At 44.9% G+C, this 55730-nt stretch carries 39 protein-coding genes; 13 read left to right on the forward strand and 26 right to left on the reverse strand.

Going from position 1 to position 55730, the window contains the following annotated elements; translation table 11 throughout:
- Window positions 1-116: 116 nt before the first annotated feature.
- The 6 genes from K4039_RS16760 to K4039_RS16785 all read right to left on the reverse strand — a co-directional run bounded on the left by K4039_RS16760 (window position 117) and on the right by K4039_RS16785 (window position 8201).
- Entirely contained in the window at window positions 117-350 is a 234-nt protein-coding gene (locus K4039_RS16760; protein WP_321161621.1) for a hypothetical protein, read from the reverse strand.
- Between the two features lie 165 nt (window positions 351-515).
- A complete protein-coding gene (gene cas6 / locus K4039_RS16765; protein ID WP_265236690.1) occupies window positions 516-1349 on the reverse strand; it encodes a CRISPR-associated endoribonuclease Cas6 in 834 nt (277 codons plus the stop codon).
- Window positions 1350-1379: 30 nt separating this feature from the next.
- Window positions 1380-3665: a type I-D CRISPR-associated helicase Cas3' gene (gene cas3, locus K4039_RS16770; RefSeq protein WP_265236691.1), complete on the reverse strand. Its 2286-nt coding sequence runs from the start codon at window positions 3663-3665 to the stop codon at window positions 1380-1382.
- On the reverse strand, window positions 3658-4422 hold the full coding sequence (gene cas5d, locus K4039_RS16775) for a type I-D CRISPR-associated protein Cas5/Csc1 (protein WP_265236692.1): 765 nt from the start codon (window positions 4420-4422) through the stop codon (window positions 3658-3660). The genes cas3 and cas5d overlap by 8 nt, the downstream gene beginning before the upstream one ends.
- Before the next feature lie 3 nt (window positions 4423-4425).
- On the reverse strand, window positions 4426-5454 hold the full coding sequence (cas7d, locus tag K4039_RS16780; protein WP_265236694.1) for a type I-D CRISPR-associated protein Cas7/Csc2: 1029 nt from the start codon (window positions 5452-5454) through the stop codon (window positions 4426-4428).
- Between the two features lie 17 nt (window positions 5455-5471).
- The gene (locus K4039_RS16785; protein ID WP_265236696.1) at window positions 5472-8201 is read right to left on the reverse strand and encodes a CRISPR-associated protein Csc3; all 2730 of its coding nucleotides are present in this window, start codon (window positions 8199-8201) and stop codon (window positions 5472-5474) included.
- A 161-nt stretch (window positions 8202-8362) separates the two neighbouring features.
- Between K4039_RS16785 and K4039_RS16790 the strand changes: the two genes are divergently transcribed.
- A complete protein-coding gene (locus tag K4039_RS16790; RefSeq protein ID WP_265236697.1) occupies window positions 8363-9223 on the forward strand; it encodes a YafY family protein in 861 nt (286 codons plus the stop codon).
- A gap of 280 nt (window positions 9224-9503) precedes the next feature.
- On the opposite strand, the gene K4039_RS16795 is transcribed toward K4039_RS16790, so the two are convergent.
- Window positions 9504-9719, reverse strand: coding sequence for a hypothetical protein (locus K4039_RS16795; protein WP_265236698.1), 216 nt, complete (start codon window positions 9717-9719; stop codon window positions 9504-9506).
- 260 nt (window positions 9720-9979) lie between these two features.
- Between K4039_RS16795 and grxC the strand changes: the two genes are divergently transcribed.
- The gene (gene grxC / locus K4039_RS16800) at window positions 9980-10294 is read left to right on the forward strand and encodes a glutaredoxin 3 (protein WP_265236699.1); all 315 of its coding nucleotides are present in this window, start codon (window positions 9980-9982) and stop codon (window positions 10292-10294) included.
- Between the two features lie 89 nt (window positions 10295-10383).
- Here the strand turns inward: grxC and menD are convergent, their stop codons facing one another.
- Together menD and K4039_RS16810 are read right to left on the reverse strand one after the other, a co-directional pair.
- Entirely contained in the window at window positions 10384-12225 is a 1842-nt protein-coding gene (menD, locus tag K4039_RS16805; protein WP_265236700.1) for a 2-succinyl-5-enolpyruvyl-6-hydroxy-3-cyclohexene-1-carboxylic-acid synthase, read from the reverse strand.
- 162 nt (window positions 12226-12387) lie between these two features.
- On the reverse strand, window positions 12388-13821 hold the full coding sequence (locus K4039_RS16810; RefSeq protein ID WP_265236701.1) for an isochorismate synthase MenF: 1434 nt from the start codon (window positions 13819-13821) through the stop codon (window positions 12388-12390).
- 382 nt (window positions 13822-14203) lie between these two features.
- On the opposite strand from K4039_RS16810, the gene menA reads away from it, so the two are divergent.
- The 6 genes from menA (at window position 14204) to K4039_RS16840 (ending at window position 19347) form a co-directional block, all read left to right on the forward strand.
- The gene (menA, locus tag K4039_RS16815) at window positions 14204-15100 is read left to right on the forward strand and encodes a 2-carboxy-1,4-naphthoquinone phytyltransferase (protein WP_265236702.1); all 897 of its coding nucleotides are present in this window, start codon (window positions 14204-14206) and stop codon (window positions 15098-15100) included.
- Window positions 15101-15247: 147 nt separating this feature from the next.
- Window positions 15248-15493, forward strand: a complete 246-nt coding sequence (locus K4039_RS16820; protein ID WP_106151164.1) for a hypothetical protein — start codon at window positions 15248-15250, stop codon at window positions 15491-15493.
- Window positions 15490-15906, forward strand: a complete 417-nt coding sequence (locus K4039_RS16825; RefSeq protein ID WP_265236704.1) for a TIGR02281 family clan AA aspartic protease — start codon at window positions 15490-15492, stop codon at window positions 15904-15906. Before K4039_RS16820 ends, K4039_RS16825 begins: the two co-directional genes overlap by 4 nt.
- 2 nt (window positions 15907-15908) lie before the next feature.
- Window positions 15909-16709 (forward strand): 2-succinyl-6-hydroxy-2,4-cyclohexadiene-1-carboxylate synthase, encoded by an 801-nt coding sequence (menH, locus tag K4039_RS16830; RefSeq protein ID WP_265236705.1) that lies wholly within the window; start codon window positions 15909-15911, stop codon window positions 16707-16709.
- 197 nt (window positions 16710-16906) lie between these two features.
- Window positions 16907-17929 (forward strand): o-succinylbenzoate synthase, encoded by a 1023-nt coding sequence (locus K4039_RS16835; RefSeq protein WP_265236706.1) that lies wholly within the window; start codon window positions 16907-16909, stop codon window positions 17927-17929.
- The gene (locus K4039_RS16840) at window positions 17908-19347 is read left to right on the forward strand and encodes a 2-succinylbenzoate--CoA ligase (protein ID WP_265236707.1); all 1440 of its coding nucleotides are present in this window, start codon (window positions 17908-17910) and stop codon (window positions 19345-19347) included. The genes K4039_RS16835 and K4039_RS16840 overlap by 22 nt, the downstream gene beginning before the upstream one ends.
- A 25-nt stretch (window positions 19348-19372) precedes the next feature.
- Here the strand turns inward: K4039_RS16840 and K4039_RS16845 are convergent, their stop codons facing one another.
- The 4 genes from K4039_RS16845 to K4039_RS16860 form a co-directional block, all read right to left on the reverse strand.
- Window positions 19373-20344: a putative 2-dehydropantoate 2-reductase gene (locus tag K4039_RS16845; protein WP_265236708.1), complete on the reverse strand. Its 972-nt coding sequence runs from the start codon at window positions 20342-20344 to the stop codon at window positions 19373-19375.
- A gap of 355 nt (window positions 20345-20699) precedes the next feature.
- Entirely contained in the window at window positions 20700-21113 is a 414-nt protein-coding gene (locus K4039_RS16850; RefSeq protein WP_265236709.1) for a thioesterase family protein, read from the reverse strand.
- Window positions 21114-21272: 159 nt separating this feature from the next.
- Entirely contained in the window at window positions 21273-21719 is a 447-nt protein-coding gene (locus K4039_RS16855) for a tellurite resistance TerB family protein (protein ID WP_265236748.1), read from the reverse strand.
- 398 nt (window positions 21720-22117) lie between these two features.
- Window positions 22118-23422 carry an ATP-binding protein gene (locus K4039_RS16860; RefSeq protein ID WP_265236710.1) on the reverse strand — a complete coding sequence of 435 codons (1305 nt, stop codon included), beginning with the start codon at window positions 23420-23422 and terminating at the stop codon, window positions 22118-22120.
- Between the two features lie 129 nt (window positions 23423-23551).
- Between K4039_RS16860 and K4039_RS16865 the strand changes: the two genes are divergently transcribed.
- A complete protein-coding gene (locus K4039_RS16865) occupies window positions 23552-23884 on the forward strand; it encodes a TMEM14 family protein (RefSeq protein ID WP_265236712.1) in 333 nt (110 codons plus the stop codon).
- Window positions 23885-24496: 612 nt separating this feature from the next.
- Here K4039_RS16865 and K4039_RS16870 read toward each other — a convergent pair.
- Together K4039_RS16870 and K4039_RS16875 are read right to left on the reverse strand one after the other, a co-directional pair.
- A complete protein-coding gene (locus K4039_RS16870) occupies window positions 24497-27052 on the reverse strand; it encodes a protein kinase (protein ID WP_265236714.1) in 2556 nt (851 codons plus the stop codon).
- Window positions 27053-27061: 9 nt separating this feature from the next.
- Window positions 27062-27220: a hypothetical protein gene (locus K4039_RS16875; protein ID WP_265236716.1), complete on the reverse strand. Its 159-nt coding sequence runs from the start codon at window positions 27218-27220 to the stop codon at window positions 27062-27064.
- A gap of 331 nt (window positions 27221-27551) precedes the next feature.
- On the opposite strand from K4039_RS16875, the gene K4039_RS16880 reads away from it, so the two are divergent.
- The gene (locus K4039_RS16880) at window positions 27552-28790 is read left to right on the forward strand and encodes a glycosyltransferase family 2 protein (protein WP_265236718.1); all 1239 of its coding nucleotides are present in this window, start codon (window positions 27552-27554) and stop codon (window positions 28788-28790) included.
- Between the two features lie 113 nt (window positions 28791-28903).
- On the opposite strand, the gene K4039_RS16885 is transcribed toward K4039_RS16880, so the two are convergent.
- The 11 genes from K4039_RS16885 to K4039_RS16935 all read right to left on the reverse strand — a co-directional run bounded on the left by K4039_RS16885 (window position 28904) and on the right by K4039_RS16935 (window position 52569).
- Window positions 28904-31177, reverse strand: a complete 2274-nt coding sequence (locus K4039_RS16885; protein WP_265236721.1) for an FdhF/YdeP family oxidoreductase — start codon at window positions 31175-31177, stop codon at window positions 28904-28906.
- A 135-nt stretch (window positions 31178-31312) separates the two neighbouring features.
- Complete coding sequence (locus K4039_RS16890; RefSeq protein WP_265236723.1) at window positions 31313-31459, reverse strand: hypothetical protein; 147 nt, start codon at window positions 31457-31459, stop codon at window positions 31313-31315.
- Between the two features lie 40 nt (window positions 31460-31499).
- Window positions 31500-36701, reverse strand: a complete 5202-nt coding sequence (locus tag K4039_RS16895; protein ID WP_265236725.1) for a hypothetical protein — start codon at window positions 36699-36701, stop codon at window positions 31500-31502.
- Window positions 36702-37315: 614 nt separating this feature from the next.
- The gene (locus K4039_RS16900) at window positions 37316-37681 is read right to left on the reverse strand and encodes a hypothetical protein (RefSeq protein WP_265236727.1); all 366 of its coding nucleotides are present in this window, start codon (window positions 37679-37681) and stop codon (window positions 37316-37318) included.
- A gap of 604 nt (window positions 37682-38285) precedes the next feature.
- Window positions 38286-38978, reverse strand: a complete 693-nt coding sequence (locus tag K4039_RS16905; RefSeq protein ID WP_265236729.1) for a response regulator transcription factor — start codon at window positions 38976-38978, stop codon at window positions 38286-38288.
- Window positions 38979-39351: 373 nt separating this feature from the next.
- Window positions 39352-40179 (reverse strand): type I methionyl aminopeptidase, encoded by an 828-nt coding sequence (gene map / locus K4039_RS16910; RefSeq protein ID WP_265236731.1) that lies wholly within the window; start codon window positions 40177-40179, stop codon window positions 39352-39354.
- 351 nt (window positions 40180-40530) lie between these two features.
- On the reverse strand, window positions 40531-42621 hold the full coding sequence (locus K4039_RS16915; RefSeq protein ID WP_265236732.1) for a response regulator: 2091 nt from the start codon (window positions 42619-42621) through the stop codon (window positions 40531-40533).
- A 7-nt stretch (window positions 42622-42628) separates the two neighbouring features.
- On the reverse strand, window positions 42629-43336 hold the full coding sequence (locus K4039_RS16920) for a chemotaxis protein CheB (protein ID WP_265236734.1): 708 nt from the start codon (window positions 43334-43336) through the stop codon (window positions 42629-42631).
- The gene (locus K4039_RS16925; protein WP_265236736.1) at window positions 43308-44135 is read right to left on the reverse strand and encodes a protein-glutamate O-methyltransferase CheR; all 828 of its coding nucleotides are present in this window, start codon (window positions 44133-44135) and stop codon (window positions 43308-43310) included. Before K4039_RS16925 ends, K4039_RS16920 begins: the two co-directional genes overlap by 29 nt.
- Before the next feature lie 255 nt (window positions 44136-44390).
- Window positions 44391-50204, reverse strand: a complete 5814-nt coding sequence (locus K4039_RS16930) for a HAMP domain-containing protein (protein WP_265236738.1) — start codon at window positions 50202-50204, stop codon at window positions 44391-44393.
- A gap of 292 nt (window positions 50205-50496) precedes the next feature.
- Entirely contained in the window at window positions 50497-52569 is a 2073-nt protein-coding gene (locus tag K4039_RS16935; protein WP_321161622.1) for an FAD-dependent oxidoreductase, read from the reverse strand.
- Window positions 52570-52729: 160 nt separating this feature from the next.
- Here K4039_RS16935 and K4039_RS16940 point away from each other — a divergent pair, with 160 nt between their 5' ends.
- The 3 genes from K4039_RS16940 (at window position 52730) to K4039_RS16950 (ending at window position 55257) form a co-directional block, all read left to right on the forward strand.
- Window positions 52730-53242 (forward strand): hypothetical protein, encoded by a 513-nt coding sequence (locus K4039_RS16940; RefSeq protein WP_265236741.1) that lies wholly within the window; start codon window positions 52730-52732, stop codon window positions 53240-53242.
- A gap of 331 nt (window positions 53243-53573) precedes the next feature.
- Window positions 53574-54335, forward strand: coding sequence for an HpcH/HpaI aldolase/citrate lyase family protein (locus tag K4039_RS16945; RefSeq protein WP_265236744.1), 762 nt, complete (start codon window positions 53574-53576; stop codon window positions 54333-54335).
- 253 nt (window positions 54336-54588) lie between these two features.
- Window positions 54589-55257: a 2OG-Fe dioxygenase family protein gene (locus tag K4039_RS16950; protein ID WP_265236746.1), complete on the forward strand. Its 669-nt coding sequence runs from the start codon at window positions 54589-54591 to the stop codon at window positions 55255-55257.
- Window positions 55258-55730: the final 473 nt, after the last annotated feature.

Genomic DNA, 55730 nt, shown 5'->3' on the forward strand with positions numbered 1-55730 from the left:
CGAAAAGTAGCTAATGGATTTAAAGAAACAATGAAAATTATTTTTGATGAATATCTACCAAAATGGAATTATCGTGCAGTGCCGACTATTTAACCAACGCTAAAGTTATTAAATTTTCATTCCTTACCAATCAGTTTGTAGCGCTCCGACTTCAGCCAAATCGCGCGAACCTGCCAAGTTTCATCGCGGTTGATCTCGCCCATAGTGTGAACGCGATCGTGCAAAGTCGTCCCTTCTATGGTATACTGGTTGTCCGCAAATTCTCCCGCGCAAGACATTCGCCAGCAGCGGTGGGGACAGTAGGAGTATTGGTTCAGAAGTGCGATCGAAATGTAATCAAAATCGTTCATAATTTTGATGGTTTGTAGGAGATTAGTAATTGGAATTAGCAACAGGCAAGATGCCTGTGCCACAAGAGTTTAGTGTTATTGTGGGGTGGGCATCTTGCCCGCCCTGGAATTCTGGCATCTTGCCCGCCCTGGAATTCTGGCATCTTGCCCGCCCTCAAAATCCGTTTAACTCTTATTAACAACTATTCGTCGAGTCATTCCCATCCCCATCGGAGTTTTCCTCCCCACCCCGCAGTAAACAGCAAAATCAGCCAAAGCGTTAATTTGCTTAATCACTAAAGGCTCCACATCTCCCAAAATCCGATAACTAACCTCCCCAACCATGCCGACAAAATCGCTTTGATAGTTAGTCAATTTTTCACTTCGGATATTGACAAATGTCGAATAAAGTGCATCGAATGACAGGTCGGGAATTGCGATCGGGCTGTACTTGTTCCACCGACTGAGGAGACTGTTAAAAACGCAGTCTCTAGTAGGAATCACTGAATCAAATTTTCCCTGTCGAAAGGTAGTAGGAGTCGCAAAACTGAAGGCAATTAAGCGATTAGTTTCAGAAGCGCGATCGTACAATTGAGAGTAATCGCAAGCATTAGCCCAAGGCTGATCTACTTGGGGCGTTCCCAAAATCTTAGTAATCATCAAATCCGCCGGGCCCAAATGCCACGGCTTCGAGGGATTGAGATTCAGCCAAAGATTAGTTAATTTGCCGAATAGAGTGTCATCCAGCAGACTAATTCGCCACCAACACAGCGTGTGTTCTGGAATCGGTTCTGTGTGTTCCCATTGCAGGAAGTGGTGTTTTTTGAAAGGGCATTTTTTAGTTTGCAAAGGGCTGAGGGTGAAGGATTTTTGGGCTGTGGCATCGTGGAGGCGATCGCCGAGTTCTTTGTCAACGGAGCTCGCGAGGGTGAGAAAGAGGGCGTGGAGGTGTCTTCCCGTTAGGTATCCGGGGGATATTGGGGAGAGTGGGAGAAGGTTGAGGATGAGGCTGTGCGGCATATTTAGTTAATAGTTGGTTGTGTTGATTGCTTAGATGATAAAAGGCTCATCATCGGGGAGACGTAGCTGCTTGCTTTTCATTGCCATAGTTAAAATTCCTGATAATCCGGGTAAAAATCTGTAATTCTGTTTTTCAACATCGTCACAAGCAATCACGATCGGATATGAGACAATTCCTTGCTTTCGGAGTTGGAAAATAGCAGCAGCATTTTTGACTCCGCAAACTATTACCCCCGGTAGCAAATGTTTTTCCAGCACTTTCAGTAAAGGAGTTGGTGCGATCGCACTTCCCAGCCGCCGTTCTATTCTACAATTTGGAAAAGCCGTTAACTTGTTGAGTTCTTTGTTAACAAAGTCTTGGTAATTGTCGCGATACCGCATCCGAAAATTTAATTCATAAGTAACTTCAGCGCGTGCCGTCACCACCACAAATTCGCCATCTTCAGCAAATTCGTAATAACGTAAGAGATGGAGAGGGTCTAAAATTGTTTCTTCCGAATCATCCAGCAATAAGCCTTGAGGGTCGCGAATGGGGAGACTTTCAAACAAGCTGGAACGAAATTGAAACAGCGGTGCATAACTAGCACTCCAAATCTCAGCAAAGTCTTTTAATTCTTTCCCAGCATCAGCATCTTCTTGAAACAACTTTTCAAATTGTTCTATGCTAGCCCTTTTTGCTTTTAGTTCCTCAACTTCAAACGGATAGTGAACGTCTAAAAACTTTTTGACAAAAGCTTGACCGCCTTTGATGTATTTCCACTGGCTTTTGAGAGTGAGTTTTTTCGCAGAGACTTTGACAATATCTTCGGCCCCGCGCAGAGTTCGCATTCGGCGGCGGTAATAGTCCCAGTCGCGATTTCCTCCGAGTGTTTCTTTCAGAGTATTGAAAAGTTGCGGTATTAACTCGCTACCGGGTAAATTCTCAAATTTTTCTTCAAGTTCTAACAGAGGACGGGCAATTTCTAGAAAGGCTTCTGAACGCCAATAAACATCTAAAAAAGGTTTGTCTAGGCAGGGAATACTGTCAAGCATTTGTTTGAGTGCGGCGCGTCCTCCCGAACAGTCTAGGGTGGATAAACCTTGTTCCCAAGCCGTTTCTGGTAAATATGCGATCGCCTCTGAATCAATATTGGTTTCAGACTTACCTAATACCCGTCCAACTCGTCCCAATCGCTGCCAAAACGAGAACCGATCGCGACTGGAAAAAATCAACCAATCCAAGTTTTGCCGCGTCGGTGCAGGATTTCTTTCAAAGTTAAATCCGACATCTACAGTGCTTGTTGCTAAGATAATCGGGCACTGCATTGCTCGTTTCCTATCTGCAATGGGTGCAGGGCCAGTAATTCGACCGATGACATTACCAAGTCCTCTTTGTTTCAGCAAGTGGTATAGATCGTTGATGTTAACAAGAGCATCCAAAATTACAGCACCATTTTGATCGGGATTTTCTCGAAAACGGTTGACCACTTCCTCTGCTAATTCTAGTAAAAACTGGTCTCTTTCAGGTGGCGATCGCAATTCAAGATTAACTGCTGTTTGTGATGGTAAAAGATGAGAATTGTCTGTTTCTCCATTAATCCAGGCTATTTTGACACCCTTGAATTCTAAATTTTTCAGTGCTAACTCACAAGCTGGTTCTGGTGTTGCTGTCAACAAAACTACTCGCCGCCCGTATTCAAAAAACCCGAAAACGTAAGAATAAGCTAGATAAAACAGTAAACTAACCAACTGTTTAGCGTCATATAGATGAAATTCATCAAAAATGACCGTACCAAACTTTTGGTAAAAAGCACTGGCGATGTTAGTGCGATCGTTCTTGTTGTAGGCAAAGAAAGTCGCGTAGTAAAAAATATCAGGATTTGTCACCAAAATAATTGGTCGATTAGCCCCGACATCTGAAAAGATTGTAGCCGGATTCCGCAGCACATTGTACAGCTTCTCGCCCGGACGATTACCAACTTTATCATTAGGCCATTCCCTAACTTCTCTAGCAGAAGCAGATTTCACAACGTGACGCAAACCTGCTGCCCGGACAAACTTTTCTAAAGCTTCCCGCTGTTGTTCGACTAAGGCATTAGTCGGCGCGACATAAACAGCACTTTGAGTGGGATTGTGCAGTAATACTGTACAACTAGCTTCTGTTTTTCCTGTGCCAGTTGGCGACCAATTGAGAGTAATATCGGCATTCCGAGACTGTTCAAATACATCAACTTGATGCTGAAGTGCATTTTTTATAAAAGCTAACTCAGGCGGCAGCGATGCACAAGCTGAAATACTTCGAGGTTCTAGCTTAATAAGTAATCTTTCATTAGCCATTTTGTCTACCTCCGCAACAGAAATATAAATTGGCTGGAACAATCATTTCACCAATCTGCCAAGCTGCACCTCGAAAGGAAAGGTTTTTCAGCAAAGGTGCTGGTGGCATCGAAATTAAATCGAATGACAAGAGTTCTAGATTAGGCGGCAAATCAGCTACACTTAAATAAGCTTGACTTTGATAATCGCCGCTCGGCAAAAGAGTTATTTCAAGTTCAGAGAAAACATTCACTTTGACTTTACTCATGAATTTACCCACACGAATATAATCGGGTAATTCGCAATTTCCAAACACCACTGTTTGAAACTTATTGCCCCGTTCAATCATCCGCAACCGTCCGGTTTGAGGAAAATTACTTGCTTTAAATGAACTTGGTTTTTTACCTTCTCGTCGCTGAATTGGTAAATCTTCACGGGCTGTAGCGACGCGGTTATGAGTCATCACGTACCAATAAGCATCAGAAAGTGCGTTGAACCGCTCAAATCTGAATGTTACTCTGCCGTTGATTGGGGAAGCTGGCAATACATAACAAGCTTGTGCGATCGGTTCTAAATCTTCTTTGTAGGTTGGTCGTCCGGTTGCCTCACCTTGAAGGCGATAGGGGGAACGTACCCAGCCAAAAGCATAGGCAAGAGCATAGTTCCCGATCGCACCTTCAGTGTAATAGGTATCAGACAACTCCCTAGAGGCAAAAAAGACTGGTTCTGCACACCACAGTTCGACTATTCTTGCCTTTTGAAAAGGAAGTGTTGACATAGATTAACTCTCTGTTTCTACAGGTGTTTTTTTGCTTTTGGCTTTGCTTTTTTTCTCAGCAGGAGGCAGACGGAAAGGCTGGTAGGATTTATCCAATCGCTTCAGAAATTCATCGCGTTCTGTTTCAGACCAGTGACGGTCTACGTCGGCAATTAAACTATCTAATTCATCCTGAGAAAGCTGCATCGAAACTCCACGCTTGTTAGTCCAAGTTGCAATGACTTGCTTGATTGCTGCACTCAAAACATCAATATCGAAGGGATGTTCTAAAGGCTTTGGCAAAGCATCATAAGTGGCTTGTACTAATTCTAGAGAACTCGGAAGTTCTGCTATGCTGCCAAAGACTCCTAATATCTGGTTTTCCATCCGTCCAACTCGGCTGGAAACTGCACCGTAGCGGCTTGTTAACAGAATGTTGCCGATCGCATAACGCAACTCGTCAGCCGTAATATCTTTGAGGGTGACGACATCAATAAAATGCACTCCAGGTTTGATATATTCGCTCGTATTTAAAGCTGTTGATGCTTTGGTATCTTCCTCTCGTTTCAGACGCATTGTCCCATTTTCATAGATAGCATTGATTGTGCGATCGCCTACAGCCTGACCAGCAGTCAAAATACTAAAAGCATCTTCAGTCCAAACCCGGCTTTTTTGAGCGCCGCGGCCTCCAGCAGCAAAACCGTAAAGAAAACAATCCACGCACATTTCGCAAGGTGCATTTGTGTTTAGCGAACAAAGAGTGCCTTCTTTTGGACTTGTATAAAGAAGTTCGTGAGCTCTTAAAAACTCGCGCCCCCTGCGCCGTTCCGGTGCTACCTGTTTACGCTTAGTCATCACCAAGCGTTGAACGATAGTTTTTTTGTCTTCTAAACCAGCCGGAACAAATTCGCTACACATTGGTTCGCCAGAACCTTCTGTGCGAAAAATAGTTTCAGAATGGGTTGTCCTGAGAACAACTAAAGTGATAATTCGTCCCTTGGGAAAATTTTCGTAAGTGGGAGCAAGAACAGGACTTAGTTTGTTAATTGACATGGGAACCTCCTAATTAATTAAACAGATGTGGTGGTTTCAACAGAATCATCAGAGTTATCTTCAGACTTTCTTTTGGGAAGCTGCTGATATGCTTCTTGCCAGAAAAACAAATATGCAGCTTCAAGTTTGTCTTTATCGGTGAGAAGTTTCTCTGGACGCGCTTGATAAACTTCCTCGTAAAGCTTTCGCAAAATGTCGTAATATTGCTTGATTTGTTCGCGCTTAGTTGCACCGACAACGTGATCGCGAATGCGATCGAGGCGAGTGTGGTACTGCTGCACTAGAGAGGCAAACATAAACTCTAAATCCATGTAAGGCTTTTGGGAACGCACTGCTGCTGTAAAATCAGTGAATGGTTCTGCTAAAGACGTGCGTTTGAAAGAACTTCCCTTGAGGTTAGCAGCCGCCGCAATTTGAGCTGCTTCTTTAAGGTATTTCGTTAAAAGCGTGTTTTCATTGGGCATAAGACTCTCCAGTAAACTATTCAATGGGTCGCGAATGCGACTCCAAATTACACTCAGATTAGGTTCATCTTGTTCTCGTAAAGTCCAGCGCAGCAGTACATAATAAAGGTCAAAAGGTTGTGCTGCTGCACGGGCTAAATCGTATAAACAATCATCGGCTTTCTGAATGCTGGCAACTGCGATCGCTAATTTACCGATACAGCGCAGCCGCTTGAGGATTTCCTCGGCTTCTTGACGGCTGTATTGTCCGCTTCCTAGCAAAGTTTGAAGTGCCGCCGGAATTCCCTCTACTCGCCCGTAAATATCTGATGATATTTCTACTTCTAAGTTGCCACTGAGGGTAAAGGGAAAGCCAAACTCTAAGGATAAGGATAATTCTAAAGCCAGTCGCAGTGACTTGAGCAAGGCAAGAGAAGCATTAGCATCTCCCCAAACTAAGGCTTCGGTAACAGTTGCATGGATAAATTCTGGACGTTTAGGAAATGCAATTCCTACAACTTTGTTAGGCTTGAATTCGAGAATGTTGTCTTTGTACAGCTTAAACTCGTCAACTGTTACTGTACCACCTTCAGCATTTGTAGCAGCAAGTTCTTTTAAATGTTCTCGCCAAATCCGAAGTAATTCTGGAGAAGAACCTTTCGGTAATGCTAGGTGCAAATAGATGGGGTCTTTTTTATTGGCAGCCGGAAAGTTTGCCCCAATTGCCATTAACTGATAAGCCAAGGCTGCCATTGAGTCTGCTTGCCTTTTTGGTTCTGCGCTGCTTCCACCGGGTAAGCGATTAGAAAATACTTGAACTTTTGTACCGGGCGGCATATTGCCAGAAACTAAGTCGTCTGTTTCGCTGAAAGTAGACCCAAGAGAACAGCGTTTGCGAGGATTTGCTTCTATATAAGCATTCAGTTCGTCAATTCCGTTCCATTGAAGTGCGATCCTCTCCGAGGGCTGCACTAACGGTAAACTTAAAGTTTTGGCAACTGCTGCGATTATTTCTTCTGAAGCCTCAGATGTCTCTGGTTGTTGGGTACTTTCTTTTCTCAGTTGAAAAGATTCGCGCAGTGCTTCTAGAATGCCCTCTAATCCTTTATGAGCTGCTTTGGCTGCAAATAAAGGTCGCCCGTATTGTCCGTTAAAGGGTTCAATTGCTGCTCTTTGCTGTTCAGAAATACCAACATGAGTAGCAATTTTGTCCCAAACTTCTTTAGGGTTTATTCCTGCTTTTCGATAGCTGAGATAAGCAGCTTTCAATCCTTCGGCGATCGCAAATTCTTCTGCACTGCCAACAGCCAGTAAACCAATGGCTGCTGCGTTCTGCACGGCATCTGCACCCGCAGTATCCCCCCACTTGGCAATATCTTTATTGATTTTATCTGCCTTGAATCCAGCTTTTTTCTTTTCCAATAAAGCCTGCACGTTTAGCAGCACTTCCTCAACATTTTGCTGGATGGCTGATTGAGCAATTTTAATCCCATCTTTGGTTGCCCGTACCAACCGTTCGATATTATTGCCAAAAACTAGGTCGATTTTTGCTTGCCAACAAGTGGCTATCTCTGTTGTTAAATCTACTGCTGGTAAATTTTCTCCTTCAAACAGTTCTCCATCTGGAAAAATTGCTAAAGGAGTCAACCCGTATTTTTGCAAAACTTTTTCGCAAGCCCCCAGCAACAAAGCTGTGATGTAACCTCTGTCTTCAGATACGCGCACTCGAAAAAGTTTACTGGGGCGATCGAAGGCAACGGTTAATTCTTTTTGAACTTTCCGAAAACGTTCGGATTCTGGAATTCCTAAATCGAATAAATCCGCCCCTGTTAACATTGCGGCCCAGCGATCGATCGCTGGATCTTCGGGTAAAAATATCGCCGCATCGCTGCGGTTGTGCCCTGAGTGCCGTTCTATCAATTTTCTGGCTAGTTCAAAGTCATTTTCTGTGACAACAAAGCTGAGTACGCAAGCTTTTTCTAACTGTTCTTGCAAAAATTCCCGATTTCTAGCGAGAGTTTGTACATTGCGTTTTTGTCCTGATAAATCGAGTTTGTTGAGGTCGTGAACGGCCGTTGCTGCTAGCAGTACAGGTCGTTTTTCTTCGGGGACTCCCCCGATGCGACTGACTGTCAACATGAACTGACAGGCGGAGTCGAGATGTTCTGCAAGGGTTGTCCCTTCCCTGACGCCGTACTGGTGATGGGCTGCGTGACGTTTGTAAAGCTGGGGTCGAATTTCGCTGAAATACCGTTCTTCTAAGGTTTTGGGAGGACGGTTCAAAAGTCGGCGCTGGTTTGACACGATCGATTCCTCATGTAAAATTTCTTGCTTGGGACAAGTTTTTGAGTTGCCAACAACTTCTGTAAGTGCAATGATTGTACTTTCTGGGTGTGCAGGCTATTACTATTTACAATAAAATCAATATAGCACGTATTTTTGTAAGTGCAAGTATATATTGAGAAATGTCGCGAAAAAAAGAAGCACTCACCCTTTCAGTCCCGCCGGAAACCAAAGAACAGCTAGAGTCGATCGCCCTTCGCCTCGGTATCAAATGGGGTAAATCCCCCAGCGTATCCGGGTTATTGGTGGCGATCGCCCAACACCGACTCGATGTAGGTGAACCTTTCACGCTCAACTCCGCCGAAGTCGCAGCCTTGCAGCAAAGCATCAGACTGCTGATCGACTCAGGCTATATCGAGCAAGCGCGATCGCTCTCACAACTGCTTGTAACTAGGGGAAACCTAGAAGCCCCGCTGCGCCAATCGCTGCTGCAACAAGTCATCCAGCCCACCGTAGCGTGGCGCATTCAAGCCGAAGAATACATCAACGAGAAACAACCGTTTCTTGTTCTGTACCGCAATCCCAAAGGAGAGGATTTGGCATATACAGTCCGCTATGCCGAGATTTCCTTTGAGGAAAAGCGCTTTTACCTCGAAATTTGGTGCGAAGAGACTGATGACATCAAAAATCCCGATTATCCCGAACTCATCCACAATCGCTGTCTGCGGTTCGATCGCATTCAGTCCATCGTCAAAACGGACGGAGAATGGCGTGATGAAGGCCTAGCTTATCTAAAAGTGTACTTGCACTTTTGCCGTGGCATGGTGAATGCCTACGATCCGAGGGCAAGAGATATCAGCGATCGAGTTGTCGGAGATGTCCGTGAAGTCGTGCGGCGCGTCTCTAATCCTTTTTGGCTGATTCGGGAAGTATCGCGATATTGGGAAGATTGCGCGATCGTGTCGCCCCAGAAGGTGCGCGATCGCTTCCAACAAAAACTGATCGCCCTCTGCCGCCATTACGACATCGACATCCCCGATTAGCCGTTCCCCGAAAAACGCACGGGGGCTCAAGAAACCGGGTTTTTACCGAGATTAAGGGTTTAAATCCAGTATTTTGGTAAAAAACCCGGTTTCTGACAACCCCTGTGTCAGCCCAAAAAAAAGCAGCCCTTAACAGGCTGCACATCGAAAAAAACCGTTGTTTAGTTGTAGGAGAAAACTTTAAATCGAATTCAAGTTGCCGTTATATCAAGTCTCTGGGACTCCGGCGGGCGATCGACTGCCAATCAATTTCGCCATCTTTAGCTACCGCTGACTCACCTTACATTGCTGCTGAAAGTTCGTTCACCATTCTTACCCGGCCTCTGAGCACTGCCCGCAGCAGGCGGTTGACACAGCCTCTATCTTCGTCATTTAGCGACTCGTCCAAGGTGGCGGCCATCAAACCGTAGCGATCGGCTAAAGTTAAAACGCCCGTGTCGCTTACAGAAGCGATGATTTCAGAGATAGCGCCGGGGAGGAGTTGTAAAGCGTTCATGGCAGTGCGGTTGAATTCGATATATTCATAATCCCCCGGTTTCCCGAAAAGATCAGTGATATTAATGAGGTTCCGAAGGTGATTATTTGGGGTGTACGTAAGTGATCCGAGTTGAGTGAATGTGTGACCCGAATCACAGCGCCAAAGGTGGCACGGGCAATTCCATAGCAGCCTAACCTTTGGTAGGACGCGGGACTGATGGCGTTTCGCTAAAATGATTTAATCCCTCAATCAGTTTAATTTTTACCCCAGTACCGAAAATGCTTGATTTTCTCAATCCCATTTTGGGCCGATCGCCCGATCGCATCAAAGCCAATGTTGAAATTTACACTTGGCAAACCTGTCCGTACTGCATCCGGGCAAAAACTTTGCTGTGGTGGAAAGGCGTAAATTACACCGAATACAAAATAGACGGCGATGAAGCGGCCAGAAATGCAATGGCCCTACGCGCTAACGGAAAGCGCAGCGTGCCCCAAACCTTTATTAACAACGAACACGTCGGCGGCTGCGATGACATTTACAAACTTGATAGAGATGGAGAATTAGATGCGCTACTAGCTCAACCAGCAGTTTAAATACTCCTTGTACGCTTTTCTTTATTTTCTTTCAGTCCGCGGAGGCGGACTTCGTATGTGTAGCCCCGACTTCCAGTCGGCGGCTTATCTTAGTCCGCAGCAAATTTACCGAGATTGTCTTGCCGCCATTTAGCATCTGTACGCCTGTTTGTGAGCAATTCTAAGACCCGAATAGCGCTATTTGGCTGCACCAATAATTTTTGTTTGAACTGCTCCCAATCGTCGATTATCTCATGTTCCACGCCGTAAGTTGCACACAACTGAGCAAAGTTGATATCCTGCGGCGTGGCAAAAAACTCTTCAAAGGGCGGGTCAAATTTCGCAACTGGCAACATTTCAAAAATTCCGCCGCCGTTGTTATTAATTAAAACAATTGTCAGATGACCGACAAATTTATTTTTAATTAAAAAGCCGTTTGTATCGTGCAAAAGTGCTAAATCGCCTGTTAGCAATATACTGCTTTGATTGCGGTGGGCTACTCCTAAAGCTGTTGACAGTGTGCCGTCGATGCCGTTAGCGCCGCGATTGACAAAAGGTTTGATTTCTAAGTTGTTCGGCTTCCAGAAAAATTCGACATCTCGCACGGGCATACTGTTAGAAATAAATATTGGTGTTGCTGGGGGCAAAATTTGGGAAAGCAGCCAGGAAATTTTTGGTTCTATTATGCTGTTAGTTGATGACATTTTCCGGTCGATTGCTTGTCTGACTTTGGTTTCGGCGTTGTTCCAAAGTTGGAGATATTCGTTTGTGGCTGAGGTAAGAACCCCCCCTAGCCCCCCCTTGCTAAGGGGGGGGACAAGAGTTAAACCAGCCTTGTTAAGGGGGGGGACAAGAGTTAATATAGTTGCGAGATTAGTTCCGAGGTTTTCTATGGAGGTTCGCAGGTGAATTGTTTTGCCGTGTAGGGGATCGAAGTTGTGGTGGCCCGGATCGATTATGTAGCGTTTTGGTTGGGTTTTGTCTAGCCAGTTTCGGAGTTCTTTGCTTGTGGGTAAGTCTCCGATTTGAATGGCGATTTCTGGTCTTAATTTTTCTGCTAGTTCGCGGTTTCGCAGGATTAGATCGTAGGTGGAAATTAGATGGGGGTTGAGTTGGGCGCGGTTTCTTAGGGGCGATAATCCTTCTGCTAAAACTGGCCAGTTTAATAGTTGGGAAATTTGGGCGATCGCACTACAATACTTTTCTGCATCTTGAGGCTGGGCTACACCTGCAATAATTATCCCTTTCTCGCATTCCTGCCATTGTCTGAATGCACTTCCTACTCCCCCCCTTAGCAAGGGGGGGCTGGGGGGGGTAGAAGTTTCTGCTACAACAATCGGTTCTATTCCGGCAAAGAAATCTTCTGAATTAAATTCGGTTTCTAAAGCTTCTACAGCAATATCTGGAACGGGCACCAGCGGATCGCGCAGGGGGATGTTGAGGTGGACTGGGCCTGGTGTCGGAAAGGTCGATCGCTCCCAAGCATACACGATCGTCTGTCGCAGATAGCCTAGCATCCCTAATTCTGCTGAAGGGATTGCTAATTCGGCTTGCCAGTTGGGATAATTTCCGTATATTTTAACTTGATCTATGGCTTGTCCGGCGTGACAGTCGCGGAGTTCTGGAGGTCTGTCTGCTGTGAAAATTAGCAGCGGAATTCGACTTTCTCTTGCTTCTATGATCGCCGGAAAAAAGTTGGCGGTGGCGGTTCCAGAGGTACAAATTAGTGCGGTTGGCACACCGGATTTTTTGGCTATTCCTAATGCAAAAAAACTTGCCGATCGCTCGTCTAGTATGGGAATAGTTTCTATTTGATTATTTTGGGCGAAGGCTATTGTTAGCGGTGCCGATCGCGAACCGGGACAAATTACGGCTGTTGTTAATCCCAGTCGCTGCAAAGTGTCGGCTAGGATGGAAGCCCAGAGAGTGTTTGTGTTGCGGAAATCAATCATTTTGTTCTGTTTGTTAACAAGTCATTTTCTTAGTCCGCGGAGGCGGACTTTGTTTGTGTAGACGCGGTTTCAACCGCCGGACTTTCTTTGTTTGTGTAGACGCGGTTTCAACCGCCGGACTTTCTTTGTTTGTGTAGATGCGGTTTCAACCGCCGGACTTTCCTAAACTAAAGCATTTAAAAGTGCCTGCAATTTTAGCTGAATTTCTGCTAGTTCTTTCTCAGGTTCCGAACCAGCGACGATACCAGCGCCAGCATAGAGTATAGCGCGAGATCCGTCGATTAATGCTGATCGAATGCCGACGGCAAATTCACCGTTGCCGCTGCGATCGATCCAGCCCAGGGCTGCTGCATACAAAGAGCGATCGTAGCTTTCGCAGGCGCGAATTTGCTGTAGGGCAATATCCCTCGGTACGCCGGCCACCGCTGGCGTTGGATGCAGTTGGGATAAAATCTTTAATAAATGAATATCAGGCGGAATTCTCGCCCTGATCGGTGTCCACAAATGCTGAATATTTGACAGTTGCAACAGTCTCGGTAGCGGGGAAAAGTCGGGATTGATGCCGAGACTCGACAGGCGATCGACTATAAAATCAATCACAACTTGATGTTCTCGAATATCCTTTTCACTGTTCAGCAAACCTTTCCCTAAATTCCCATCTTCCGCCTGAGTTTTGCCCCTCGGCGCGGAACCAGCTAAGGCATCTGTTACTAACTGATTGTTTTGAATGCTAATTAAGCGTTCTGGACTAGCACCGATAAAATTTTTACCTTTGCCGTTACTGGTAGAAAATACGTAGCAACCTGGATAAGTGAGGCGCAAGTTATTTAAAGAATCTATTAAGCTAAAAGGGGTTTTTGAAATAACATTTATTGCTTGGGACAAAACAAGTTTACTGAAATATTTAGATTCAATTAATTCTAAAGCTGACTTTACCGATGTTTTGAATTGAGCCGCATCATTCACAGGTATTTGTTTTAAAAATATCGATCTGTTGCCAGGATTTCTTATTTTTATGTAATTCAGAGAGGCTATTTTGTCAACTTTTTGAAAAATATTTTCAGTAATAAATTTAACATTTATATCTCGGTTGATGATGGTATTTGCGACAATTGTACAGCTATCTTTTAGGCGAGTAATCTGCCATTTCGGTAGAAATATGATGCCGGGGGGAAAGTAAGAATTGCTGGCGATATTCTCATCAAAAAAAGCAAAGCTACAAAAAAAGTGCGGCCCGCTAAATGGCAAGCGTTCCGTACCGATGGTAATTGTTTGGGTAAGGCATGATTGAATGAAATTTTGAGCGAGGGAAAATCGATCGCTTCCCGCTACTGTGACATGGATGGCCGAATCTAGGGCGGCAATCGCAAAACTGTTGCCTGCAATGGGGTCTCTTTTTTCAAAATAAAAGTGTCTGTCATCGGGTGCGGCAATTTCTTGCAGTACCACTAGCGGATCGACGGGGGAAATTTCCTGAGAAATACTAACTATTTTTGTTTGATCTTTTTCGGTTAAAGACTGCTGGCAATCTAACAGAAACTGATGCAGTTGATTGCGGTCTTGCAAAAGATTAGCGCGGTGCGGTATTACTGTCATGAAATCGAGAATAGCAGATTTGTCAGAAAGAGTGCGGTTTTGTCCCGCTAGAAACCCTATTTCGATCTAACCACGCTCCGGGCGATCGCAAAACATGACCTTTCGAGTTTCCCGACAGTTTGGGCGCGCTGCGGGCAAAAAAAAGACGATCCCGCGATCGAGCGAAACATTTAGACATAAAACTTTAAGATTGAGAGGGCGAGTTTCGGCAAAAGGCGTCGGCCCCGCAGAGGTTAGTAGACGGGCATTACCGGGCGTGCCAGAGTCCGCAAAGGCTGTCAGCGGATGCCGGAGGCGCACTCAACCGAAGACAGAGCAGACATTCTTTACCAATTAAATTGTAAAATTACCAAGCTGCTATCAATTGAATCAAGTTTGTGTAATGACAACAAAGTTAATTGAGCGTTCAAATAGTAAATTGTGGCTGGCGGCAATCAAGCCACCCATGTACAGCGTTGCCGTGATTCCCATTTCAGTAGGAACTGCCATAGCTTTTGCCGAAACTAAAACGATTAATTCGTCAATCTTTTCGACATTTTTAATGTCAGCCATTTTGATTATAGCATGGCTGAATCTCAGCAATGATGTATTTGACTCGGAAACAGGCATCGATAAAAACAAAGCGCATTCCGTAGTTAACTTAACCGGAAATAAAGCTTTAGTTTTCTGGATAGCCAATTTATTTTTAGCCGTCGGAGTGTCGGGAATCTGCGCTATTTCCTGGTGGCAAAAAGACCCAACAGTAATTTTGCTAGTAGTTTTGTGCTGCGCCCTCGGCTACACCTATCAAGGGCCTCCGTTTCGTTTGGGCTATCAGGGTTTAGGCGAAATTATTTGCTTTTTCACCTTCGGGCCGCTAGCTTTAGCTGCTGCTTATTACAGTCAAACTCAAACTTGGTCTGCTACTAATTTTGCGGCTTCGGCAATCGTGGGAATTACTACGAGTATCATCTTATTTTGTTCTCACTTTCATCAAGTTGAGGATGATTTGGCTGCCGGCAAAAAATCGCCGATTGTCCGAATCGGGACGAAAAAAGGTGCGCTGTTGTTGCAGTGGTTGTGCGGCAGCATTTATGCTTTGACTGTACTGTTTGTGGCGTTGCGAATGTTCCCAATTTGGACGCTGTTGATTTTTGGGAGTTTGTTTTTTGCGATCGACCTTTGTCGCCATGTCACAGACTATCACGACCAACCGGAAAAGGTCAGCAACTCTAAGTTTATCGCACTCGCGCTGCATTTTTCCAGCGGATTGCTGCTGGCGCTAGGGTTTGTCTTGTAGATTTGGCGATTATCGAAAATTTCGGTAAAATAGAAGTACGGTTCGTAGTGAGGACTTTAGTCCTGTTTCTAAGATTTTAGTCAATCAGCACTAAAGTCCTTACTACAAACAGTTTGATCTTGAATCACCAACATGGAGAAGCAAATCATGAGCACGCCCGTTGAAATTAGCCCAATCCTGACTCTAGAAGAAATTTTTAGTCTGTATCCTGATGAGTGGGTACTCATCGTCAATCCTGAATTAGATGAAGAATTAAGTGTGATTAGAGGTGAAGTTTTAGCCCATGCAACAGAACGCGATGAAATTTATAGTAAGCTTTCATTAAGGAATGGAAAATCTGTAGCCATAGAATATACTGGACTGATACCTGACAACCTAGCAGTGATGTTATGACGAAAATGCCAAATTCTCAGAAAACCTACCGTTTGTTGCGTTATGGGCAAAATTTGCTGGCCGTGCAAGCAACTATTGGCAGTAGAGAAGGGGGCAATTTTCTGCGGGTGCGTTTATTGGTAGATACAGGATCTAGCTTCACAATATTGCCAGTTCAAGTGTTACAAAATTTGGGTTATAATACTGGCAATCCTTTACGCAGACAAGAATTAGTTACAGGTCAAGGAATAATTTATGCTCCTGTGATTAATGTATCTTGGTTTAATTGTGTGGGTCAACTAATAGAAGATTTTGAGATAGTTGCCCATAATCTACCACCAAATATTCGTATAAATGGTCTTATTGGTATGGATTTTCTCACTCGTTTTCAAGCAGTCATATCTGTTGGCGATGCGGAAATTAAATTTCAGTAAATATGGAAAAATCTAAAAATTATCAATTTCATTATTCCTTAACTGGTAACAAAAATCAGCCAATAATTCTATTTTTGCACGGATTCACGGGAAACAATCAAGACTTTAGCAGCGTCATTTCCTTACTATCTAAAAATTATTGCTGTCTAGCAGTTGACCTTCCCGGCCACGGACAAACCAGAGTCAACGGCGACGAAAGTTGCTACAATATGTCAAACACAGCCCAAGCATTAATCCACTTATTAGATGATTTACAAATAGATAAATGTTTGTTGTTGGGCTATTCAATGGGCGGGCGATTGGCGCTGTACATGACATTACATTTTCCTGAAAGATTCGAGAAAGTCGTGTTAGAGTCAGCTTCTCCGGGATTGAAGAGTGAAAAAGATCGATCGCACAGACGACAAGCCGATTCACAAACAGCACAAAACCTCGAAAATAGCAACATTAAAGATTTTATCTTAAACTGGTACGATCGCCCTTTATTCAAATCCTTAAAAAAATCTCCCAAATTCGACCAACTCATCGAAACCCGCTTAGCAAACAATCCCTTAGAATTAGCCAAATCACTCCGCAACCTGGGAACCGGCAACCAACCATCTCTTTGGGAAAAACTAACACAAAATCAAATCCCCATTCTCTTGCTAGTGGGAGAAGATGATCGTAAATTTCAAAGTATTAATGCAGAAATTGCCAGCTTATGTCCGGCCGCTAGTCTCAACATTATACCAAACGCTGGTCACAATATCCATTTTGAAAACATTGATAAGTTTGTGGAAGTTGTGAGACAATTTTATGATTAACGGGCAGTCAGAAACCGGGTTTTTTACGAAAATGTTTGTTGTCACCGACAAATCAGGTAAAAACCCGGTTTCTTCGGCCTTAGTGATGATTGACCGGTAGTCAGAAACCGGGTTTTTTACAAAAATCCTTGGTTGTCGTCCACAGATTAGCTAAAAACCCGGTTTCTTTCGCCTTAGTGATGATTAACTAAAAGTAAATGCTATATAAATTTGAGTTTCGCAGCTATCAGCGAAAATTTAAGCGCCCGCTGCGAACAAGTCACGGAATTTGGGATATTCGATCAGGAATTATCCTGCGACTGATTGACGAAAATGGTCGAATTGGTTGGGGAGAAATTGCCCCTTTGAGTTGGTTTGGTTCCGAAACTTTTGAGCAAGCTTTAGATTTTTGTCAACAGTTACCTGCTAATATTTCATCAGAGATGATTTTTGCGATTTCTGCTGAATTACCAGCTTGTCAATTTGGCTTTGAGTCAGCACTATCAAACGAGCCAAATTCACCCCCCCCAAGCCCCCCTTGCCAAGAAGGGGATAAAAGCGAAAATTTAAGTCAGTACAGCGGTTTATTGCCTGCTGGTGAAACGGCTTTGCAGGTTTTACCAATGCTTTGGTTGGAGGGACATCGCACGTTTAAATGGAAGATTGGCGTTGCTGCAATTGAGGAAGAATTAACGATTTTTCAGCAGCTAATTGGATCAATGCACGATTTGTGCGATCGCCAAACAGCACTTTTACGCTTAGATGCTAATGGGGGACTCACCTATTCCGAGGCCCAAAAATGGCTGGAAGCTTGCGATCGCGTGACAGCAACACCCGACTTGGCGGCAGATATTGAATTTTTGGAACAGCCACTGCCGATCGCCCAGTTTCAGGAAATGGTAGAATTGAATGCTATTTATGCAACGGATCTCGCCCTAGACGAATCCGCAGCCAACCTCGATCGCATCCAAGAATGCTACAGCCAAGGTTGGCGGGGAATTTTTGTCATCAAACCTGCGATCGGCGGTTCCCCATCCCAACTCCGAAAATTTTGTCAAACTCACAATATAGACGCAGTTTTCTCATCAGTATTTGAAACCAAAATCGGCAGACAAGCAGCCTTAAATTTAGCAACAGAATTGTCTCTAAATAATAGAGCCCTAGGCTTCGGTACCGATAGCTGGTTCGACGACAATCAAGACACCTGGTTAAAGCATCTATGGCAAAAAAAATCACAGTAAATAGTCTGAATCTACCCTTTGAATTTCCCGATAATTGGCTAATCGGTGTTGACAGCAGCGAATTTACTCGAATTGTCGATCGGCAATTTCAACAAATCACCAAAAATCCCGCCCAAAAAATACCCCCCAAAATTTGCATCGCAGAATCAGAACCCCTGCAATTTCTTGCCAGCTTCATCAGCGCCCGTGCCGCCAAATGTCAGATTTTCCTCTGCAATCCCAACTGGGTAAAACAAGAATGGGAACAAGTCTTTGATTTAGTCCAACCAGACTTAATTTTCGGACAAACTGCTGAGTTTAAAAAAATATTCCCCTCTCTTCCTTTGTATAACCGCGAATTCAATTCACCCGAAATTGATGAATTAGATCAAATCATGATTCCCACCGGCGGTTCATCGGGAAAAATCCGTTTTGCCATCCACACTTGGGAAACACTCACCGCATCAGTCCAAGGTTTTCAACAATATTTTCAACTTGACAAAATCAACTCATTCTGCGTTTTGCCCTTATACCACGTCAGCGGTTTCATGCAGTTTATGCGATCGTTTACCACGGTTGGTAAACTGGTAATCCAGCCGTTTAAAGCACTAGAATACGGCGAAAAATTCGATATCGAACCCGAAGAATTTTTCATTTCCTTAGTCCCAACTCAACTGCAACGGCTGCTGCAAAACCCAGATACAGCTAATTGGTTGTCCCGGTTTCGTACCGTACTTTTGGGCGGTGCTCCCGCTTGGCCGGAACTTTTAGCAACAGCTAGAAACTATCAAATCAAACTAGCACCCTGTTACGGCATGACAGAAACCGCTTCACAAATTGCTACACTCAAACCCGAAGATTTTCTCGCCGGAAACAACAGTTATGGTCAAGCTTTACCCCACGCGAAAATAACTATTCGCAGTCCCAATGGTGAGATTTTGTGCTCAAATCAAATTGGAAATATTGCAGTTAATGCTAAATCTTTAGCCTTGGGTTATTATCCTGAAAAATTTGGCGCTCAGCAATACTTTCAATTAGACGATTTGGGATTTATCGATCACAATAACTGTTTAAATATAGTCGGCCGCAGCAGCGACAAAATTATCAGCGGCGGAGAAAACGTATTTCCTGCACAAGTCGAAGCCGCAATTAAGAATACTAATTTAGTTGCCGATGTTGCTGTAATTGGCTTAGCTGACAAAGATTGGGGTCAAGTTGTTACGGCGATTTATGTTCCCGCTAATTCCGAAGTTACTGTCAAAAATTTGCAAGCAGCAATCGAAGATAAGTTGAGCAAGTTTAAGCAGCCGAAAAATTGGGTTGTCGTCGAAGAATTGCCCCGGAATGCTCAAGGGAAAGTCAATCGAGAACAATTGCAAGAAATTGCAATCAAAATGGTTCGTAGTGAGGACTTTAGTCCGCATAAATCAAAGGACTAAAGTCCTCACTACAAACCTGTATCTATTATTCCACACCTAACAGCCTTCTCGTCCTTTCTGCTTCTTGCCTTTGAACGTCCACAAACTTCAACATTCGGTAAAGTACCTCTATTTGTGGCAACTTAACACCTGCTTTTTCGGCTACCCGTATCGGATTGCCAAAAATCGCTTCTACTTCCAGCGGCCGCGATTCATCGTAATCGATTTTCATGCTGGTGCGGTAAGGCTTCATTTTGTGAGTATATTCCAGCATATTTGGGATAAAATTATCGGGAATAATGCGATCGCAACTTTGAGCGCCCGCTATCACTTCCGCCATAATTTGCTCAACCAAAATCAAAGTATCGGGATTCGCCATCAATTCGTCGGTTCTCGCATTTAAAATCACAGACAGCCCGTTATAAGGAATATTCCACACCAGCTTTTTCCACCTTGACAACAGTAAATCTTCGCTCATTTCTATGGGAATTTCAGCCCGTTGAAAATCCTCAGCAATTTGGCGCAATCTGTCAGTAATACCGATGGTTTTGTAGTCTTGGGAATATTCACCCAAGGTAATAGTACCGTAATCTATGTGGCAGATATGACCGGGGCTAACTTTATAAGAACACAGAAAACATAGTCCGCCAACTACTCGCTCGGCACCGACAATTTTAGCTATTTCTGGTTCGGTATTCAATCCGTTTTGCAATACTAAAACCGTGCCGTTATCCTTTAATAAAGTAGGTAAAAGTTTGGGCAATAAGTGATTTTGCGTGGTTTTCAGTGCGACAATTACTACGTCGCACTGAGGCATTTTGTCCGCGTCACGGTAGGCGCGGACTTGTGGGAGGGTGAAGTCGCCTTCGGGAGACTCGATCGTCAAACCGTGTTTTTTGACGCGATCGTAATCGGTGCGTAGCAAAAAATTTACTTCTAAACCTGCTTTTTGCAGTCTAGCACCGTAGAATCCGCCTAAAGCTCCCGTGCCGATGATGGCATAATTGCGATTTGTCATAAGTAGAAGGAAGAAGGAAGTTCGGCAACGGATTTTGTAACGGATGTAACGGATGTAACGGATGGAAGATGGAAGATGGAAGATGGAAGATGGAAGATGGAAGATGGAAGATGGAAGAATGCTTAGAGCCTTTCGTTTTTGATTCCTCTATATTTTACATTTAATTAAGTCGAACTACTTAATATATAGCGCTTCTCAAGCATGGTGAGGATAGCCCATAGCCCATAGCCCTATGCCGTTCGCGTACCTCATCTTTCTGATCAAGGCTATAAATAAGTCGGAATGAATTTTCAACTAAACAGAAATTTGAGTGTCATTACCTGCTATTATTTAAAGATAGAAGTTATCTGAAATCTCACATTTCAAATTGCCTCATCCACTGCATTAAGTCTTCAGATAGCTGTTTTCTAGTTCGCGTTACTGCATCGATGCAGACGTGCTTAGTAAGAGCTTTAGCGGCGCTTCTTCCTGCAACTTCCCCAGAAAATACTTGATAGGCAATTTCAAATTCATCGCCAGCAATTTGTTTGGGCGTTAGTTGAATCGTCAGCCGATCGCCCGCAAACATAGGGCGATAAAAATCTACAGTAGCATGAATTACGGGCAAAGCTGCCTGGGGATTGCTAAAAAATTCTTTGAGATTGATGCCCGATGCTGCTAGAGATGCCTCGTAAGCTTCGTGGCACATCGCCAAAACGTTAGCAAAGTAAACGACTCCAGCAGCATCGGTATCTTGAAAGCGCACAGTGCGGGTGTAAGTGAAAGGCATTTGAGGTAGTAGCGGGCGATCGCAAATTAAAGCTGAATTTTACCAACCATCATATCGGTAAACCAGCACTTTTGCAGCAGCGATCGGCTAACTAAGCAGCGGCTAATTTTTTATATTCTCAAACTCGCCCTCCTCACTCCTTCCGCTTCCCCTGCTTTCTTAACCTTTGTTTTTTATCAACATCACGTCTATAATCTTGAGGGCAACTTCTTCGGAAAGATCCAATGCACAGTAAAGATCATTCAAAAGTTGTTCTTCTTCTTCTGAGACTTCGCCATCTGCTAAAGCGATATCAGTTGTCACAGCAAAAACTGTTTCTTTAAGTTCGTCTGGAAGCGTTGCCAAAGCCGCATCAAACAGTACCTGAACTCCTTGTCGTTGCAGGATCATCAGCAGCCGATCGAGCATTTTTCGCATCACATCATCTGGATAGCTGCGGAACAATTGCATCCGAGATAGCGTCATACTAATCGCTTTACTTTCGCTGTCGTTGATGTAACCATCGGCTGCTACGGCAATTAGCGCGATCGCCGCAAATGCTTCGGCAGGCCCTAACGTGACATCAGTTTGTTGGCGAGTCTGCGATACTTTATCAAATAAACCCATGATACTTTCCTCATTATTTAGTAGTCGATTCATGGAGTCCCGATGGGCTCTGGCTTTAGATGTTTCCTTGGCTGGGAATTTCGACAATTATATCAAATCTGCTGAGTTATTTATTATCAATAAAATTATGAAAAAATTAAGAATTTTTATTTTGCCCTTCGGCGCTGCAAGGGTGGGTTGATTCAGAGCCTGAATTACCTTGCGATATCTCCGTTCAGTTGACAGTTGACAGTTGACAGTTGACAGTTGACAGTTGACAGTTGACAGTTGACAGTTGACAGTTGACCTGGAAGAAAGAGGATTGCAGTAATGAATCGTCTGATTTTAATTTCTCCATAAAAGGGAGAGGCTTTAAACCAATTCTTTCTGGTAAAACCAGCTCTCCCAGCGCAGACAATCTACTTGTCAAACAAAGCTAAATCTGCTTTTAGGAAATCAACAAACTGCCGCGCAGTCCTTCCAGATCGCCCATTGCGACGAGTTGCCCATTCCTTAGCGCGGTGCTCCAAATCCTCAACAGCGAGCTTGATCCCAGCCAGTTCTGCCAAATGTCGGACAATTGTTAAATAAGTGTTTTGATCCGCAGGTTCAAAAGTTAAAGTCAAGCCAAACCGATCGCTAAATGAGAGTTTTTCCTGCACAGTATCCCAAGCGTGAACTTCGTCTCCGTCGCTGGGGCGAGGCCTATCATCAAAAAACTCTCGAATTAAATGCCTGCGGTTAGATGTGGCGTAAACTACAACATTTTGAGGCCGGGCGGTGACATTGCCTTCCAAAACCACTTTCAAGGATTTAAAAGCATCATCATCTTCTTCAAAGGAAAGGTCATCGACAAAAATAATAAACTTTTGAGGAACTTCCCGCAACTTCTCCACAATTAGTGGCAAATCTTGCAAGTCAGATTTAGATACTTCAATCAAGCGCAGATTGCGATCGCCAAATTCATTTAACAGCGACTTCACCAAAGAAGACTTACCCGAACCGCGACTCCCGTACAGCAAAACGTGCAAAGCCGGATAACCAGCCAGCAAAAACTCCGTATTTTTCACCAGAGCATCGCGCTGCCAATCGCAGCAAACCAACTCTTTCAAATTTATGCGATCGGGATGCGAAATACTCGCCAACTGCCCGGAGCGCCAGCTAAAAGCGCGATATTCGGCAAACAAACCAGTACCAAAATTTCGGTAATATTCTGCCAAAGATTCCGCAGCACCAGACCATTTTTCCAGTTGTCCGTGCAGGGGTTTATCGCCCGGTTCTGTTACAGTTTCGGAATGCCAAATCGGAGGCACTACGTCAAGTTGACCCGCTACTCGCACCCACTTGCTCAACTGTTCGCTGCTGCATTCGTAAATATTTTGCAGCACTTGTAAATCGTGTCTGGCGGCCTCCACCAAAGCTGGTGGCAAACTCGCAAAATCTGTTTGTTGAGCCTTGCGAGAAAATGGATTTTCGTCTTTGAGAATTTCCCAAATCAGAGAATCTTTCCAACTCAGATTTTGAGCGGCCTGAACTTTGAACCATTTGCCGTAAGCCACCTGACAGTCTAAAGCGCTGACTTCGCTGTGGTGGAGAGCTTGCAGCAAGTCGAGAAAGGCTTGAGCTGGGGGGCTTGTGAGGACTGATTGATACAGCAGCAGGGATGCTGCTTGGCGTTGGAGGTAACGGATTTGGGCGATCGCACCAGAAGTTAGGGCTGACATAATGGCAATTGTATAACAGTTAGATAGATACTCTGACTGGGTTTAATAAATTTTCTAACAATTTGTGACTGTAATTGCAGCTATCGCTGTATAAATTTAGATGCACTTGTGAAATTTGGGGCATTAAAAATGAATTTAGGTATAGCAGCGGCGATCGGCTACGGCGTTTTGACACTAATTGGTGGCATCATGGGTTACATCAAAGCCAAAAGCCAAGCCTCGCTCATTTCCGGCCTGATTAGCGGTTCGCTGCTGATTTTTGCCGGCACCGCACAACTCATGGGACAAAGTTGGGGTTTAACATTAGCAGCAGCCATCTCTGCTGCTTTAGTAGTAGTCTTTATTGTACGGTTGGTCAAAACTCGCAAGTTTATGCCGGCTGGAATGCTGATTTTAGCTAGTTTGGCGTCTTTGGGTGCGATCGTTTACGAACTCAGCGGTCAATCGATGTTAGCTTTTTGATTTTATATTTTAGATTTTAGAGTTGAGACTTTAGATTAACTCCACAGCCTTTACTGGGAGTTTAAGCTAAAGTCAATCGATTTTAGATTTTAGATTTTAGATTTTAGATTAACTCCACAGCCTTTACTAGGAGTTTGAGCTAAAATCTAATTTTTTTGTCCATGACTTAATTGTGTGGCTTGCATAGCCTTTCTCAGAAACAGTGCGGTACGCTGGTATTTTGCGTAATTGGTAATTTAGTTCTGTACCCATGAATACCCAGAAACCGGGTTTTTCAACTAAAATATTAGCAAAAATCCTTAATCTCGGTGAAAAAACCCAGTTTCTTGAGCCTGGTATTGCACCCATGCTTGGCACTTTCCCAAATTCTTAGAAAATGAGCTTAATTACTGCAATTAAATGAGAGGCGATCCGTAGCAGCGCTAGCGCAATTATCTGTTTAACTGGTTCCCAGGCTCCAGCCTGGGAACTGAGATCTAGAGGCTCTGCCTCCCTTGAAAAAATGCAGGCAGAGCCTCCGGATCTGCGTTACCAGGCCGGAGCCTGGTAACGAGTAGAAGGAGATGATCCCCTCTTCCTTCTTCCTTCTTCCTTCTTCCCTCTTCCTTCCGATTATCTGAGCCACAACTTAATAGTATTGTCTTTAGAACCGCTAGCAATAGTTTTGCCATCGGGACTAAAAGTCACTACATAAACCTCATCGGTATGTCCCGTCAAAGTATTCAGCAATTCTCCGGTTTCAAAGTCCCAAACTTTAATAGTTTTATCCTTGCTCCCGCTAGCAATAAATTTCCCGTCCGGGCTGATAGCAACTGAGACAATATCATCAGAATGTCCCTTAATCGAACGAATTAAATCTCCACTTTCGAGATTCCAAATTTTAATGCTTTCATCGTAGGAACCGCTAACAATTGTCTTGCCGTCTGGACTCACAGCAACCGACCTCACCGCGTCGCCGTGTCCCTCCAGAGTTTTGATCAACCTCCCCGTTGCTACATCAACAATTGTAATTTTTTTATCCTTAGAACCGCTAACCAAACTTTTGCCATCGGGAGTGAAAGCAACAGAATAAACAAAATCTGTATGGTCTGGTAAATTGTAAATCAAATTGCCAGTTGCTGCATCCGAAATCTTGGTGGTTTTGTCTCCGCTGCCGCTAGCAACGAGCTGTCCGTCGGGGCTGAGAGCGACAGACCAAACAGATGCAGTGTGATCGAGACTGCGAGTAACTTGCCCTGTTTTCAAATCCCACAACATGACTCTCCAAAAACCTGTTCCTGTCGCCAGTTTCGTACCCTTTGCGTCGAAAGCAACCGACCAAATGGTGGAGGAATCTCCGGGGAAAGTGCGGATCGATTTGCCTGTGGCTAAATCCCAAATTTGGATGGTTTTGTCTTTGGAACCGCTGGCTAACATTAAGCCGTCTGGACTGAAAGCAACAGCCCCAACTGCATCTGAATGCTGAGCGAAGTTTTTGACTTTGGCGTTTTTCCAGTGGAGACCTGCTTGGCACTTTTCTTGTAAGTTTTGAGCGGACGTATAGGCGCTGGAAGTGTTGGCAATTGTTGGTATTTGGCTGATGCAGCCTTCATAATTGCTTTCTTGATAAAAAGCATCGATTCGATTGAATTGTTGGGCTTCTTGCTGCACTAGCTGCTGTCTTTCTTGCCATTTGAGGTATCCGTAAATTCCACCGATCGCAGTTAAGAGTGCTGCAATGGTTGCTCCGGCGATATAAGGATTGAATTTGCGAGGTTCTTTGGGGACAATTGCTGCGCTGCTGGTGCTGGGGCTGGCGATCCTCTCCGTTGGCGTAGCCCCCGTAGGGGCGGGCTGCGCTAACGACAAATCCCCTTTTCCGTTCAAATTTACCTCCGGGGATACCGCCGGAGTTGCCTGCACGCCGAGTGGAACAGCGCTGCTGGCTAGTGGCGGATTGGGGTTGCGGTGTCCCTCCAAAACTATGGCGATCGCCTTATACAATTTACCGAATAAAGATTTAGGAACGACTAATTCTTCGATTCTCGTGGCATCTTCGTCGGTAAGTCCTAAAACTTGCTGCAAGCGTTTTAATTCCTCGCGAGTTTCCACAGAAAAGGGATATTCTTGCTGCATGGCTTCTTGCAGAGATTGTTCGTAGCGTTCGCCTTTTTCCCTGTATTTACGATAGGGGTTCAATACTTCATCTTCCATCGCCTCTGCTTCTTCAGGTTGCAATTCCAAACTGACGCGCAATTCTTCTAATATTCTCCGACCGACGACTGTAATGTCACCGCGATTGCTGCTGCGCCGATCGACTTCTTCGCGATAGATTGTGAGTTTGGGTATCCGCGCGCGCGATCGATCGCCAATTTTCCGCAAATCTGCCAAAGCCTCCGCCGCCGACTGGTAGCGCTCCCGAAAATCGTAGCGCACCATATTGTCCAAAACATCGGACAGCGCTTGGGAGCAGGTGGTTAAATGGCGCCAAACAATTTCGCCTCGATTAGAATTTTTCAAATCCCGCAGTTTGGGCAAATCGTAAGCCGGCAAACCCGTCATGGCTTGAATGCCAATCATTCCCAAGGCGTAGATATCGCTGTTGAGTTGTGGATTATATTGAAATTGCTCGATCGGCATATATTCCAGCGTACCAATCCGCACAGTTACCGGCGCTTGTCTTTGAGCGATGTGAATCTCTTTCACCGAGCCAAAGTCGATCAAAACTAACTTGTTGTCCGCATAGCGGCGGATTAAATTTGCTGGTTTAATATCTCGATGAATTACGCCCTGTCCGTGTACAAACACTAAAATTTCTAATAGTTCCTTCAGCAAAGGAATAATTTTTTCTTCGGTAACAGGTTTGCCCGGTACAATCTCGGTGGATAGCGAGTGACCGGCAACAAAGGATTCAACTAAGAAAAATTCTTCATTTTCTTCAAAATAAGCAAATAGCTGAGGAATTTGGTCGTGTTGACCGAGCTTTTCTAGAACTTCTGCTTCTTTTTGGAAAAGACGGCGCGTAGTATTAATTAATTTCGGTTCGCTGCTACCGGGACGCAGGTGCTTGACAAAGCACTGCGGTTCACCGGGGCGACGAATATCTTTCGCCAGATAGGTTTGTCCAAATTCTCCTGTTTCTATGACTTCAAGGATTTGATAGCGTCCATCTAAAAGTTGGCTCACCATGATAATAACTTAGTTGCTCCTGGGCATTGGGCATTGGGCATTGGGCATGGGGAATTGGGAATTGGGAATTGGGAATTGTTTTTTCTTTCCTTCTTCCCTCTTCCTTCTTCCTTCTTCCCTCTTCCTTCTTCCTTCTTCCTTCTTCCTTCTTCCTTCAACTTCTGGCATACTTTATTTTTTCAACATCTGCAAAGCTTGATAGCCCAAAAAGAAAAAACCCAAAGCGCCGACTACCGCTATCGTATTCGCAAACACATCGACTGTCAGAAATTCGCCCATTGCAATATCCTCTCTTAACTGATATCTATCCTCGGCTTTTCGGTCGCTGACTGGGTGAGGGGTCTTGCCCCTTGCTGCGGTAGAGCCGAAAGATGCTCACAAATTATAGCAAAGGAGGCGACCGAAATAACTTTTTGGGCGATCGACTAGCTTTTTGTTTTAATATTTTTTAAAATTTAAGGAGACAAATTGTGCACCGAAATTTTGAGGTCAGTTCGCTTTGATATTGTTAACCCTGGTAATTTTTTCTCTGATTGTAAGTAGAGCTTACACTAAGAATTTGCGCCTCAGCGTCAAAAATGCGCCTCGCACCGACAGCAGTAGGGATCAGCAGTTATTTCCGTCGGCGGGGGACTTCCCCAAAGTTTCGGTAATCGTACCAGCCTACAACGAAGCTGAGAATATTCGGGATTGCGCGATCGCCATTTTGGAGAGTACAGCCCTGTCTGTGGACAACCTAGAGGTTTTGATTGTAGACGATCGATCGACAGACGACACATTGGCGATCGCCCAAACTCTACAACAACAGTTCAACGACCCCCGCCTCAAAATATTAGCAGGTCAGGCGCGACCGGCCAACCAATATTGGGCGGGCAAAAACTGGGCCTGCGCCCAAGCTGTTCAGGAAGTAACCGGAGAATTTCTATTATTTATCGATGCCGACGTGCGGCTGAAACCGGGGGCGATCGAAACGGCGATTGCAACAGCAGAAAATGGCAAAATAGACTTGTTTACCTGTATGCCAGCGCTGGTTTGCGAGTGTTTTGCCGAATGGTTAGTGCAGCCGTTAATGTTCAATCACCTAGCAGTTTGCTTCGATTTTACGGCGGTTAATGATTCCTCAAAAACAGATAGTGCTTTTGCGGGTGGCCCATTTATGCTGTTTAGGCGATCGGCTTACGAAAAAATCGGCGGACACGAAGCAGTTGCCGGCGAAATTGTCGAAGATGTGGAATTAGCTAGACGCATCAAACGTGCAGGTTTAAAGCTCGCACTTTATTCGGGTTCAAATTTGGCATCCGTGCGGATGTATCGGTCTTGGAGCGCATTGTGGGAAGGCTGGACAAAGAATCTGTATCTCGGCGCTAAGCGCAGTTGGGGAATGATGATTTACATGGCCGCAATTATGTTATTTCTTTATCCGATGCCGTGGTTGGCATTAGGTATTTTACTGGCTAACGGCGAAATCGCCAACATAATTACCAATCACCAATTAGCAATTACTAATTACCATTTGCCGATTACTTTGTTAACTATTGGTTTATCTGCGATCGTAATTTGGCAGCATTACACTTTACGCCGTTTGGGTGCCGAAATTTCCGACTGTCCGACGAAATACTGGTGGTTGGGAGGTTTGGGAGGAGTCTTAATTGCGGCAATTGCGATCGGTTCCGCCATCAAAACCGAAACTGGTTGGGGATGGACTTGGCGCGGGAGAGCTTTGCAAATTAAGAGTTAATTCAGACTTAAGCATGGGGTCGCAGAAACCGGGTTTTTTACGACAATACTTCGTTATAACCGGCAGATTCGGTAAAAACCCGGTTTCTTTAGTCAGAGTGCGCCCAAAACTGATTAAGCTTCTGCGTATACCAAAGCAGGTACTCGCTTGTAAGCAGGCGTGCCCGATCGCTTTTCAATCTCCGGGTGAAAAATTACATTAACTTCAGGATAAAACATCAAAGCAGCACCCTCACGAACCGCCCCATAAATCACTTCCACATTTTCCATTTTCCCCACATTTCCCTGTACCGTAACCCGCTGATGTTCTTGCATACCAGTGCTTTCTGCATCCGCGCGATTCATCAGAATGCAGTTGCGGTGTGGCATTCCCCGGTACTTGTCATCAATTTTATAAACCACAGTATTGTGCTGAGAATAACTGCGCCCCGTCATCAATGCCACCACTAAACCCCGCACCGATTCCGATACTCCAAACTCTTTAATTTCCGGTAGTTTCAGCAAGGGCAAAGGCGTTACAAACATCTTGGCTTTGCCGGAATCAGTCGGGAATTTAGGTTCCGTAAAAATCCGCCCGCTGATAGTAAACTCCTCTTTGGTTTCATCAATTGTTGCCATTTTTTCATAGCCAGGAATCGTTTTAGCAATCAATTGTCGAACATATTTAGTATCTTGAAGTTGTCGCCAATCTACCGGATAAGTGCCATGAATTCGGCTCGCCAATTCTGTCAAAAAATGCACTTCTGGAATTAAATCAGCATCTTTGAGATGAGTTTCTCCTTCATCATTGAAACGTACAAAATTATTACCAGATTCTACCGTTGTTTTGTGGGGATTTTCAAAGCGATTCAGCACCGGCAGCACAATTGTATTGTACTTTGCCAATCCGCTAAAATGTCCTAAGTTTGGTTTAGTTGCGAGGTAAATAATGGTTTCAATCTTGCCTAAAGCACGTTTTGCCTCAGTTGAATCTGGATTTGCCCCGTACAAGTTGCCACCCAAACAGATCAGCGTATCGACTTTGCCTTCATCTGCTGCTTCAATGAGCGATCGAGTATTGTAACCCTTAACAGCGCTCAGGGGACGCCCCAACAACTGTTCGAGAGTATGTTGGATTTCTTTTTTCAGCTCCACAGTCACGCCCATAGAGCCGAATCCTTGGACGTTTGAGTGTCCTCTCACCGGCATTAATCCCGCCCCTGTTTTGCCGACATTTCCCGTCATCAAAGCAGTGTTGGCCAGGCTGAAAACATTATCTACGCCGTTTTGTTGTTGAGTAATTCCCATCGCCCAACCGAATACAACCCGCTTAGAATTGCCGATGATTTTAGCTGCTGCCTCAATTTCCGCTTGAGAAACCCCGCAAGTTTTAGTAATAGTTTCCCAGTCGGTTTCGCGGGCGTGCTGCACTACCGCTTCCCAGCCTTCTGTGTGGGCTTGCAAGTATTTTTCGTCTAACAATCCTTGTTCGATTACCGATTTTTGAATTCCCACAAATAGGGCTGTGTCGCTGCCGGGAATTGGTTGCAAGTAGAGCGAGGAAATATCGGAACCGGGGACGAGAGATTTGACGGGAAATGCTGGAGAACCAAACTTGACTAACCCGATTTCCATCACTGGATTGATGACAATTACTTTACCGCCTTTGTCGCGAATTTTAATCAACTCGTTCATGAAGCGGGGATGATTGTAGGCAGAATTCGCGCCCGCGAGCACGACGCAATCTGCTTGCTTCAAGTTTTCTAGACTCACTACCGAGGTGCGGGTAGCAAACATTTCGCTTAACCCGGTTGTCGAGGGAGCGTGGCACAAATCCGAACAATCTGCTAAGTTATTGGAACCCATCGCGCGCATCATTAATTGCAGCAGAAAAGCCGCCTCGTTGGAAGAGCGGCCGGAACTGTAAGATGCCACTCGTTCCGGGCTTTTGCGAAATCCAGCCTCGGCAATTTCATAGACTTCTTGCCAAGAAATGCGATCGTAATGAGACGAACCAGCCCGCAAAATCATCGGAAAACTCAGCCTTCCTAGCCTATCTGCTTCCATTGAAGTTAATTGCTGGAGTTCTTCAATTCTGTGCTGTTCAAAATAGTGAGTCTTGACAGCAGGTTTAATTTCAGCCGAGATTGCTTCAACGCTTTTCATGCAGCGCTGAAGTTTTTCGCCCTCTTCATTCGTAAAGCCTCCTTTCTGCCCGCCAGTGCCCCAAGAACAGGACAAACAAGCACTATTGTGTAGCAAAGTTTTCCAAAGTTTCGGCCCTTCCGGGGACAAAGTATGCTCTGCCCAAAACTGAATTACGGGTAAACCGCCACCGATGTCTGGTGTTTCCTCATTTTTCTCGCTGAAGGGCGGAACGGGTTGGATATTTTGGGAGTTGATTTCCATGCGGTTTACCTTTTATTTGAATTGGGAGTTGATGTGCAATTAAGTTTATTAGTCTAATTTACCGCAAATTTACAGCACAAAAAATGAGTCAATAGATAGATGTTTTAAGAAGACCCGGCGGTTCCAACCGCCATCTTATTTTACCAGAAAGAATTGGTTTAAAGCCTCTCCCTTGTAGGGAGAAATTAAAATCAGACTATTCATTACTCCAATCCTCTTCCTTCTTTTGTCAAGTGCTGTCAACTCTTCTCCCTTGCGAGCGGGTAAGCTGTCAACTATCAACTATCAACTATCAACTGTCAACTGTCAACTGAATGAAGGTTTACTTCCTCTTATTTAACGCCTGCTTCCCAAACCCAAGACAAAGCATTCGATCGCCCTCAGTGACATTTGGGTCATTCTGCAAATAATCCCCCAACCACTCGCAACTCCGAGCAATAATATTATTCAGCTCCAAATTCTCCACAGGCAACAGAATTACAGTCCGATCCCTGCTAGCAAAACCGAGAGTTTTGCTGTCAGAACTAAAAGTAACGCTCAACACCCGATCGCTCGATTCCAAAGTCTTCGATAGCAGCGCCTTCTTGCCGTCAAAATTCCACAGCTTAACCGTATTTCCCGCACTCGCCGCCGCAATCAACTTGCCGTCAGGACTGAAGCTCACGCTTTCCACAGTATCGCTGTGGTCGAGTTTTTCAGTTAAATTTGCGGTCTTGCCATCAAACCCCCACAAGTAAACTTTTTTGTCAGCGCAAGCAGCAGCAACAGTCTTGCCATCTGGACTGAAACTAACATTTCTGACACTATCCGCGTGATCGAGAGTTGTCAGAATCTTCGCCGACGTACCGTTAAATTGCCAGAGGTAAACTCTATTTTCTCCGGCAATTTCAAAAGCATTTTTCTTGTCGCTTGCCTTGTCGTCAGTAGCAGTAGCAGTAGCAATAGTTTTGCCGTCGGGGCTGAAACTAACGCTAATTACTGGATTGCTGTGATCGAGTTTTGCCAACAAAGTTGCTTTAGCACCGTTCCAGCGCCAGAGGTACAATTTGCGATCGGCACTGGCGGCGGCAATTATCTTGCCATCTGGACTAAAACTCACGCTTCTCACAATGCCACTATGACGCAGAGTATCTAACAGTTTCCCATTTAAACTCCAGACTTTCACCGTTTTGTCATCGCTGGCAGAAGCAACAGTTTTATTGTCCGGCGAAAAGCTCGTCCAGGTAACAGAATCCTTGTGACCTATTAAGGTTTTAATTAAACTGCCATCAGGGCGCCAAAGTTTCACCGTCTTGTCGCCGCTAGCCGAAGCAATTGTTTTGCCGTCCCCACTAAAACTTACTTTATAAACCCAGTCTCCGTGTCCAGATAAAATCTTATTCAACGGAGTGCTGTTTGGTTGCCAAATTTTTACCATTTTGTCCTTACTGGCGGAAGCAATCGTGCCATCACTGCTGAAAGTTACGGCCCTCACGTCGTCTTGATGTCCTCGAAAAGTGTTGAGCAAAGTGCCGCTGCGACTCCAAACTTTCACCGTATCGTCGGCGCTGCCGGTGACAATTTTTTCGCCGTCGCGACTGAAACTCGCGCTAACAACTGCATCGTTGTGTCCTTTGAGAGTTTTGATTTCCTCACCCTTTCGGTTCCAAATTTTGGCTGTGGTGTCGCCACTGGCTGAGACGAGTTGTTGGCTGTCGGGACTGAACTTAACGCTGTAAACAATGTCAGAATGTTTGGTTAATGTTTTGGGATTAATTTGAAATTTTTGGGTTTTACCTTTGCGATTCCAAAGTTTGATAGTTTTGTCAACACTTGCTGAAGCAATTGTTTTGCCGTCGGGGCTGAAACTGACACCGAGCACCCAGTCTTTGTGTCCGGTTAAGGTTTGCACCAATGTTTTTGTTTCCAGGTTCCATATTTTGATGGTGTTGTCGTGACTCCCGGAGGCTAGGGTTTTGCCGTCGGGGCTGAAGCTGACGCTGGTGACGATATCGCGGTGGCCCGATAAAGTGGCGATCGCACTTTTGTCGTTATCCACTTGCCAAATTTTAATTTTGCGATCGGCGCCACCAGTTGCGATCGTTTTCCCATCCGGGCTAAAACTAACACTCGTCACGATATCATCATGCTTGAAAGTCTTTAATAACTTACCTGATTTGCTCACCAATTTAACAGTTTTGTCAGCACTTGCTGAAGCAACTGAATTACCATCTGGACTCACACTCACATCCAAAACAAACTTGCTGTGTTGCTGGAAACGGTTGCTTTCTTGCACTCCAGAAATAGCTTGTCTGAGCCTCTCAGCAATTGTATTTTTAGTATCCACAGGTAGCGCGGTACTTTTCAGAGAATCGCGGCCGATTTTGATACTATTTTCCAACACTCCTAATTGATTTTTTTCATTAGAAAGCAGCAAAGCTTCCGACGCCGAATTTAGGGCATCAGTCCGACTTGTTTCTGCTTCTTGGCGCGCGCTTTCTGCTAATTTTGCTTGCTCGAATCCCATCCACGAAACACCTGCGAGTACCAGCAATCCTAGAATCGCCGCCCGCAATTGCCATCTCCGACTTTGATAAAGTTGAGCTTCCGCTTGGTGTTGTTTGTCTCTAGCTAAGCGCTGGTTGTCTCTAGCTTCCGAGAGCAAAGCATCTCGCTCTCTATCTTTGCGAATTTGTTCAATTTCATCTCGGTTAATTTGGTTTTGCTTGCGGAGTTCCTCGAATTCTGCCTTTTTATCTAATTCTTGTTGCTGGCGGATGAAGCTAACTAGATAGTCGTGAACGAGCTGATAAAGCTCTGCCGGTAGTTCTGTCCACCGAAAAACTAAACCGGATTTGACTAACAGTTCTAAGACTAAATCTAATTTGTCAGTAGCTGCAAATATAGCCAAATCAGAGGCTAATTCGGCGCGGGTTTTTAGGGGTCGAATCTCATCTTCATCTGTGAGAAAATACAAAATTCGACGTGCAGCCCCTTCATTTTCCGGCCCGCAATCTTTGATGACTTCTTCGAGAAATCTTTCGACTAATTTGTGTTGCGGATTGTTGCCCAAATCCTGATATTGAGTTAAAGTTCTAATGTCCTCTTGTTGGAGTTGAGCGCCCACAAGTTGCAGTTCGATCGGGCGGACTTCTCCCAATTCTCCAGCTAAATCTTTGACTAATTCTTCGATCAGCTCAGGTTCTAAGTAAAACTGCGATCGTTCAGTTAAAGTGCGAATTACCGCTCGCGCATCGCCCTGGGAAAAATTACCCAAATAAAACAGAATATCTTTGCTGAGAATGTCCGCCAAAATATCATTTTTGATGGCTTGTGTTGGTTTTTTTGGTCGGGAAAATTCCAGCAAATAGTGCAGGTAATCTTCCCGTAAAGACAGGATAACTTTTAAATACTTGATTTTCAAGCATTCCCGCAAAAACTCAAAAAATATCTTTCTTTCTGCTGGCTCTTTCCACACGAAAAAGAATTCTTCAAATTGGTCAAATATCAGAACAGTCACTAGATGTTCTGAATTTGTTTGCAGCTCTTTGATGATTTTCTCATATTCGATCGCCTGTTTTTCGACAATTAATTCTACAGGCTGTGACTGCTCAATCCGATCCTGATTGATTAGGGCCGAATCGCCGTTAAATTCCTGCCGCAGATTGCCGTTGACTGCGCCTGCTACGGTCAAATCTCCCGAAGCTGCTCCCGGTACTGCATCGAAATTTTCGCGATCGAATATTTCAGCTTTCCCCGCAGATAACTGTCTGGTCAATTCCCGCGGCCAGTTATTATAAACTTGCAGCACTACAGGCAAAACAGTCCGCATTTCGATCTTTTTTTGCTTGAGTGCCGGCACTAATCCCCCGGTGACAATTGAACTTTTACCAACTCCAGACTGACCGTAAATTACTGTCAGTTTGTCTGGGGTATTGTTCATCCTATATATCAAGCGGTTGAGGTCTGCTTCTCTACCGGAAGCTGTAATTTCGTCAGCAATAGTAGCAGCAGCGGCAACTGTTTCGGCGGCGGGATTAATCGCTTCTCTGTGTGGCTGTAATTTTCCGGCTCCAATAAAAGCTCGGAAGCGATACGTATGTTCTACCGCTCGATAATCTTGCTTAAGCTGAAATGCTTTGAGATATTCTCCCCGCTGAAAATAGAATCCTCGCAGCATTTCTAAAACCCGCAAATACAGTTGTGGGTTGTAGCAAGGTTCGGTTTCTGAGCGAGCTAATTCTAAATGTGCGATCGCCTCCTCAACCTCGCCCAACTCGCTCTGTGCCTCTGCTAAAATTAACAAATACAAGCCTTGATGCTGCGATTTTAGAGCCGTTCCGTGTCCCGTCGCTTCAAATTTTGAGTTGAGAGAGTGTAGGGCGACTAAAGCCCATTCTTTCGCCCCTTGCCAATTCTTTTGCTCTAAGGCTACTCTAGCCAAAAAGCCGTAATCTTGAGCCAAATTAACTGTTGAGTTTTCCATATTTTCATGTAACCTCCGAGCTTTGATAGCTAAATTCCAGAGTGCATCCCAATCTTCTAAATGCTGCAATACTTCGCCGAGTTGATTGATGAATATACCGACTAGATCTGGCTGTCCGGCGCGTTCGAGAACATCAATACATTGCTGAAAATAATTTTTAGCTTCCGTCCAGTAAGGACGGTTGCCACTGCGATGTTTTTCTGCTTGAAAACGGTAGCAAAGACCGATGTGAAAGAGTAGAATCCCCTCTAATACTGGTGCAGGGTGAACAGTAAATAACAAATCGCTAAATTCTGTTTTTGAGCCGATAAATGCTACTTGATACTTCCAAAAAGTGAGACTTTTTTGATACAATTCAAGGGCCGCCTGAATGCGGTGGCTAGCATATTCGTCTCGACCGCGAATAAATTGCAAACTGGCTTCAATAGCTCGTTCTAACCTGATGTTGCAAGTTTGCAAGTCTTGCCTGGCCGACTCTAATTCAGTTAAAGAATTGGCTCCGAGAATGGTAGAGTTGCTTAAACGCCAATTGCCACTTTCTAAAATCTTGCCAAAAATGCGATCGCAACTTTTGCCCAAGAAATTTACCAACTCGTCGGGGCCGAGTACAAATTCCACGCTTGTCGTCCAAGTCTCGATATCCGTGACTAACCGAATCAGTTTTTTTAAGATTTTGTCTGTCACCCACAGCACCACCGGGAAGGGAAAATTATTGCGAAATTCTTCCCTGACGTAGTTGGTAGATGTCAGCACGCGATCGATCGCACTTACGGACTCCAATCCAAACACCATTAAAGCTTGGGGGTGGCTACCGTCAAGTTCGGTTTCTATCGTCGTGTACAGAGTTTTAACAGATGTCGGGAGGACAAGTTCTCGAATCTCGACACCAGACTGCTGCCGCAATTGCCGTACAGTTTCCTCTCGCATCGCACTGTAATTGCACCTGACCAAAATCAGCGAAAATTGCCCCTGAGACATGGAGAGAGTCCGGGAGAGAGTTTGCAGCGAACTTTTATTTTGCTCTGCTGCGGTGTCTTGGTGGCAGTGCGAATTAGTCATAATATTTTAAAATCCTGATAGATATAGATGCTTTCAGTTGACAGTTGACAGTTGACAATTGACCTGGGACAGCACTTGACAAAAGAAAGAAGAGGATAGGAGTAATCAATCGTCTTCTTTTAATTTCTCCCGATCGAGGAGAGGCTTTAAACCAACGCTTTATGGTAATACATATCGCTTACCAATTAGCAATTAGCAATTACCAATTACCAGACATACCTCATCTTTTTTAGAAAGGCTATAGCGGTTCTCAAAAAAGTGAGGTATGCCCTATTCCCTATGCCCTATTCCCTATGCCCTATTCCCTATGCCCAGTCGTCCGCGAATCTTTCTGAGAACCGCTATATATTTCTCGTTACCATACCCAAAATTCGTAGAAACCCGGTTTCTAGCTGCCCGTACCTCAGCTCTGAAACTGTCCGATTATTTGAGCCGATCGCCCTTAAAGCATACCCGAAAAAATACATACTCTGTTATTATCATAATCTCAGGAAAATCCACCGGATTTTACTGATTTTTTGAACCCTCGGTGGCTCACATTGTACCGAGCAAAAAAGTCGTGAAGCTTAGCTATCCCGTAGGGAATCGCCAAAAATCCCACAAATCCGATGCAGTTATTCGCAGACGGCGGAAATCTTGCATTCCCTGCTTTGCTGGCCCCTCGCCGCACTGAGATAAACTACGGGCGGTGGCTCCTCAATGACAACTTGCACATTTTCGATCAGAATTTTATCAATCTCCATATCTAAATTAGTAGCTGAAAAATCAGGTAGATCCCAATCTTCGCTTTCTTCAATGAGGATTGTTGTGGTTGGTGCCACCATCTCTAAATCAAGCTCATCACCAAAATTAGAAACTTGCTTATTTGGTTCTATTTTCTGACTGGTATCAGTAGCTACAGCTTGAGTGGTATTGGTCATTAGTACGATCGGCAATGCTACCATTGCACTTATCGTTTGTCGCGCCGTGATTTTCCCCATAATCTCCTCCTGGTATCAACTAAATTTTGGTGCTGCTATAAATTTAAACATCCGCCGTTACTTTGCTGCGCTGCTATTAATTAATAGTCGCTTATTTTTTGACAAAATATACCCCTATCTGTGACACTTTGGGGCAAGTTTGCCTGACGGAGGGTATCCGGCTAACTCTTCCCGTTTCTATTGATTACGTGAAAACTCTTAAACAATCAGGTTTTCTTTTAAGTAATTTCGGAAATGAGAGCGAGTGTCTATTTCAGGCTGAAAACGGCGAAAAGTGCGATCGCACCCCCTGTTACCAGCAAACTGATTTCCTGTTAACACATCCACCGAATTTTTGTCAATACTTATAACTTGATAGTTATCATTTTTTGCATATAGCAAGCGCCACATCGGGCGGGGACATAAATAACCTCATGAATAGAGCCGATACCTGTTGAGCATAAATGGTTTGATTTCCGTACTATGAAACTGTCAACTATCAACTGTCAACTGTCAACTGTCAACTGTCAACTGCTAACTATCAACTGCTACAATTCTCGTTACCAGGAAGAGCCTGGTAACGCAGAGCGGCGAGACATAGCCACCAGCAAAAAAGTATCGGTTTCTACTTAGTCAAACCGTGTTCTAGAGCGTAGCGCACCAACTCAGTACGGCTGTTAGTACCAGTCTTGCTAAACAAACGGCTGACATACTTTTCCACATTACGCACGCTAGTTTCCAAGCGGCGGGCAATTTCCTTATTCATCAAACCTTGAGCAACCAAATCCAAAACACTTTGCTCTCGCGGAGTCAAATCAATTTTAATCGACGAAGCACTTTGGACGATCGAACTCCGGCCACTCAGCAAAGACTCAATTCTCGCCATTTGGCTAGCCAAAGCAGCAATATCAGGACTTTCACCATTGCCACTCGTCTCCTTAGCCGCCGCGCGACGGGCCAGCAAATTCGTGACAATTGCTACCAACTCGTCGGGATCGAAGGGCTTAGAAAGATAAGCATCGCAGCCTGCTTGATAGCCTTGAATGCGATCGCCCGTCATCCCCTTAGCCGTCAAAAACACCACCGGCAAAGACTTATAGCGAGGATCTTCCCGCACTTGCTTCAGAAACTGATAGCCGTCCACCTGCGGCATCATAATGTCTGAAATCACCAAATCAGGATTGATCTGCTGCAATAGTTCCCAGCCATCCCGAGCATTACTGGCAACCTCAACCGAAAAATCGCTATCTTCCAAATAAGCTTGTACCGCTTCCCGCAAGCCCGGTTCATCATCTACCAATAATAATCGTGCTAACATATCCGTTACCCTTACGTTTTATCAATATTATCTTTGAATTTAGCCTAATTCAATTATTTTTTTCCTCCATCTATAGAATCAACTTAAAAAATTGTAGTTAAACTCCTATACGGTTCAGTTAAACCTGATCCCCCCTAGCCCCCCTTAAAAAGGGTGGGACAAGAAATTTCTCAAAGTCCCCCTTTTTAAGGGGGATTTAGGGGCATCTCCGGGGAATAAACATCATTAACTAAACCGTATTGTGGTTAAACTCAAGAGGTTTAAGTTTTGTTTTGATCCAATGATTAAAAACTGATTAATTCAAAAATCAAAACCGCGCAGCGTTGTTCGCGCGAGCGCGGCAATCGCACAATTATTCTTGAACCATTGCGACTTAAACTTTTGAACGATCGGTCAAAATTTCATAACCGGTGTCCGTCACCAACACAGTATGCTCAAACTGAGCAGACATAGCATTATCAACCGTTACAGCAGTCCACTTGTCAGCAAGCGTCCGAGTGAACTTAGAACCCGCATTCAGAATCGGCTCGATCGCCAATGTCATACCCGATCGCAATTTCACATTCGGCATTTCGCGAGTACGGAAATTAAAAACCGACGGTTCCTCGTGCAAATTGCGCCCGACACCGTGGCCTGTAAACTCTTCAACGATGCTAAAACCGTTGCTTTTGACATGATCCTCGATCGCACCAGCCAGATCCAGCAAATACGCTCCCGCCTTCACTTGTTCAATACCTTTATAAAGAGCTTCTTCGGCAACTCTAATTAATTTTGCAGATTCCGGTGTCACCTCAACAACTGCGATCGTGATGCAAGAATCGCCATGAAAACCTTGGTAATATGCTCCCGTATCTACTTTGAGAACATCTCCGGCACGAATTACTTTTTTGCGGCTGGGGATGCCGTGAACAACTTCGTTATTAATGCTAGAGCAAATCGAGCCAGTGAAACCGTGATAGCCTTTAAAACTAGGAGTTGCACCCATTTCTCGGATGCGTTTTTCGGCATAAATATCCAAATCAGCAGTAGTCATTCCCGGTTTTACAAGTTGCGAAATTTCTTTCAGTACGGTTGCGACAATTTTCGCCGCCTGCCGCATTATTTCGATTTCGCGTTCCGACTTAATTTCAATGCCTCGACGCTGTTTTGTGACTTGGGGTTGTTTAGTTGGTGCGGAAAGCAGACTGCTAAAAATATTCATTGAATGTCAGGTAATTTTGTAGTTTGAAGGCAGGTTAAAGCAAAAAACGGCAAATGTCCGGTTTTTTGGGGAAACACCGGTGTCTTGTTCCGAACTGTCGATCGCTCGTCCTTTCAGCTAGTTTAATATTTTTCTTGATAATCGGCACGGGAAAGGCGGATATGGGGAGAGGGATCGGGAGAAAGGGGGAGAGGGGGAGAGGGGGAGAGGGGGAGAGGATTTGAGGATTTGAGGATTTTTGATGTGCCGCCCGATCAAGAAATACAATTTAAATGCAGTACAACTTACCAAATCCGGCTTAGATACCCCGTCGCTGTCGATCGTCTGTCTCCGCAGACGATAGTTTTACTCTCAGGCGGTTTCAACCGCCGAGTCCCTTTGAGCCTCCGATCTCTGGCCTTTTAAGTTGAATGATTCAACAGCTTTGAGGCCCACCGGATTGCTGAGGATTCCTGCGACGTTGGCAATTCCTGCAATTAATTTAGTTACCTCAACAGGTTTAGATAAGTGCATCTGGAAACCAGCTTCCAGCGCTTGTCGGCGATCGGACTCTCTCACGTAAGCTGTCAGGGCGATCGCAGGCATCTTTCGATCCCGCAGCACTTCCATTTCTCTCACCCGCGCGATCAACTCATAGCCGTCTGCTCCCGGCATTCCAATGTCGCTCAGCAGCACATCTGGCCAAGAACTCTCCAGTGCAGCTAGAGCCCCGGCCACCGATGCTGCCGATCGCACCACAGCTCCTTCGTCTTCGAGTACAGCAATCAAAAACTCCCGCGTGTCATCGTCATCATCCACCACCAGCAATTGCAAATTAGCAAGAGTTGGGAGAGCCTCTGTCGCGTCATTGAGTTCAGAGCAATCATCAAGATCACCTTGCCCGTTGTCCTCAGCAACTGGTAGAGAAACCGTAAATTTCGCACCCTCGCCCGTATTATTCTGTGCGCCAACCTTACCACCGTGCTGTTCCACCAAGTGACGGACGATCGCCAATCCCAGCCCCAAACCCCCGTAAGACCTAGTTGTGCTGCTATCAGCTTGGCGGAAGCGATCGAAAACATAAGGCAGAAAATCAGGAGCAATACCAATTCCGCTATCAATTATCTGAATTTGGGCCTCGTCGCCAACTAACTTCAACCGCACCTCTATTTTACCCTCTTCAGGAGTAAACTTAATCGCATTTGAAAGCAAATTCCAGATTACTTGCTGCAAGCGATCGCTATCGCCTATAACTTTACCAACATTTGAGTCAGATTGAAATTCTATCACAATTGATTTTGTCTCTGCCAGCGGTTTCAGAGAATCAATTGCCATTTCAATCACATTTTTCAACTGAATCGGATACAAATTGAAATTTAATTTTCCGCGCAGAATTCGCGAAACATCTAAAATATCTTCAACGAGTTGCGCTTGAGATTTAGCATTTCGCTCAATTGTTTCTAGGGCTTTATCAATAGTTTCTTGGTCAAACTTTTTGGCCCGCAGCAGCCTTGACCAGCCGAGAATGGCATTTAAAGGAGTACGGAGTTCGTGGGATAGAATAGCCAGAAATTCATCCTTCATCTGGTTAGCTCTCTCAGCTTCTTGCCGCGCCACTTGTTCGCGGATCAGTCTGCCGCGTTCTTCCTCTGCTTGCTTGCGGTCTGTGATATCTCTAACCGTACCAACGTGACCGATCAGTTTTCCCAAATCCGAAAACATTGGCGACGACTGCACATGAATCCAACGCACATCTTCGTTATCAACTAATCGAAACTCACTCGAATATTCGTGACCTTCTTTAATCCAACCTAACCAATCTGCTACTACGCGATCGCGGTTTTCAGGATGAACCGACCGCTGCCAAACTGACACCAAATTTTCATCCAAAATTAACCCGGAAATCTCTTGACAGCGGGGATTCATGTAAGTACAGCGACCTTCAACGTCAGCTAAGTAAATTCCCAGGGGCGAACAAGCACACAAAGTACGAAATCGCTCTTCACTTTTACTGAGTTCATTATTAACAGCAGCTAACTGTGTTGCTTGTCGCTTCACCTCGGCTGTTTTTTGGAACAATTCCACAAATACCTGCACCTTCGATGTCAATATTTCCGGTTCCAAAGGTTTGAAGAGGTAATCCACCGCACCCAGAGAATAACCTTTAAACACGTGGGTGTCATTACTGCTGAATGCTGTGACAAAAATAATCGGAGTCGATCGCGATCGATCTCTGGAGCGAATCAATGTTGCCGTCTCAAATCCATCCATTCCCGGCATCTGCACATCAAGCAAAATCACCGCAAAATCGTCATTCAGCAGACATCTCAGAGCCTCCGCGCCCGAATTAGCTTGTACTAGATTATAAGAATGGCTGTTGAGGATAGCTTCTAGAGCCACCAAATTTTCTGGCCGATCGTCAACTAGAAGGACATTTACTTGATTTTCGCGTTCCACATCCATAAATTTTTTAATTTTTAATTGTTAGCAAGTTGACTAAACACGGAGCGATTTTAGAGAGGGGTAAAATCCAGTCTACTTCAACATTTGCGATCGCGGACGCCGGCATTGTCCGGCATAGAGCCGAAGCAGGTTCCTCCACAAATGTCAATCCTCCCTCAGCTTTAATTTTTGCCAGCCCTTCACTCCCATCAGAACTAGCTCCCGTTAAAATTATGCCGATAACTTTCTCCCCAAAGGCATCAGCAGCAGACTCAAACAGCACGTCGATAGAGGGCCGCGCGTGGCAGACAGGAGCATCAGTTGATAGTGCAAATGTAGGAGAAACGCGACTGAGGATTGGGGATTTTGAATTGTCGATTGGCTCCGCCGCCGCGCTCTCCCATGCTGTACCGTCGTTTTCATCAATGCTAAATTTCTCCATCCAGGGCAATTCTACGAGCAAGTGATAGTCAGCGGGAGCCAAGTAAATCCGGCCAGGGGCGATCGGCTCTTTGTCTTGAGCCTCCGTGATTTGGAGAGAGCTTTGCTGTTGTAAAAAATCCGTAAGGCTGTTGGGAGAACTCTTATGGCGGTGTTGGACAATAACCACCGGTAAAGGAAAACTTTGTGGCAAATCTGCCAGCAGGACAGTTAGAGCCTCTAGCCCTCCCAAAGACGTGCCAACAACCACTATCTCAAAAATATTTTTATTTAATTTTGCGGTAGAGTTTGTCACTTCTTTCAACTGCTTCATAGTATTTTTCATAAGGTGTAAAAGTTAGAGACTCCTGATGTCCTAATCCTAAAATTCCAAACATTCCCAAGCTCTCATAAAAAAGTTTATGTACCCGTTCTTGAAGCTGTGAATTAAAATAAATCATCACATTGCGGCACACAATTACATTAAATTCATTAAAAGAAGTATCTGTTGCTAAGTTGTGGTGAGCAAAGACCATGTTATCTTTAAGTGAAGACCCAAAAATAGCATTTTCATAGGCAGCAGTGTAATACTCAGAAAACGCTTTTTTGCCGCCTGCTTGGTGGTAGAGCTGCGTATATTCTTGCATTTGTTTCAAAGGGAATATACCAGCCTTTGCTGTTTTTAACACTAATTCGTTCATGTCAGTAGCGTAAATCCGACAGCGATCGTACAGCCCTTCTTCTTGCAGCAAGATTGCCATAGAATAGACTTCTTCTCCCGTTGAACATCCAGCGTGCCAAATCCGAATAAAAGGATAAGTACGAAGCATCGGCACTACTTTTTTTCGGAAACTAATGTAAAATTTAGGATCGCGAAACATCGTAGTTACATTAACAGAAACATCCACCAAAAAACGCTCTAAACAGGCAGGATTGTGGAGTATTTTGTCCTGAAGTCCAGAGACCGTGGTGAGCCGTTCTGAGCGAATAGTGTTCCAAATGCGGCGCTTGATAGAGGCAAGGGCATAATTACGAAAATCAAATCCGTAATAGCGAAATATTCCCTCTAGTAGGAGTTGAATTTCGATTGTTTCCAGTTCATGAGTTTCGGGCATTAGTAATTAGTAATTGGTTATTGTTAGCTGTTGACTGTTAACTGTTAACTGTTGACTGCTGACTGCTGACTGTTAACTGTTAACTGTTAACTGTTAACTGTTGACTGCTGACTGTTAACTGTTAACTGTTAACTGCTGACTGTTAACTGTTAACTGTTGACTGCTGACTGTTGACAACTAACAACTGCCAACTGCCAACTGCCAACTGCCAACTGCCAACTGTCAACTGTCAACTGTCAACTGTCAACTGTTCCATTACCGATAAAGCCAAACGCGCAGCAGCGAGAGCAATTGTTCCGTATCAACAGGCTTCGTGATGTAGTCAGACGCCCCAGCTTCGATACATTTTTCCCGATCGCCCTTCATAGCTTTCGCAGTCAGAGCAATCATTGGCAGCGAACCGAATTGAGGCATCTTGCGAATTGCTTCCATTGTCTCGTAACCGTCCATTTCGGGCATCATCACGTCCATCAACACAATATTTATGTCAGGCGTATTTTGCAACTGAGCAATACCCTCTCGGCCGTTTTCAGCAAACACAATTTGCATTAAATGGCGCTCCAGCATACTCGTGAGGGCGAAGATATTCCGCACGTCATCGTCAACAATCAAGACTTTTTTGCCCGCGAGTGTCGAATCTGTTTGATATAACTGTTCTAGCATTTGGCGCTTAGGTTCCGGCAAATTTGCTTGAACTCGGTGCAAGAACAAAGCAGTTTCATCCAACAGGCGCTCTGGCGATCGCACATCTTTAATAATTATTGTTTCCGCCATGCGCTTAAGTTGAGTTTCTTCAGTTCTCGTCAACTCTTTGCCCGTATAAATAATAATCGGCAAACTTTTCAAACTCGGCTCTTGCTTGATCTGCTCGATCAGTTCAAAACCAGTCATATCGGGCAGTCCCAAATCGAGCACAATGCAGTCAAAATGCCCCGTCTTCAAAATTTCTAGCGCCTCTGCACCGCTACCCACAGCCGTCGTTGAAACATCGTGATTGCCGATTAAATCCACAATGCTAAGACGTTGCGTTTCGTTATCTTCGACAACTAGCAAATTTTTCACGGGGCGCTCCACAAAACCCTTAATATCAGTCAAAGCTTTGCTCAAAGCCTCATGACTGACAGGCTTTTGTAAATACGCGATCGCCCCTAACTGCAAACTGCGCTGCCGCCCTTCTTCAACTGATACAATGTGAACCGGAATGTGGCGCGTAGTCGCGTCGTGCTTCAGGCGATCGAGCACAGTCCAGCCATCCATCACAGGCAAATTTAGATCCAGCATAATCGCCGTTGGCTTGAACTCTCGCGCCATCGCCAAACCGATATCGCTCCGCAACGCAACCAAAGCTTTAAAACCCTGTTCCTGCGCCATATCCACCAGAATCCGAGCAAAATTGACATCATCCTCGATAATCAAAAGGATGCGATCGCCACTCTCAATATTTTCTCGGTCATCAGATATTGTAACCGACGGATAAGGCGCGACCGGCAAATGGAAATTCGGCGAAGGAACTGTCCCAGAAACACCCGGCGACAACTGCGCCGTTTGGTTGTAGGTTCCCGAATCGCGATCGTTCATTATTTCCGATTCTTGGTAAGTTTGCGGCAGATAAAGCGTGAATTTACTACCCTCACCAGCGCGACTCGTCAACTTAATTTCTCCCCCTAACAGATTAGCAATTTCTCTACTAATAGACAAACCCAAACCAGTGCCCCCGTATTTCCGGCTAGTGCTACCATCAGCTTGTTGGAAAGCCTCAAAAATAACCCTGTGTTTGTCATCAGAAATCCCAATCCCCGTATCGCTAACCGAGAAAGCCAAAACAGTAGCAGAACTCGTTAAAGCTTCAATCTCTAAACTCCACCCTTCCCGCACTACTTCGACACCCAACTTCACCTCACCCCGCTCAGTAAACTTAAAAGCATTAGAGAGAAGATTCTTCAAAACTTGTTGCAGCCGTTTAGCATCAGTATAGATACCTTTTGGCAACGCAGCCTCAAGCTCTATTTTAAAACTCAACTTCTTATCCAGAGCGATTTGGCGGAAAGTTCGATCCAAATGCTCTCGCAAATCCCCAAACAAAACTTGCTCAATATCCACCGACATCGTGCCCGATTCAATTTTAGCAAGATCCAAAATGTCATTAATCAGTTCTAACAAATCAGTTCCCGCCGAATAAATAGTGCGCGTGTATTCAACTTGCTTAGAACTCAAATTGCCGTCAGGATTATCTGAAAGCAATCGAGCCAAAATCAACAGCGAATTCAGCGGAGTTCGCAACTCGTGAGACATATTTGCCAGAAACTCCGACTTATACTTAGAAGTTAGAGCCAACTGTTCGGCTCTTTCTTCCAGCAACGCCCTCGCCTGTTCGATATCTCGATTTTTCCGCTCAACTTCCTTATTTTGCAGCGCCAACAATTCAGCTTGTTCTTCTAATTCTTCATTCGTTTGTTGCAACTCATCCTGCTGATTTTTCAACAATTCCTCAGATGCGCGGAGCGACTGCGCCTGTTCTTCGAGACGCTTGTTAGTTTGCGTTAGTTCCCTTTGCTGATTTTGCAACTCTTCTGTCAAAGACTGCGACTGTTTTAATAAGTCTTCCGTCCGCATACTCGCCCCAATTGTATTTAGAACAATCGCGATACTTTCTGTAAGTTGGTCGAGAAATGTCAAATGTATTTCGCTGAAGCGGCGGAACGAAGCTAACTCAATTACTGCCGTCACTTGTCCCTCAAACAGTACGGGTAAAACCACGACATTCAGCGGCGCAGATTCTCCCAGCCCCGAACTAATTTTAACGTAATTGTCCGGTACTTCCGTCAACAGGATTCGTTCTTTTTCCAGGGCGCACTGTCCGACCAAACCTTCACCTAAACTGAATCTATTTCCTAGATGCTTGCGTTCCCGGTAGGCGTAGGTACTTAACAGTTTGAGAAACGGATCGTGATCTATAGATTCCATCATAAAAAAGACACCGTGCTGAGCCGAAACCAGCGGAGTCAATTCAGAAAGAATCAGTTTAGAAACAGTTTCTAAATCCCGCTGACCTTGTAGCATTCGAGTGAACTTAGCCAGGTTTGTTTTAAGCCAATCTTGCTCAGTATTTTTATGCGTTGTCTCCCGGAGATTGACAATCATCTGGTTGAGATTATCTTTGACAATGGCAACTTCTCCTTCAGTAGCGACGGAAATTGACCTCGTTAAATCGCCTCTAGTAACAGCAATTGCCACTTCGGCGATCGCCCGCAACTGAGTAGTCAAATTCGCCGCCAATTCATTCACATTGTCCGTCAAATCTCGCCACGTCCCCGCCGCCCCCGGAACCTTCGCCTGACCACCCAATTTCCCTTCAATTCCAACTTCCCGCGCCACCGTAGTAACTTGATCGGAAAACGTCGCCAGCGTATCGATCATCTCGTTAATCGTATCAGCCAGAGTCGCAATTTCTCCCTTAGCTTCCAGAATTAATTTACGCTTCAAATCGCCATTCGCCACCGCCGTCACAACTTTAGCAATACCCCGCACTTGCGCCGTCAAATTCTCCGCCATCGAGTTTACATTGTCGGTTAAATCTTTCCAAGTCCCCGCAACTCCTTTCACCTCAGCTTGACCGCCCAATTTACCCTCAGTTCCCACCTCCCGCGCCACCCGCGTCACTTCAGAAGCGAAGGAATTAAGCTGATCAACCATCACATTAATAGTATCTTTCAACTCCAGAATTTCGCCTTTAACATCAACGGTAATTTTCTTAGACAAATCTCCATTTGCTACCGCCTTCGTCACTTCCGCAATATTCCGCACCTGCGCCGTCAAATTCCCCGCCATCAAGTTAACTGAATCTGTTAAATCTTTCCAAGTTCCGCCTACCCCGCGCACGTAAGCTTGCACCCCTAATTTGCCTTCGGTTCCTACTTCCCTAGCAACTCTGGTTACTTCTGATGAGAAGGAACTCAACTGATCCACCATGATGTTAATCGTGTTTTTCAGTTCAAGAATTTCGCCCTTAACATCAACGGTAATTTTCTTGGATAAATCCCCATTAGCCACAGCAGTTGTCACTTCAGCAATGTTGCGGACTTGTGCTGTTAAATTCCCGGCCATCGAGTTAACAGAATCCGTTAAATCTTTCCAGGTTCCGGCAACTCCTTTTACCTCAGCTTGTACGCCTAATTTGCCTTCTGTTCCTACTTCCCTCGCAACCCGAGTTACTTCTGAAGCGAAGGAATTTAACTGATCAACCATCGTGTTGACAGTGTTTTTTAACTCTAGGATTTCACCTTTAACATCTACAGTAATTTTTTTAGATAAATCGCCATTTGCTACAGCAGTCGTCACCGCCGCAATATTCCGCACTTGCGCCGTCAAACTGCCGGCCATAAAGTTAACACTATCCGTTAAATCCTTCCAGGTTCCTGCTACGCCTCTGACATCCGCTTGACCGCCGAGTTTACCTTCCGACCCCACTTCCCTCGCCACCCGCGTTACTTCTGAGGCGAAGGAATTAAGTTGATCCACCATCACGTTAATGGTGTTTTTTAGTTCTAAAATTTCGCCTTTAACCTGTACCGTAATTTTCTTAGATAAGTCACCGTTAGCAACAGCAGTCGTCACATCAGCAATGTTGCGGACTTGTGCTGTTAAATTGTTGGCCATCGAGTTAACTGAATCCGTTAAATCTTTCCAGGTTCCTGCTACTCCCTGCACTTCTGCTTGTACGCCTAATTTCCCTTCGGTTCCTACTTCCCGCGCCACCCTAGTTACTTCTGATACGAAGGAATTTAACTGGTCAACCATCGTGTTGACGGTATTTTTTAACTCCAGAATTTCCCCTTTAACATCTACGGTAATTTTCTTAGATAAATCGCCCTTGGCCACAGCGGTTGTCACATCAGCAATGTTGCGGACTTGTGATGTCAAACTGCCGGCCATGAAGTTAACGCTATCAGTTAAATCTTTCCAAGTTCCCGCAACTCCTTTAACTTCTGCTTGACCGCCTAGTTTGCCTTCGGAACCAACTTCTCTCGCAACTCTGGTTACTTCTGAGGCGAAGGAATTCAACTGATCCACCATAATGTTAATCGTGTTTTTCAGTTCGAGAATTTCCCCTTTAACATCTACGGTAATTTTCTTGGATAAATCGCCATTGGCTACAGCGGTTGTTACTTCGGCAATGTTGCGGACTTGGGCTGTTAAATTCCCGGCCATTGAGTTAACAGAATCTGTTAAATCTTTCCAGGTTCCTGCAACTCCTCTGACTTCTGCTTGTACGCCTAATTTCCCTTCGGTTCCTACTTCTCTAGCAACTCTGGTTACTTCTGATGAGAAGGAACTCAACTGATCCACCATGACGTTAATCGTGTTTTTCAGTTCGAGAATTTCCCCTTTAACATCTACGGTAATTTTCTTGGATAAATCGCCATTGGCTACAGCGGTTGTCACTTCGGCAATGTTGCGGACTTGGGCTGTTAAATTCCCGGCCATTGAGTTAACAGAATCTGTTAAATCTTTCCAGGTTCCTGCTACTCCTTCCACTTCTGCTTGTACGCCTAATTGGCCTTCGGTTCCTACTTCTCTAGCAACTCTGGTTACTTCTGAGGCGAAGGAACTCAATTGGTCTACCATTGTGTTGACAATTTTGGCTGTTTGGAGGAATTCTCCTTTGAGTGGTCTGTCTTCTATTTCTAGGGGGATGGTTTGCGATAAATCTCCTTTTGCTACGGCCCGAATTACTCTGGCGGTTTCTGAGGTTGGTTGCACTAAATCTGTAATTAGGGTATTGACAGAATTGACGCTAGCTGCCCAGGAACCTTCAACGTTGCCGATGGTGGCGCGCTGGGCGATTTTGCCTTCTTTCCCGACAACTGTGCCGATGCGATCGAGTTCGGCGGCCATTCTCTGATTGAGCTCGATAATATCGTTAAGTTCGTCAGCAATTTTCCCGGCTAGACCGGTCTGGTCTATGGGCATCCTCACTGAAAAGTCCCCTTTTTTGACAGCTACTAAGGTTCTGAGTAACTGTTTGGCATAAACATTATTGGGATTGGCTGTGAGCTGTGCAGTTGACATGACCGTTACCTTTGACGAGTTTGAAGGGGAAGGGGGGAATATTTTTGGGGATTATTGATATTATCCGACTAAAGCAGTGTCTGATTGGTTCTATCGAAAGATGGATGACAAATTGCTGTTGGTTGAATATTCACTTATTGGTTATTTTATACTGTTAACAGGCTCTTCTTGGTAACGAGTTAATTGTGGGGTGTCAGGAACAGGCCCGAAAGCCTGTTCCACCCTGTTCCACAAAGAGTGAATTTTATTGTGCGGCGGGCAGGATGTCCGCCCTACAGATTACCAACTGCGATTATTTCCAATTTTGCCACGAACTATTGAAAATAGAAGTACCTGGAAAGGCGATCGGATTCTTGTCTTGCTGCAACCGCAACTGTAACGCCTCCAAATTCGGCTCGCGGGATGGTAATTCGTCCACCAATTCATAGGGTAAAATCCCATTTTCTAGGGAAAAAGCAGCCGTAACACCCGCAGCAGCCCCAGCAGACCATTCAAAAGAATGCACTCGATAAGCAGCCGCCGCCGTGTGGCTAACAGCAATACTTTTACCCGCCACTAACATATTGTCAATCCTCTGAGGAATCATTGCCCGCAGCGGAATTTGGAACGGATAAGCTTGTCCTTGACCTTTGCGAGTGCCTTCGCGTTCGGTGTTTCCCGGTGCTTCCGGCGGGCTGTTGGTCATGCAGGGGTGAAAGTCGATCGCGTAATGACCGATACCCACACTATCAGGATAAATCCGGGCGCGCGATCGCGATTTAGTCTCCTCAACAGTCTGACTTCCCACAGCCAAAGCCGGCGCGTTCAAACCACCCACAGCCAACCACAAATCTCGGTACTCTTCCTTCGACAAATTCTCGCGGTAAAAATCCGTCTTAAAATCAGTCCGAGACATATCAACTTCCCACACCGTAAAACCTTGAGGCTGAGTCAAAGTCGGCCGTCCAATAATCCGCCGACCTTCCCGCATATAAGGATATTTAGAAAGTCCGTGCACCGTCCCCATCGGCGAATCCAATCCGCTCAACAAACGATTGTTTGGATAAGGTTTTTTCACTCCATTACCTAATTGCGAGTCAGTAGTTCCTGCTACCAACCAGTAGAAATATCCTTGAGCATTTTCTTCGCCGCGGCGCAAAGTTTCCGTTCGCAAACCACCCATCCATGCGCCCGGTTGCAGTTGACCGTTAGCCTCCAATTGCGCGCGAGAATAAATTAAATTATCCTCAGCAGAACCGGGGCGGTAGTCATTCCCCCAAGTCCAGTTTTGCATGGAAATATCCCCAGGATAAATCGGGAATTTCTTGGGATCGGAAGGGCGCGGCTCATCCGGTCTCATGGTTTTAATTTGGCGATAGCTGAAAACTAGCGGAAAGCTGGCTAATCTCGCCAGTTCGTAACTGTAGTAAGGAGCGTATTGTTGATAAAAAGACGGCTGTTGATGCTGCTGCGGTTCCTTTGTTGCTTGCATCGCAAAGGTGTAGGTAAAACCTTGGGTGCAGTAAGGGTCGCCGGTTGGGCTGGCGGAGGAAGGTTCGAGAGGTGAACGCGGGTCAATTCCGAGGCGGTAGGGAACATCGGCAAGTCCGATTAATTCGCCTGTTTCAGTCGCATCTACCACGAACCAATCTGCACCTCTAGGTTTTGATTTTGACTGGTTGGGTGGTTTGGAAGTGAACCGAATAATAGTTTTGTTAAATCGCGCCGAGTTTTCGTAGCGATAGGCATCTTCGATGGTTTTAGACAGGGTTTCGGTGTTGATGGGCGGGGTGTTGGCGGCTGGTTTGTGTTGAATGGCGATCGCACTTTTAATTTGTTGTCCGCCAACTGCATTCCCCGCCACCGCCGGAGTAATTGCTAATTCTTTAATCACGGTATTCGGAAACCATTTCAGCTTCCCTTTGCCTGTTTGAGCCGCATTTTGCAAAATGTCAGATAGAATTTTGTGGCCGTCGTAGGGCATGAAACAGGAATAGCTAACCCAACAGCCGCCGGGATTTAGCCTCCCGTAATGTTCTTTGATTCGCCGCCGCAATTCTAGGTAGCCGCGGGGGTAAAATAAGAGCGATCGCTGAGTTTCTCTTTCATCAAGTGCGGAAGTTCCCTGGGAGGAAATTTGACCGCCTAACCAGTCAGTAATTTCCGTGATACAAACGGTGCGCCCCGCCAGCAAACCTTCGTAAGCGGTAGCAGCACCTGCAAGCCCGCCGCCTGCTACGAGAATGTCGCAAGTTTCCTCTTTGTCGGGATTGCGCACAGGTGCGGCCAAGGCTGGGGTAATAGCCGAGAGGGAGGCAATTAGACTGAGGGTGAAGGTGAAGAGCGATCGACCTTTGAGCGAAAATAGATACCGTCGCAGTTTCATCGGAGACTGTGGAATTAATTTTGACATCAGCAAAAAACACTCATCGCATTTAAATGTTTATTTTGCACTATACTGGTATTTCGCGGTACAGTCAGGGCAAACTTTTTTATATAAGAGGCATTAATAGCAGTGACAACTATTGAATAGCCGAATCAACTTTATGCTAAAAATCGTCAATTTTTTTAAGTCATTGATTCCCTTTGAGGATTTAACAATTATCACCAGTTTAACTTTTTTGGAAGTTTTGAACAGGTTGGACGAAGTTGTGACTCCTCCCAAACTTTTTAGAATAACTCTACCCTTCGGCGCGCCACCTGCCAAACCTTATGAAGGAACAATCTCTGGCAATACCTTCAAAATCAGTCGCATCATCACTGGCCGCAATTCATTTTTGCCAATTATCGAAGGATATATCCATTCTCAACCGTTTGGTTGTTCCATCAAAATTAGGATGAGTTTACATAAAATAGTCCTAGCATTTATGATGCTTTGGCTGTGGACAACTGGCAGTATTGGAATGTTTGCTTTATTTGCTTGGTTCGTAGAACCCTCCGTGGGGCCAATATTTTTACTGATATTAGGAATGTTTATTTTTGCCTGGGTTGTGTGCTTGATTCCCTTTAAAATCGAAGCTAAATCAGCTATAAAATTTTTATCTATCCTCTTAACATAAAGATCAGACGTACGGTTGAAACCGCGTCTATACAAACTCTCACCTGCCTCCGCAGGTTGAAGAGTGTAAAATTAAAAACAATCTGGGTTCATCGGCATTAATTCGCGGTAAAAAAACATCAAATTTCCGGCATTACCAGAAAGAATTGGGTTAAAGCCTCTCCCTTGTAGGGAGAAATTAAAAGCAGACTATTCATTACTTCAATCCTCTTCCTGACCGGGAGAGGTCGCCCTCAACTGTCAACTGTCAACTGTCAACTGTCAACTGTCAACTGTCAACTGTCAACTGTCAACTGTCAACTGTCAACTGTCAACTGTCAACTGAATAAACCATGCGTCAAAACCAACTCAAACAAAAAATCAAACAAGGCGAAACAGTCCTCGGTTTATTTATGAACTGCGCCTATCCCGCATTCATCGAAATCTGCGGTCACGCTGGATTTGATTTTGCCGTCATAGACATGGAACACGGCCCCCTGCACCCCCTTGCTGCTGAAGATTTGTGTCGCGCGGCCGACTGCACCGGCATTGCACCAATTGTCCGTGTCCGCAAAAACGATGGGCCGCAAATTCAACGAGCTCTCGACATCGGCAGCGCAGGCGTTCAAGTACCGCAAATTGAAAGCAAAATTGATGCCGAAATTGCTGTCAAAAGCGCTAAATACAGTCCTCTGGGCACGCGGGGTCTTTCTTTCGCTACGCGGGCTGGACGTTACACTGCTGCGGGCGTTGATATCACGGACAAACTCAATGAAGAATCCTTGGTTGTGATTCACATCGAAGGTAAAGGTGGCATCGATAACTTAGCAGAAATTGTGACTGTGCCACATATTGATGTGATTTTTTTGGGGCCTTACGATCTGTCACAGTCGATCGGCATTCCGGGCCAAGTCCGCGATCCCCGAGTCATCAACATGATGCAGGAAGCAGTGCAAACCATCCGCAAAGCAGGCAAAGCAGCGGGTACTTTTGCCGAAAACCCCGAAATCGCCAAGCAGTGGATTGATGTTGGCGTTCAATACGTTGCACTTGGGGCGGATGTTGCCGTCTTCCTGCGGGCCTGTCAGTCGCTAGTGAAAGCGGTGCGGAGTTAAACTGCTAAGTAAATCCACTTAATTAAACGTCAAATACCGATCGCTAAAAAGCTTGCTGTGTATGTCTTCTTCCCTCTTCCTTCTTCCCTCTTCCTTCTTCCCTCTTCCTTCTTCCTTCTTCCTTCTTTACGATATCTTTGCAAATTTTGTAGTGTTTTTTACCACAGGTGCAAAAAACCTGAGCTAGACTAGAAGCATACACCTCCTTAAGGCAAAATTAAGGAGGGGAGCAAGGCTTTAGGGAGAAAAATCTATGAAAACAGTATTAGAATCCATTCAATTGGACTATGCTTTCATGTTTACTTTCAAGAAAGTAAACTCGATTAAGCTCGAAGGTTTCCAGCCATTTTTTAACGATATGCCGATCGATCCTTACATTAAAGGCAAGTATCGTTCCAGAAGATTGTCGCGGTTTGCAGTGAACGGGACTGAGTTAGTTAAGTTACCTCACGGCTACTTGTTCCAAAGCAAAGCATACAATCGGGTGGTGGGTGATATCCGGCGGGAATATGCCGAATTGGACGATCGGCTAATTGCCCTCGATAACTTCAAACAACTGATTTTTGCCTTCTTCGACTCCTGCAAAATTCACCCAGAAGCCGAAATCGGAGTGCATCAAATCAGGACAAGTTGCTCGCCGCACAATTTCGGCAACCCCGCACCGGAAGGCATTCACCAAGACGGTACTGATTTTATCGGGATTTTCTCGGTCGATCGCACTAATATTGTCGGCGGGGAAACGCATTTGTACTTGGCGAAAAAAGAGAAGCCTGTTTTTAATAAAATTCTGCATCCGGGAGAATTGCTGCTAGTAAATGACCACGAATTTTTCCACTTTACTACGCCAATTAAACCGGAATTAGAAGGAGTGGGAACTAGGGATGTCTTTGTGATTACTTCTCCGAGTTTGCTTACCGATTGACGAAACTGGGCGGTTGAAACCGCGTCTACACAAACTCTCACCCACTCGCCTGCGGGTTGAATAACTGTAGTTTAGACTGAATAAAGATGAGAACGGTGGCTTTTAGAAGAACTAGAGCCACCGCGCCGGGAGAGAATAAGGGTGAAAAAGAAAACCTATCCACTCCCGTCAGGAATAGTGAACGATTAAAGGAATTTCCTCAAGCAGCATACGAGTTAGGAACGAAAATTTAATAACTTAAACCACGACTACAGTCCTATCTCCTATAATCTGGGAAGTAAAAGGAGGCAGAGCCTCCGGATCTGTGTTACCAGGCAGAGCGAAAGTAACAAGCAAAACGCTTAATTTAGGAATGAAAATTTAATAACCTCAGCGGTGTATAATAAATAAATGAGTGAATATGAATAGGTTCATGTTTCGGTATTGATGTCAAATATTATACCTACTTGGTTCTTCTTATGTCGCCCATGATT

It is taken from the genome of Lyngbya sp. CCAP 1446/10, assembly GCF_026130175.1.
In the GTDB taxonomy this organism is placed as follows: Bacteria; Cyanobacteriota; Cyanobacteriia; order Cyanobacteriales; family Microcoleaceae; genus Microcoleus.

Coding starts and splice junctions, on each gene's coding strand:
- K4039_RS16760 (WP_321161621.1), bottom strand. CDS start 350: ATGAACGATTTTGATTACATTTCGATCGCACTTCTGAACCAATACTCC.
- cas6 (WP_265236690.1), bottom strand. CDS start 1,349: ATGCCGCACAGCCTCATCCTCAACCTTCTCCCACTCTCCCCAATATCC.
- cas3 (WP_265236691.1), bottom strand. CDS start 3,665: ATGGCTAATGAAAGATTACTTATTAAGCTAGAACCTCGAAGTATTTCA.
- cas5d (WP_265236692.1), bottom strand. CDS start 4,422: ATGTCAACACTTCCTTTTCAAAAGGCAAGAATAGTCGAACTGTGGTGT.
- cas7d (WP_265236694.1), bottom strand. CDS start 5,454: ATGTCAATTAACAAACTAAGTCCTGTTCTTGCTCCCACTTACGAAAAT.
- K4039_RS16790 (WP_265236697.1), top strand. CDS start 8,363: ATGTCGCGAAAAAAAGAAGCACTCACCCTTTCAGTCCCGCCGGAAACC.
- K4039_RS16795 (WP_265236698.1), bottom strand. CDS start 9,719: ATGAACGCTTTACAACTCCTCCCCGGCGCTATCTCTGAAATCATCGCT.
- grxC (WP_265236699.1), top strand. CDS start 9,980: ATGCTTGATTTTCTCAATCCCATTTTGGGCCGATCGCCCGATCGCATC.
- menD (WP_265236700.1), bottom strand. CDS start 12,225: ATGATTGATTTCCGCAACACAAACACTCTCTGGGCTTCCATCCTAGCC.
- K4039_RS16810 (WP_265236701.1), bottom strand. CDS start 13,821: ATGACAGTAATACCGCACCGCGCTAATCTTTTGCAAGACCGCAATCAA.
- menA (WP_265236702.1), top strand. CDS start 14,204: ATGACAACAAAGTTAATTGAGCGTTCAAATAGTAAATTGTGGCTGGCG.
- K4039_RS16820 (WP_106151164.1), top strand. CDS start 15,248: ATGAGCACGCCCGTTGAAATTAGCCCAATCCTGACTCTAGAAGAAATT.
- K4039_RS16825 (WP_265236704.1), top strand. CDS start 15,490: ATGACGAAAATGCCAAATTCTCAGAAAACCTACCGTTTGTTGCGTTAT.
- menH (WP_265236705.1), top strand. CDS start 15,909: ATGGAAAAATCTAAAAATTATCAATTTCATTATTCCTTAACTGGTAAC.
- K4039_RS16835 (WP_265236706.1), top strand. CDS start 16,907: ATGCTATATAAATTTGAGTTTCGCAGCTATCAGCGAAAATTTAAGCGC.
- K4039_RS16840 (WP_265236707.1), top strand. CDS start 17,908: ATGGCAAAAAAAATCACAGTAAATAGTCTGAATCTACCCTTTGAATTT.
- K4039_RS16845 (WP_265236708.1), bottom strand. CDS start 20,344: ATGACAAATCGCAATTATGCCATCATCGGCACGGGAGCTTTAGGCGGA.
- K4039_RS16850 (WP_265236709.1), bottom strand. CDS start 21,113: ATGCCTTTCACTTACACCCGCACTGTGCGCTTTCAAGATACCGATGCT.
- K4039_RS16855 (WP_265236748.1), bottom strand. CDS start 21,719: ATGGGTTTATTTGATAAAGTATCGCAGACTCGCCAACAAACTGATGTC.
- K4039_RS16860 (WP_265236710.1), bottom strand. CDS start 23,422: ATGTCAGCCCTAACTTCTGGTGCGATCGCCCAAATCCGTTACCTCCAA.
- K4039_RS16865 (WP_265236712.1), top strand. CDS start 23,552: ATGAATTTAGGTATAGCAGCGGCGATCGGCTACGGCGTTTTGACACTA.
- K4039_RS16870 (WP_265236714.1), bottom strand. CDS start 27,052: ATGGTGAGCCAACTTTTAGATGGACGCTATCAAATCCTTGAAGTCATA.
- K4039_RS16875 (WP_265236716.1), bottom strand. CDS start 27,220: ATGCCAGAAGTTGAAGGAAGAAGGAAGAAGGAAGAAGGAAGAAGGAAG.
- K4039_RS16885 (WP_265236721.1), bottom strand. CDS start 31,177: ATGGAAATCAACTCCCAAAATATCCAACCCGTTCCGCCCTTCAGCGAG.
- K4039_RS16895 (WP_265236725.1), bottom strand. CDS start 36,701: ATGACTAATTCGCACTGCCACCAAGACACCGCAGCAGAGCAAAATAAA.
- K4039_RS16900 (WP_265236727.1), bottom strand. CDS start 37,681: ATGGGGAAAATCACGGCGCGACAAACGATAAGTGCAATGGTAGCATTG.
- K4039_RS16905 (WP_265236729.1), bottom strand. CDS start 38,978: ATGTTAGCACGATTATTATTGGTAGATGATGAACCGGGCTTGCGGGAA.
- map (WP_265236731.1), bottom strand. CDS start 40,179: ATGAATATTTTTAGCAGTCTGCTTTCCGCACCAACTAAACAACCCCAA.
- K4039_RS16915 (WP_265236732.1), bottom strand. CDS start 42,621: ATGGATGTGGAACGCGAAAATCAAGTAAATGTCCTTCTAGTTGACGAT.
- K4039_RS16925 (WP_265236736.1), bottom strand. CDS start 44,135: ATGCCCGAAACTCATGAACTGGAAACAATCGAAATTCAACTCCTACTA.
- K4039_RS16930 (WP_265236738.1), bottom strand. CDS start 50,204: ATGTCAACTGCACAGCTCACAGCCAATCCCAATAATGTTTATGCCAAA.
- K4039_RS16935 (WP_321161622.1), bottom strand. CDS start 52,569: ATGAAACTGCGACGGTATCTATTTTCGCTCAAAGGTCGATCGCTCTTC.
- K4039_RS16940 (WP_265236741.1), top strand. CDS start 52,730: ATGCTAAAAATCGTCAATTTTTTTAAGTCATTGATTCCCTTTGAGGAT.
- K4039_RS16945 (WP_265236744.1), top strand. CDS start 53,574: ATGCGTCAAAACCAACTCAAACAAAAAATCAAACAAGGCGAAACAGTC.
- K4039_RS16950 (WP_265236746.1), top strand. CDS start 54,589: ATGAAAACAGTATTAGAATCCATTCAATTGGACTATGCTTTCATGTTT.